Origin of the sequence: Ruminococcus flavefaciens ATCC 19208 (genome assembly GCF_000518765.1) — a bacterium.
Lineage (GTDB): Bacteria > Bacillota > Clostridia > Oscillospirales > Ruminococcaceae > Ruminococcus > Ruminococcus flavefaciens.
Genome location: NZ_KI912490.1, coordinates 447,700 through 505,370 on the forward strand (window position 1 = coordinate 447,700; position 57,671 = coordinate 505,370).

55 protein-coding genes and 1 pseudogene (1 of these 56 running past the window's edge) are annotated in these 57,671 nt (G+C 40.8%); 52 read left to right on the forward strand and 4 right to left on the reverse strand.

The window, feature by feature from the left end; translation table 11 throughout:
* The first annotated feature begins 439 nt into the window (after positions 1 to 439).
* The 8 genes from L870_RS0112030 to L870_RS0112070 all read left to right on the forward strand — a co-directional run bounded on the left by L870_RS0112030 (position 440) and on the right by L870_RS0112070 (position 7,474).
* Positions 440 to 1,804 carry a radical SAM protein gene (locus L870_RS0112030; RefSeq protein ID WP_028518351.1) on the forward strand — a complete coding sequence of 455 codons (1,365 nt, stop codon included), beginning with the start codon at positions 440 to 442 and terminating at the stop codon, positions 1,802 to 1,804.
* The gene (locus tag L870_RS0112035; RefSeq protein WP_028518352.1) at positions 1,794 to 2,528 is read left to right on the forward strand and encodes a hypothetical protein; all 735 of its coding nucleotides are present in this window, start codon (positions 1,794 to 1,796) and stop codon (positions 2,526 to 2,528) included. The genes L870_RS0112030 and L870_RS0112035 overlap by 11 nt, the downstream gene beginning before the upstream one ends.
* A gap of 5 nt (positions 2,529 to 2,533) precedes the next feature.
* Entirely contained in the window at positions 2,534 to 2,794 is a 261-nt protein-coding gene (locus L870_RS0112040) for a PqqD family protein (protein WP_028518353.1), read from the forward strand.
* Positions 2,787 to 3,221: a S24/S26 family peptidase gene (locus L870_RS0112045; protein WP_028518354.1), complete on the forward strand. Its 435-nt coding sequence runs from the start codon at positions 2,787 to 2,789 to the stop codon at positions 3,219 to 3,221. The genes L870_RS0112040 and L870_RS0112045 overlap by 8 nt, the downstream gene beginning before the upstream one ends.
* Before the next feature lie 13 nt (positions 3,222 to 3,234).
* On the forward strand, positions 3,235 to 3,894 hold the full coding sequence (locus L870_RS18655; RefSeq protein ID WP_162148450.1) for a class I SAM-dependent methyltransferase: 660 nt from the start codon (positions 3,235 to 3,237) through the stop codon (positions 3,892 to 3,894).
* Positions 3,884 to 5,605 (forward strand): ABC transporter ATP-binding protein, encoded by a 1,722-nt coding sequence (locus L870_RS18660; protein ID WP_028518355.1) that lies wholly within the window; start codon positions 3,884 to 3,886, stop codon positions 5,603 to 5,605. Before L870_RS18655 ends, L870_RS18660 begins: the two co-directional genes overlap by 11 nt.
* On the forward strand, positions 5,592 to 6,701 hold the full coding sequence (locus L870_RS0112065) for a nucleotidyltransferase domain-containing protein (RefSeq protein WP_028518356.1): 1,110 nt from the start codon (positions 5,592 to 5,594) through the stop codon (positions 6,699 to 6,701). The genes L870_RS18660 and L870_RS0112065 overlap by 14 nt, the downstream gene beginning before the upstream one ends.
* 476 nt (positions 6,702 to 7,177) lie before the next feature.
* Complete coding sequence (locus tag L870_RS0112070) at positions 7,178 to 7,474, forward strand: hypothetical protein (protein WP_028518357.1); 297 nt, start codon at positions 7,178 to 7,180, stop codon at positions 7,472 to 7,474.
* Between the two features lie 94 nt (positions 7,475 to 7,568).
* On the opposite strand, the gene L870_RS0112075 is transcribed toward L870_RS0112070, so the two are convergent.
* The 3 genes and pseudogenes from L870_RS0112075 to L870_RS19905 form a co-directional block, all read right to left on the reverse strand.
* Positions 7,569 to 7,775 carry a hypothetical protein gene (locus L870_RS0112075; RefSeq protein ID WP_155250198.1) on the reverse strand — a complete coding sequence of 69 codons (207 nt, stop codon included), beginning with the start codon at positions 7,773 to 7,775 and terminating at the stop codon, positions 7,569 to 7,571.
* A 285-nt stretch (positions 7,776 to 8,060) separates the two neighbouring features.
* Complete coding sequence (locus L870_RS19065; RefSeq protein ID WP_080676446.1) at positions 8,061 to 8,531, reverse strand: DUF4869 domain-containing protein; 471 nt, start codon at positions 8,529 to 8,531, stop codon at positions 8,061 to 8,063.
* Positions 8,532 to 8,686: 155 nt separating this feature from the next.
* Positions 8,687 to 8,788: pseudogene (locus tag L870_RS19905) on the reverse strand (AbrB/MazE/SpoVT family DNA-binding domain-containing protein); the annotation flags it as partial.
* Positions 8,789 to 9,532: 744 nt separating this feature from the next.
* Between L870_RS19905 and L870_RS0112090 the strand changes: the two are divergent.
* The 40 genes from L870_RS0112090 (at position 9,533) to L870_RS0112290 (ending at position 51,451) form a co-directional block, all read left to right on the forward strand.
* Positions 9,533 to 10,819: a DegT/DnrJ/EryC1/StrS family aminotransferase gene (locus L870_RS0112090; RefSeq protein ID WP_037272077.1), complete on the forward strand. Its 1,287-nt coding sequence runs from the start codon at positions 9,533 to 9,535 to the stop codon at positions 10,817 to 10,819.
* Positions 10,819 to 11,454 (forward strand): sugar transferase, encoded by a 636-nt coding sequence (locus L870_RS0112095; RefSeq protein ID WP_028518361.1) that lies wholly within the window; start codon positions 10,819 to 10,821, stop codon positions 11,452 to 11,454. The genes L870_RS0112090 and L870_RS0112095 overlap by 1 nt, the downstream gene beginning before the upstream one ends.
* Before the next feature lie 3 nt (positions 11,455 to 11,457).
* Positions 11,458 to 12,675: a glycosyltransferase family 2 protein gene (locus L870_RS17580; RefSeq protein ID WP_051411544.1), complete on the forward strand. Its 1,218-nt coding sequence runs from the start codon at positions 11,458 to 11,460 to the stop codon at positions 12,673 to 12,675.
* Positions 12,676 to 12,684: 9 nt separating this feature from the next.
* Entirely contained in the window at positions 12,685 to 13,455 is a 771-nt protein-coding gene (locus tag L870_RS0112105) for an MBL fold metallo-hydrolase (RefSeq protein WP_028518362.1), read from the forward strand.
* Between the two features lie 20 nt (positions 13,456 to 13,475).
* Positions 13,476 to 14,768 (forward strand): ATP-grasp domain-containing protein, encoded by a 1,293-nt coding sequence (locus L870_RS17585; protein ID WP_037272080.1) that lies wholly within the window; start codon positions 13,476 to 13,478, stop codon positions 14,766 to 14,768.
* On the forward strand, positions 14,768 to 15,541 hold the full coding sequence (locus L870_RS0112115) for an SDR family NAD(P)-dependent oxidoreductase (protein WP_028518363.1): 774 nt from the start codon (positions 14,768 to 14,770) through the stop codon (positions 15,539 to 15,541). The genes L870_RS17585 and L870_RS0112115 overlap by 1 nt, the downstream gene beginning before the upstream one ends.
* A 21-nt stretch (positions 15,542 to 15,562) precedes the next feature.
* Positions 15,563 to 16,345 carry a LicD family protein gene (locus L870_RS0112120; RefSeq protein WP_028518364.1) on the forward strand — a complete coding sequence of 261 codons (783 nt, stop codon included), beginning with the start codon at positions 15,563 to 15,565 and terminating at the stop codon, positions 16,343 to 16,345.
* A 10-nt stretch (positions 16,346 to 16,355) separates the two neighbouring features.
* A complete protein-coding gene (locus L870_RS0112125) occupies positions 16,356 to 17,072 on the forward strand; it encodes an IspD/TarI family cytidylyltransferase (RefSeq protein ID WP_028518365.1) in 717 nt (238 codons plus the stop codon).
* Positions 17,073 to 17,077: 5 nt separating this feature from the next.
* Positions 17,078 to 18,127 (forward strand): NAD-dependent epimerase/dehydratase family protein, encoded by a 1,050-nt coding sequence (locus L870_RS0112130; RefSeq protein WP_028518366.1) that lies wholly within the window; start codon positions 17,078 to 17,080, stop codon positions 18,125 to 18,127.
* Between the two features lie 17 nt (positions 18,128 to 18,144).
* Positions 18,145 to 18,840, forward strand: coding sequence for an L-ribulose-5-phosphate 4-epimerase (locus tag L870_RS0112135; RefSeq protein ID WP_028518367.1), 696 nt, complete (start codon positions 18,145 to 18,147; stop codon positions 18,838 to 18,840).
* 24 nt (positions 18,841 to 18,864) lie between these two features.
* Positions 18,865 to 19,785, forward strand: coding sequence for a glycosyltransferase (locus tag L870_RS0112140; RefSeq protein WP_028518368.1), 921 nt, complete (start codon positions 18,865 to 18,867; stop codon positions 19,783 to 19,785).
* Positions 19,786 to 19,828: 43 nt separating this feature from the next.
* A complete protein-coding gene (locus L870_RS0112145; RefSeq protein WP_028518369.1) occupies positions 19,829 to 21,184 on the forward strand; it encodes a hypothetical protein in 1,356 nt (451 codons plus the stop codon).
* Positions 21,132 to 22,088: a glycosyltransferase gene (locus L870_RS0112150; RefSeq protein ID WP_028518370.1), complete on the forward strand. Its 957-nt coding sequence runs from the start codon at positions 21,132 to 21,134 to the stop codon at positions 22,086 to 22,088. The genes L870_RS0112145 and L870_RS0112150 overlap by 53 nt, the downstream gene beginning before the upstream one ends.
* A 102-nt stretch (positions 22,089 to 22,190) precedes the next feature.
* Complete coding sequence (locus L870_RS0112155) at positions 22,191 to 23,285, forward strand: DegT/DnrJ/EryC1/StrS family aminotransferase (protein WP_028518371.1); 1,095 nt, start codon at positions 22,191 to 22,193, stop codon at positions 23,283 to 23,285.
* A gap of 9 nt (positions 23,286 to 23,294) precedes the next feature.
* Positions 23,295 to 24,209 (forward strand): GNAT family N-acetyltransferase, encoded by a 915-nt coding sequence (locus L870_RS0112160; RefSeq protein ID WP_028518372.1) that lies wholly within the window; start codon positions 23,295 to 23,297, stop codon positions 24,207 to 24,209.
* Positions 24,210 to 24,229: 20 nt separating this feature from the next.
* Entirely contained in the window at positions 24,230 to 25,687 is a 1,458-nt protein-coding gene (locus L870_RS0112165) for a lipopolysaccharide biosynthesis protein (protein WP_155250199.1), read from the forward strand.
* Between the two features lie 21 nt (positions 25,688 to 25,708).
* On the forward strand, positions 25,709 to 26,956 hold the full coding sequence (locus tag L870_RS0112170) for a CDP-glycerol glycerophosphotransferase family protein (protein WP_028518374.1): 1,248 nt from the start codon (positions 25,709 to 25,711) through the stop codon (positions 26,954 to 26,956).
* Positions 26,953 to 28,062 carry a polysaccharide pyruvyl transferase family protein gene (locus L870_RS0112175; protein ID WP_080676448.1) on the forward strand — a complete coding sequence of 370 codons (1,110 nt, stop codon included), beginning with the start codon at positions 26,953 to 26,955 and terminating at the stop codon, positions 28,060 to 28,062. The genes L870_RS0112170 and L870_RS0112175 overlap by 4 nt, the downstream gene beginning before the upstream one ends.
* 33 nt (positions 28,063 to 28,095) lie before the next feature.
* Positions 28,096 to 29,136: an NAD-dependent epimerase/dehydratase family protein gene (locus L870_RS17590; RefSeq protein WP_080676449.1), complete on the forward strand. Its 1,041-nt coding sequence runs from the start codon at positions 28,096 to 28,098 to the stop codon at positions 29,134 to 29,136.
* Positions 29,137 to 29,150: 14 nt separating this feature from the next.
* The gene (locus tag L870_RS17595) at positions 29,151 to 30,839 is read left to right on the forward strand and encodes a thiamine pyrophosphate-binding protein (protein WP_051411545.1); all 1,689 of its coding nucleotides are present in this window, start codon (positions 29,151 to 29,153) and stop codon (positions 30,837 to 30,839) included.
* 61 nt (positions 30,840 to 30,900) lie between these two features.
* On the forward strand, positions 30,901 to 31,974 hold the full coding sequence (locus L870_RS0112190; protein WP_028518376.1) for a pyridoxal-phosphate-dependent aminotransferase family protein: 1,074 nt from the start codon (positions 30,901 to 30,903) through the stop codon (positions 31,972 to 31,974).
* A gap of 29 nt (positions 31,975 to 32,003) precedes the next feature.
* Positions 32,004 to 33,344: a Gfo/Idh/MocA family oxidoreductase gene (locus L870_RS0112195; RefSeq protein ID WP_028518377.1), complete on the forward strand. Its 1,341-nt coding sequence runs from the start codon at positions 32,004 to 32,006 to the stop codon at positions 33,342 to 33,344.
* 14 nt (positions 33,345 to 33,358) lie between these two features.
* Positions 33,359 to 34,246, forward strand: a complete 888-nt coding sequence (gene rfbA, locus L870_RS0112200; protein WP_028518378.1) for a glucose-1-phosphate thymidylyltransferase RfbA — start codon at positions 33,359 to 33,361, stop codon at positions 34,244 to 34,246.
* A gap of 13 nt (positions 34,247 to 34,259) precedes the next feature.
* Entirely contained in the window at positions 34,260 to 35,288 is a 1,029-nt protein-coding gene (rfbB, locus tag L870_RS0112205) for a dTDP-glucose 4,6-dehydratase (RefSeq protein WP_028518379.1), read from the forward strand.
* A 3-nt stretch (positions 35,289 to 35,291) separates the two neighbouring features.
* Positions 35,292 to 36,179, forward strand: coding sequence for a dTDP-4-dehydrorhamnose reductase (rfbD, locus tag L870_RS0112210; RefSeq protein WP_028518380.1), 888 nt, complete (start codon positions 35,292 to 35,294; stop codon positions 36,177 to 36,179).
* 1 nt (position 36,180) lies between these two features.
* Positions 36,181 to 36,789 (forward strand): dTDP-4-dehydrorhamnose 3,5-epimerase, encoded by a 609-nt coding sequence (rfbC, locus tag L870_RS0112215; protein WP_028518381.1) that lies wholly within the window; start codon positions 36,181 to 36,183, stop codon positions 36,787 to 36,789.
* Between the two features lie 62 nt (positions 36,790 to 36,851).
* Positions 36,852 to 37,871: a UDP-glucose 4-epimerase GalE gene (gene galE, locus L870_RS0112220; RefSeq protein ID WP_028518382.1), complete on the forward strand. Its 1,020-nt coding sequence runs from the start codon at positions 36,852 to 36,854 to the stop codon at positions 37,869 to 37,871.
* Positions 37,872 to 37,974: 103 nt separating this feature from the next.
* Positions 37,975 to 38,448: a VanZ family protein gene (locus tag L870_RS0112225; protein WP_028518383.1), complete on the forward strand. Its 474-nt coding sequence runs from the start codon at positions 37,975 to 37,977 to the stop codon at positions 38,446 to 38,448.
* Positions 38,449 to 38,719: 271 nt separating this feature from the next.
* Entirely contained in the window at positions 38,720 to 40,111 is a 1,392-nt protein-coding gene (locus L870_RS0112235) for an O-antigen ligase family protein (RefSeq protein WP_028518384.1), read from the forward strand.
* Between the two features lie 214 nt (positions 40,112 to 40,325).
* Positions 40,326 to 40,892 carry a 3'-5' exonuclease gene (locus L870_RS17600; protein WP_051411546.1) on the forward strand — a complete coding sequence of 189 codons (567 nt, stop codon included), beginning with the start codon at positions 40,326 to 40,328 and terminating at the stop codon, positions 40,890 to 40,892.
* Entirely contained in the window at positions 40,892 to 41,665 is a 774-nt protein-coding gene (locus L870_RS0112245) for an MmcQ/YjbR family DNA-binding protein (RefSeq protein ID WP_028518385.1), read from the forward strand. The genes L870_RS17600 and L870_RS0112245 overlap by 1 nt, the downstream gene beginning before the upstream one ends.
* 129 nt (positions 41,666 to 41,794) lie before the next feature.
* Positions 41,795 to 42,835, forward strand: coding sequence for an alpha/beta fold hydrolase (locus L870_RS0112250; protein WP_028518386.1), 1,041 nt, complete (start codon positions 41,795 to 41,797; stop codon positions 42,833 to 42,835).
* Between the two features lie 64 nt (positions 42,836 to 42,899).
* Positions 42,900 to 45,176 carry a Tex family protein gene (locus L870_RS17605; RefSeq protein ID WP_037272084.1) on the forward strand — a complete coding sequence of 759 codons (2,277 nt, stop codon included), beginning with the start codon at positions 42,900 to 42,902 and terminating at the stop codon, positions 45,174 to 45,176.
* A gap of 12 nt (positions 45,177 to 45,188) precedes the next feature.
* Entirely contained in the window at positions 45,189 to 45,833 is a 645-nt protein-coding gene (locus L870_RS0112260) for a DUF2225 domain-containing protein (protein ID WP_028518387.1), read from the forward strand.
* A 422-nt stretch (positions 45,834 to 46,255) separates the two neighbouring features.
* The gene (locus L870_RS0112265; protein ID WP_028518388.1) at positions 46,256 to 46,798 is read left to right on the forward strand and encodes a hypothetical protein; all 543 of its coding nucleotides are present in this window, start codon (positions 46,256 to 46,258) and stop codon (positions 46,796 to 46,798) included.
* An 11-nt stretch (positions 46,799 to 46,809) separates the two neighbouring features.
* A complete protein-coding gene (locus L870_RS0112270) occupies positions 46,810 to 47,226 on the forward strand; it encodes a Fur family transcriptional regulator (RefSeq protein ID WP_028518389.1) in 417 nt (138 codons plus the stop codon).
* Between the two features lie 142 nt (positions 47,227 to 47,368).
* Entirely contained in the window at positions 47,369 to 47,863 is a 495-nt protein-coding gene (locus L870_RS0112275) for a hypothetical protein (RefSeq protein ID WP_028518390.1), read from the forward strand.
* A gap of 159 nt (positions 47,864 to 48,022) precedes the next feature.
* Positions 48,023 to 48,910 (forward strand): hypothetical protein, encoded by an 888-nt coding sequence (locus L870_RS18665; protein ID WP_051411547.1) that lies wholly within the window; start codon positions 48,023 to 48,025, stop codon positions 48,908 to 48,910.
* A gap of 161 nt (positions 48,911 to 49,071) precedes the next feature.
* On the forward strand, positions 49,072 to 50,001 hold the full coding sequence (locus tag L870_RS0112285; RefSeq protein WP_028518391.1) for an AEC family transporter: 930 nt from the start codon (positions 49,072 to 49,074) through the stop codon (positions 49,999 to 50,001).
* Positions 50,002 to 50,230: 229 nt separating this feature from the next.
* A complete protein-coding gene (locus L870_RS0112290) occupies positions 50,231 to 51,451 on the forward strand; it encodes a MarR family transcriptional regulator (protein WP_028518392.1) in 1,221 nt (406 codons plus the stop codon).
* 84 nt (positions 51,452 to 51,535) lie between these two features.
* Here the strand turns inward: L870_RS0112290 and L870_RS17615 are convergent, their stop codons facing one another.
* Positions 51,536 to 52,048, reverse strand: a complete 513-nt coding sequence (locus tag L870_RS17615) for a VanZ family protein (protein ID WP_051411548.1) — start codon at positions 52,046 to 52,048, stop codon at positions 51,536 to 51,538.
* 190 nt (positions 52,049 to 52,238) lie between these two features.
* Between L870_RS17615 and L870_RS0112300 the strand changes: the two genes are divergently transcribed.
* The 4 genes from L870_RS0112300 to L870_RS0112315 form a co-directional block, all read left to right on the forward strand.
* On the forward strand, positions 52,239 to 53,576 hold the full coding sequence (locus L870_RS0112300) for a hypothetical protein (RefSeq protein WP_028518393.1): 1,338 nt from the start codon (positions 52,239 to 52,241) through the stop codon (positions 53,574 to 53,576).
* A gap of 204 nt (positions 53,577 to 53,780) precedes the next feature.
* Positions 53,781 to 55,304 (forward strand): xylulokinase, encoded by a 1,524-nt coding sequence (gene xylB / locus L870_RS0112305; RefSeq protein WP_028518394.1) that lies wholly within the window; start codon positions 53,781 to 53,783, stop codon positions 55,302 to 55,304.
* Positions 55,301 to 55,801: a GNAT family N-acetyltransferase gene (locus L870_RS17620; RefSeq protein ID WP_051411549.1), complete on the forward strand. Its 501-nt coding sequence runs from the start codon at positions 55,301 to 55,303 to the stop codon at positions 55,799 to 55,801. Before xylB ends, L870_RS17620 begins: the two co-directional genes overlap by 4 nt.
* A gap of 50 nt (positions 55,802 to 55,851) precedes the next feature.
* Positions 55,852 to 57,671: the 5' portion of an Eco57I restriction-modification methylase domain-containing protein gene (locus L870_RS0112315; protein WP_028518395.1), read on the forward strand. The gene runs 241 nt beyond the window's last position; the window shows 1,820 of its 2,061 coding nt (coding positions 1-1,820); its start codon is at positions 55,852 to 55,854; its stop codon lies off the right edge, out of view.

The window sequence follows — 57,671 nt, forward strand, 5'->3', positions numbered from 1 at the left end:
CTTAGTGATTCCTATCTGGTAGGTCTGCTTGACAACGGCAACGGCGTATATGCAAGATTCTATTCTATCGTAAATGACGGTACAAATGACTATGTTGTATATGCAACTGATGAGGCTGTAATTTATAATTATGCCGAATTGTCTGCATCATTGAGCTAACAATTTATTTGGTAATAATCGAGTGCAATTTCACACGATTCATTACATAGATCGATCTATTATATGAATGGAGGTGTTTTCCTAATGTCAAAGTATGTAGAGGCTGAGCTTGAGATCATCGCATTTGATGCTGAGGACGTTATTACTACTTCTTGTACTGGCGATTCTGAACCAGAGTAATCTTGATTATTCAGGTTTTGGTTCATTGAACTAATGGTGGAGGCTGTGCGGCTATAAACGCTGTACAGCCTTTTGCCAGTATAACTCTAAAGGTGATGGAATGATAATATTAAAAAAAGGCGATGAAAGAGTTGCAAAGATCATAAATAAAAAAAACATCAACACTAACGCAGCGTATCGTATCTCACTGTTTACATATCCATATTCCGAAAACGGCAGATATCTTATAAAGAATACGCTGACACATGAAGTTGCCGAGCTGACCGAAGCTGAATGGACAGCTTTTCAGCAGTTAAAAAATGCACCGGCAGACTATGACTATATTGCCGATAACGGACTGCAGCAGCTTGTATTATCAAGATATATCGTTGAAATGGAACATGATGATATCAAGCAGTACAAGAATGTTGTTTATATTCTTAAAACCATGGCAAAGACAAATCATGGCTACAGTTCATATATCATCTGGCCGACAACGAGCTGCAATGCAAGGTGCATTTACTGTTTTGAGGAGGGCTTTAAAAGCAGAACTATGACCACTCAAACAGCTGACAGAGTGATAGAATTCATAAAAGAGACTAAGCAGGGCGGCAAAATAAAGATAAAATGGTTTGGCGGTGAGCCGCTGTTAGGTCACAAAATGATCTCATATATGTGTAGGAAACTAAAAGAGAGTGATATTGAATTTGAATCAACGATGATAACAAATTGTAGCCTTGTCACAGAGAAACTTGCAAAAGAGATAAGCGAACTCTGGAATATGAAGAGGATACAAGTCTCATTAGACGGCGACAAAGCTGATTATGAAAAAAGAAAATGCTATTGCGACACTAAAAAGTATAACTATGACACAGCGATAAGCGGCATACGTTTCCTTGCGTCAGAGGGAATAAAGGTAAATCTGAGGTGTAATGTAGACAACAATAATATTGACGGACTTGCAAAGTTTGCAGATCAAATGAAAGCCGATCTGGGAGATATACAGAATATTGATATGTATCTTTCGCCATTGTATGGCGTTGACGAGTGCAGACCTTCTGAGGAGCTATTCAAAAAAATGGCAGTCCTTACTGACTATTTTGCTTCAATAGGGGTGATAAAGGGCGGTTTTTTCAATAAAGACAGCAAATTCAAGGTCAATTACTGTATGGCTGATTCTATGGATAAGACCATAGGAATAGGTCCCGACGGAGAGCTTAATAACTGTGATTCCTTATTAGAGCAGAATGTCTGGGGGAATATTTTTGACGGCGTAACCAATCAGACGAAGTTTAATGAGCTTTACAGTTCAGCCGAAATAGATGAAAGATGCAAAAAATGCTGTTTTCTTCCTCAATGTACGCCGTTCTATAGGCAGAGATGTCCGCTGTATATAAGCGAATGCTATGAGTATAAATGTATGCGTACAGAGTACTCGCTGCACACATTGCTGAAAGGAGAACCTGAAACAGAAGATGACAACTAAGAAATATAGAATGGCAAATACAGTCATTGAGGTTACTTCTATATATGATAAAGTCCATGAATACTGTAAGGAATATGAAACAGATGAGCAGGCTGACTTTTTTGTTTCTATCACTTCAGATGATATCGTCTTTGAGCGCGAAAAGACTGCTCGTGAATATGCTTATGAGGGAAAGTCTGCACCTGATCATTCCGAGGGCGTACTGGAGGAAACGGCAGTATACCGCAAGATCGCAGAACAAATGCCAAAATATGATACTTTTGTTTTTCACGGTTCAGTCATAGCCGTAGACGGACATGGCTTTTTATTTACAGCTAAATCAGGCACAGGTAAATCAACGCATACTGCTCTGTGGCGAGAGTATCTCGGCGACAAGGCGATAATGGTGAATGATGACAAGCCTATGCTGAAAGTGACAGACAGCGGAGTTATAGCCTATGGTACGCCGTATAACGGCAAGCACAGGCTTGGCTGTAAGATGTCAGTACCGTTAAAAGCAATATGTATACTTACTCGCGGCGAGAAAAACAGTATCGTTCGCATAAAAAAATCAGAAGCCTATGCAATGCTTTTGCAGCAGGTATACCGTCCGCAGGATCCTCTGCAAATGGCTAAAACTCTCAAGCTTGTGGACAAGCTGGCAGCGAGCGTCGAGCTCTACAAGCTCGCCTGCAACATGGATATTGAAGCGGCAGAAGTCGCATATAATGCAATGAAAGGATAATTATTATGAAACTCAGTAAAGCATTTTTAACACACGATGACGGTGATCAGAAGCTCCTTGTTTCCACAGGAGCAAGCAAGTTTTCGGGACTTGTCCGCAGCAATGAAACAGCAGGATTTATTATATCCTGTCTTGAAAAGGATACTACAGAAGCTGAGATAGTTGCAAAAATGCAGAATAAGTACGATGGTCCAAAAGAGGCTATGGAACGCGATGTAAAGAAAATAATCGCTCAGCTCAGAAAAATCGGAGCTATAGATGGCTAATTCAACTTTCGAGGAACAGCTTGCCAAAAACGGCAAGCTCATATACACGAATAAGGGCGACAGTATGATGCCGCTTATCAAGCAGGACAGGGATCTGCTTATTATCAAGCCTGTTCAAGGAAGACTAAAAAAATATGATGTTCCGCTTTATAAGCGCGACAGCGGACAGTATGTGCTTCACCGTATCCTAAAAGTTCGCAAAAACGATTACGTTATATGCGGCGATAACCGCTGGGTTAAGGAATACGGTATCCGTGACCGGCATATAATCGGCGTTTTGGTAGCGGTTATCCGAAATGGTAAGGAAGTTTCCGTCAATAACTGGAAGTACAAGGTGTATGTTCACTTATGGTGCGACTTGTTTCCCCTAAGAGCGCTGATGGTTCATGTAATAAGTAAAATAAGCAGATATAGAAAAGGAAAATGACATGGAGAAAAAAATGAAATCACTGATCAGAAAAATTAAGGGTAAGTATATAAGTACGTCCAAAAGAGTAACATATTTCTTTGACGGAAGAAAGGACAAAAAAATCTGTGGGTGTTCACTTGTGAAATATGTTCCTTCTTTATATCGTGAGTCAATGGGAGCAACCGGCAGTCAATCAACCTGTTATTGGGCTTTGGATAAGATCTTTGAGGGCGAAGTATTCTCTGAAGATGACGCTTTTATTGATGTTGGCTGCGGAAAAGGTCGTATACTTGCATACATGGTTAGCAAATCATATCCATGTTCTTTGACAGGTATAGAATTAAATGAAGAAGTTGCTGCTTACGCAAAAAAATGGGCGGAAAAGTATCCGCAAATTAATATTATAAACGGCAATGCTTTTGACATTGACTATAATAACTATACTGTTTTATTTTTAGGCAGACCATTTGAAACCGAAATGTTTCATAGTTTTATTGATCAGCTTGAAGAGAAACTGACACACAAGATAAAGTTATTCTATTGGTGTGACACACAAAGCGGTGCATATCTTGAAAATAGAAAAGGCTGGGTGCGAAAACGCCGCGAAATGATATGTAAGAGTCACGGATTGTATATGTATTTCATTCCGCAGGGATTTTCGTTATGGGAATACGCTGTAAATGAAGAATAGTGCAGTAAAGTGGCTATATTTGGTCACAGAAAAGAAAAAATGGAATATCTTCCTACTGATGATAGTGCAGGCACTTCACGGTGGCAGCGGAGTTCTTTATGCACTTCTGCTGAGAAATATCGTCGATAATGCTGTTGACGGTGACAGGAGCGGCTTCAGGCTGAACGTCCTATACATCATTCTCCTAGTACTGGCGCAAATTGCAATGAGGGCTGTAATTCGATGGCTTGAGGAGTTTTCCCGTTCTTCCCTCGAAAACCTTTTCAAGCAGAGACTGTTCAACAATATTCTTACCAAAGATTTCGGAACTGTCAGTTCAGTACATTCAGGCGAGTGGCTGAACCGCCTTACGAATGACACGGTCGTGATCGCACAGAACAGTGTTGAGATACTTCCCGGACTTGCGGGAATGATAGTGAAAATGGTAAGCGCAATTGTAATGATGATAGTTCTTGACTGCCGCTTTGCACTTGTTCTGCTGCCATTGGGAATAGTCATCATTTTCGCCACGTATGGCTTCCGAAATGTGCTGAAAAAGCTTCATAATAATATACAGGAGCGGGACGGAAAGCTCCGTGTATATTTGCAGGAACGCCTCGGAAGTATGATGATGATACGTTCATTTGCTGCGGAAGAACAGACCGAAGCCGAAGCTTTTGATAGAATGTCTGACCATAAGAGTTCGCGCATGAAGCGCGTACGCTTCTCAAATCTGTGTAATATCGGTTTCAATACAGGAATGCAGGGAATGTATGTCGGCGGCATTATATACTGCGGCTACGGCATTTTAACGGGAGCTATCAGCTATGGAACTCTCACAGCTATAACTCAGCTCATATCGCAGATACAGTCGCCCTTTGCCAATATTACAGGCTATCTGCCGAAGTTTTACGCTATGACCGCCAGTGCTGAACGCCTTATGGAGATAGAGGATTTCGAGAACGACAGTGATGTTAAGCCAATGGATATTGATGAAACTCTTGATTATTATCGCAGCAGATTCAAGGCTATGGGACTGGATAACGCAGAGTTTGCCTACTATCCGTCAGGTGACAGTGTTCGTCAACTCAGCAAAGATACGATGCCTGTTGTGCTGAAAGACATCAGCGTTGAAATAGGCAAGGGACAGTATGTGGCTTTTACAGGTCACAGCGGCTGCGGAAAATCAACAGTATTGAAGCTGTTGATGTGCATTTACAAGCTCGACGGCGGCAGACGCTACATAATCGATAAAAGCGGCAATACCGAGAAGCTTTCAGCAAAGTTTCACCGTCTGTTTGCATACGTTCCGCAGGGAAATCAGCTTATGAGCGGTACTATCCGCGATGTGGTCTGCTTTGCCGATAAGAGCGGACTTCACGACGATAAGCGTATAAACGAAGCATTGAAAATAGCCTGTGCTTATGAATTCGTCAATGAACTTGATGACGGCGTTGATACTCTTCTCGGTGAGCGCGGAACAGGTCTCTCAGAGGGCCAGATGCAGCGTATAGCTATTGCAAGAGCTATATACTCGAAGTGCCCTATACTTCTCCTTGACGAAGCAACTTCCGCTCTTGATGAAGCTACTGAGAGAAAAGTCCTTGAAAACCTGAAAAATATGACAGATAAGACTGTAGTAATAGTTACACATCGTCCTGCTGCACTTGATATATGCGACAGGATACTGCAATTTACCGATAACGGAGTGATAGAAAATGGAAAAGCGTGAATTTCGCAAGAATGCAGCGGATATGATATATCTTACCGCCTGTGCTATAAATAACAAAAAGCCAAGACAGGAGCGCATTGACAACCTTGATCTGCCGAAGCTGTTTGAGGTATGCCAGAACCATATCCTTACAGCTTGTGTTGCTTATGCGCTTGAATCAGTTGGCATTAAGGATAACGAGTTCACACAGGCAAAGGAAAAGGCTATCCGTAAGAATATCCTTCTTGACGTTGAGCGTGGGAATATACTCCGCAGACTTGAAGCCGAAAAGATTTGGTATATGCCGCTGAAAGGCGCTATTCTCAAAGACTGGTATCCTAAGCTCGGTATGCGACAGATGTCAGATAATGACATTTTGTTTGATATTAACCATCGAAACGATGTCAGGAATATCATGAAAGAATTTGGATTTGAACTAAAGGCTGAACGAGAAGTAGTTGATGAATACCTTAAAAAACCCATATATAACATTGAAATGCATGGAGAACTATTCATGGAGTATCAGGTCGGTTCTATGGCTGACTACTATCGTGGAATCAAGGAAAGAATTCTGAAAGACGATAATAATGAATTTGGTTATCACTTCAGTAATGAAGAGTTCTATTTGTTTATGCTTGCGCATGAGTACAAACACTTTACACTCGATGGAACAGGTGTAAGATCTCTTGTGGATACATACATATTCCTGCGTAAGTTCAAATGCTCTCTGGACTGGAACTACATAAATACAGAGCTTGATAAACTCGGTATTGCAGAGTATGAGAAGCAAAACCGTGAGCTTGCAATAAAAGTATGCACATTGAAGCAGCTTACGCTTGAAGATAAAAAGCTTCTTGACTACTATGTTATGTCAGGAACCTATGGCAATAAAGAGAATACTTTGAAAAATAGTATTAAATATCGAGGCAAAGGTTCTAAACTTGGATATATGCTGTATCGCCTTTTTCCGCCTATGAGCTTTTTGGAAGTATCTGTACCGTGGGTAAAGAAGAGCAAGCTTCTTATACCACCAGCGTATATCTACAGATTTTATCGTTGTGTGACAAGCAGCAAAAAATCTGTAGAACGTGAGGTAAAGCAGCTCGGAAAGACATAATTTAAATCTGATATTTTTAACCATATAAACCTAAAGGCGCCAAAACAGTTGCATGTTAACAGCTTCAATTGCTGTCTCCCCGTCATGGGGAGGCTCTTCTTATATATAAGCCGGACTCAAGAAGATCAAACATTGGAATCTATCTCATTTGAAAAATAAAAATCGTCGTCGAATTCTTCAAAGCTAAATTCCGCGTCGCTGAAGAGTGACAAGTCTTCAGTGCTATAAAAACCAAAGTCATCTTCATCTCCGGTTTCTCTTGGTATACATAGTTGATACAATGTTTGAAGTATACTGCTCCATCACCGTTATTAGTGACCCTTTTTGTGTTAAAATGTCCATATTTTATTAGCCTCTCTTTCAAGGTAAGTTGCGTCCTTCTCCGAAAAATGCTTCATTCTACGAACAGCCTCATTCGCGTAGTTCTGAAACTCCGCTATCAGATAACTGGCTTGAGGTACTTGAGGAAGTTAGCTGTGGAAAGAAAAGACCTGTGGAGGCGATGCGGGAACTGGGTATCTCTCGGTCACATTATTATCGGTTATACCAAAGGAGCTGATAATGTGGAAATATATTCAGATCAGGATAAAAGGTTTATATCAGTATGGCTAACTAATGAAGAACAAAAACACTGCGACCGAAAGGCTCACACTGCGCAGCTTTTAAAATATGCAGATAATCCTAAATGCAAGGTCGTATATTTCCTTTCTGGAAAAGATGATCTTTATCAATGTACTGAAGGTTCGCTGCTCAGAAATCTTCATCTGAGATAAGAGCCTGAGAATTACTGAAATAGCCAACTGTGATTTGATTTCACAGTTGGCTGTCATTTTACTTTATCTTCTATTCAAGTGTAGAGGTTGGAATTCAATTGTTTTCTATGATCTTACTGATAATATCAGTCGCTTTAAAGATAGCTGTTTTTTCATTAGGATTCAGGTAAACATCATTCAGCTTCAGCTTGGAATACTGCAAATACGTGTCTTCTGCCTCAGAGACCAGAAGCTTAGTATAATAGTGTTCCCAACTGAAATATTCCGAGCTTTCAAGAAAGTCCTCCGTCTGCAATAACAAGCAGCTTTTTTCCTTCATTATCAGTAACGGTGCGTTTAATTTTTGTTATACCGCCTGCACTAACGCAGTCGATAGTATCAGGCACAACTGCTTTGAAGAAATCGTATCCTGAGTTTGAATCTTAAACGATAACCAGTTCAGCAGGGGCATCTGTTTTGTGACCTTCAGCAGTATAAAGCTGATAGAAGGTGTTGTACGTTTTACGCATATCAGCGTATCTTCAAGAAGTATGAATACCGTATATCTCCTCAGCAGAGTAGGGGAGATTAGTAAGTTTTTCCCTTGTTATGATAACATAATAATTATTGGTCGTCTGTATTTTTTTGCAAAGTCATCGGATTTGACGATAGTATTTTCTTCATCGATGAATATGATGCTATCGCTGACGCTGTTCAGAACCGATTCCCAGTTGGAATTGTTAATGGTCAGACATCTTTTAGCACAGGATATCTCGATACCTGAGTCCGCACCAAGTCTGTCGTAAGTATCAATGAGCGATACAAGGGTGGTCTTGCCTGATTCATCGAAAAGCATGAGTATCAGCGTTTTTACTCCGCCGGACAGTTCCTTGACTGAAATTGAGCCGAGAACAGGACTGTCTATTACTCTTGCACCTGCAACGTCTGATTTGTCAATATCCTTTATCATTTTTACACTGCGAGGATAGGTGATCCACTCGTCCTCATAGGTATTATCAAAATACGTCGGAGGGTGATATATCGAATTATCTGTATCTCCGAAAACTATTTTCAGCATGACTCCACCTCTTCCGAGAGTTTATTATGTTACTATCATAAACGATTATGGCAATATTTTCAAGAGGCTGAGTAATTTTTCTTTGCTGTATGTACCCTTTTACAAATCTCGTCCATAGCTTTGCAGAATTCCATATCTGGTGTCAATGATTTCAGCAAGGGGTCGCCCTCTCTGATACGCATGGTTCGCCGTATTTCCTTAGGGATAACGACTCTTCCGAGATCATCTATACGTCTTACGATACCTGTTGCTTTCATAATAAAACCTCCGAAAAAATAAAGTTTGTGGGAATAGTTTGTGCATAGTTTGAAAGATTATTCATTTATGGAACTAAGCTGAAAATTAAGTTTAGAGTAAAAATCAGATAATGTTCAAAGCCTCCTGTGTTGAAGCAATGCTATCAGGAGGCTTTTTTTAATAACGGTGTAAAAAAATGATAATGTGAACAATGCATTTTAGGGATTTAACAATTTTTGAGCAATTGCAGAAATTAAATTTTAAAGCTCCGGACATATACCATTAGTAAAATATTATTCTGAAATAATTTGGCAAAGCCGAGAGATAGGGGAGTATATGCTCATATGTCTTTTTTTATCGGCAGATATACAGAAATCAAATACGATCTTGTTTTGTCCGAATTGTAATTTTTTTAGTGCTATTTTAACAGTGATAGCTATGGAATTTTTGTGAAAAATGCCAAAAAAAGCGGCTGTAACCTAATATGCCATTTTTTGCACTTGCATTTTTTTTTGTCTGACGGTATAATTATAAAGTGTACTGCTATGACATTATAAATCAAAAATGTTAATAAATTAATTCTTGACAGTCGGAATGCTTGGATAATAGTTGATATTGCTGCATTTCTTCAGGTGATAACAAGGCGGCGATTTTAATAACTTTCTGTCATTTAAGTCTGTCGGTATATGTTTTATTTCGCGGCAGTATATTGGGTCGGTATTTGCTGGATAATTAGCAAAAATATAACGATTTGAGGAATACAGATGTTTGTAAAAAAGAATATCATAAAACCGTTTGAAAACAAAATATGGCTTTCATCACCAACAATGCACGGTGATGAACAGAAATGGGTAAACGATGCATTTGAAAAGAACTGGATAACTACAGCCGGTGAAAATGTCAATGAGGTTGAGAGGCTTGTTGCTGAGTATACAGGTGTAAAATATGCTGTGGCACTCTCATGCGGAACAGCTTCTCTCCACCTTGCTACAAAGCTTGCAGGAGAAAAGCTCTATGGACAGCCTAAGCCAAACTGCGGAACACTTCAGGGACACAAGGTGTTTTGCTCTGATATGACTTTTGATGCTACCGTAAATCCTGTTGCATATGAAGACGGAGAGGCTGTTTTCATTGATACAGAGCCTCAAACATGGAATATGTGTCCGAAGGCACTTGAAAAAGCTTTCGAGATATACCCTGATGTAAAGCTTGTGGTAGTTGCTCATCTTTACGGTATTCCCGGAAAGATCGACGAGATAAGAAAGATCTGCGATAAGCATGGTGCTCTTATAGTTGAAGATGCTGCGGAGTCATTCGGTGCTAAATATAAAGGCAGGGAAACAGGCAGCTTTGGTGATTACTGTGCTATCAGCTTCAACGGAAATAAGATAATTACAGGCTCATCAGGCGGTATGTTCCTTACTAACAGCAAGGACGATGCTGACAAGATACGTAAATGGTCGACACAGAGCCGTGAAGATGCTCCGTGGTATCAGCATGAGGAGATCGGCTATAACTACCGTATGTCCAACATCATAGCAGGTGTTGTGCGCGGTCAGATAAAATATATTGATGAGCATATTGCTCAGAAGAAAGCAATATATGAGCGTTACAGAGAAGGCTTTAAGGGACTTCCTGTTACTATGAATCCTTTTGATGAAAAAAACAGTGAGCCTAATTACTGGCTCAGCTGTCTTCTCATAAACAAAGAAGCAATGTGCAGGCAGGTTCGCAGTGAGAACGAGCCGATGTATATTCCCGAGCATGGAAAGTCTTGTCCTACGGAGATACTTGATACACTTTTAAAGTACAACGCAGAAGGCCGTCCGATATGGAAGCCTATGCATATGCAGCCTATATATCGCATGAACGGTTTTGTTACCGCAAATGGCAATGGCAGAGGACAGTCTAATGCTTATATTGACCGCGGTGAGGCTGTTGATATAGGAGCAGATATCTTTGAGAGAGGCTTATGTCTCCCGAGTGATAACAAGATGACTGCTGAACAGCAGGATATAATAATCGAACTTATCAGGAGTTGTTTTGAATAATGTATGCAAAGTATTTTAAGCGTATGTTTGACTTTATACTTTCGCTTGGTGCGATAATAGTTCTTTTTCCGGTCCTTTTTCTGCTCACTGTTGTGGGAGCAGTTGCAATGGGCGGTAATCCTTTCTTTACACAGGAACGTCCCGGTAAGAACGAGAAGATCTTCAAGCTTGTAAAGTTCCGTACAATGAATAACAAGAGGGATAAGCACGGAAAGCTTCTTCCCGATGAAAAGAGACTTACTTCTTATGGTAAGTGGCTCAGAAGTACAAGTCTTGACGAGATACCTGAATTATTCAATATCCTTAACGGCGATATGTCGATTATCGGACCTCGACCATTACTTGTGAAGTATCTTCCTTACTATTCAAAGGCACAGCATCATCGCCATGATGTTCGTCCTGGCTTAACCGGCTATGCTCAGGCACATGGAAGAAATGCATCTACTTGGGATGAACGCTTTGAATATGATCTTAAATATGTTAAGCACATTACTTTTATAGGTGATGTAAAGATCATAATAGATACTGTTAAGGCAGTTCTCAAAAAAGAGGGTATTTCTGCTGAAGGGCAGGCAACAATGGGCGACTTCATTGATTATGTAAATGAGAAAAGAGCAACTGTAAGCGAGGTGTAACTTTTGCAGACTGAAAATTCACTTATAAGCGTTATAGTTCCAATATATAAAATAGATAAATACATAGGAATATGTATTGAAAGTCTTATAAATCAGACATACGATAATCTGGAAATTATACTGGTTGATGACGGTTCTCCTGACAGATGCCCTGAAATATGCGACTTGTATGCTAAGAAGGATAAACGTATCAAAGTTATCCACAAAGAGAATGGCGGACTTGTTTCAGCGCGTAAGGCTGGATTACTTGTTTCCAATGGTGAATATATCGGCTATGTAGACGGTGACGACTGGGTAGGAGCAGGCTTTTATGAAGCATTGTATACTGCTATTGTTACAAGTAATGCTGATATTGTTTGTGCCGGACAGAGCCGTGATCTTTTTGACAGAAGTGTACATTTTACAAACAGCTTGCCTTCAGGGATATATGAAGGTACTAAGCTTGAAGATCTGTACAGGAATATGATTTCTAACGGTGAGTTTTATCGTCCCGGAGTAACCACATATGTGTGGAACAAGCTTTTCAAAAGAGAAGTTTTAATGGAAGCTCAGCTCAATGTTGATGACAGAATCTCAATCGGAGAGGATGGAGCGGTGACTTATCCTGCATTATTAGCTTCAAGAAAAGTGTGCATTACTGATAATTGCGCATATCATTATCGTCAGCGAGAGGACTCGATGCTTAAAAAAAGTGAATCATTTGCAAATGAGGCAAAAAAGCTGAGATACTTGTATGATTATCTTATGGATTTTGCAAAAAAGCATGATAATAAGTATGATCTTATCAAGCAGATAACAGATTATGTTCTTAGTATATGCATAATCCGTTCAGGCGGAATTCTTGATGCAACAGTAACAGAAACTGAGTTTACCCCGTATGGTTCTAAGATCGACGGAAAGAAGATTGTGATATATAGTGCTGGAACTTTTGGCCAGCAGCTTATGAATCGTTTCCTTGAGAACTCAAGATGTGATGTTGTTGGTTGGGTTGATGACGACTATTGGGAGTACAGGCGCTGCTGTATGGACGTTGATCCGGTTGAAAGTATCACAAAGCTTGATTATGATTATGTTCTTGTCGCAACGGTGGATAGGATACTTGCCAAGAATATTAGTAACAGACTGCTTGACTATGGAATGAGTAAAGATAAGATACTTATAGTAAGCTGTGAAGAATCTATCAGAGAAGAATTGCTTGAACGCTATTTGAATTGTAAGTAAGGTAAGGATATGAATGATACAGCAATAAGAATTCTTTCCGCCAAAAACGGAGAGACCAGCTTGTTTTTTATCGGACAAGCTGGATTTATAATAAAAAGTAAAAACGGACAGCTTTTAGGCTTTGATCTATGTCTTTCAGAGTGCGTTGAACGTGTCGAAGGGCATATGGGCTTCAAAAGACTTATACCTAAGATCCTTGAGCCCTTTGAATTAGGATTTGATTGCCTTGTAGCTACACATCCGCACTTTGATCATTTTGATATGGACGCTATACCGCAGATGATGAGTAATCATCATACAAAACTTTTTGCTTCAATAAACTGTAAAGCAGAAGTTGAGCGTTTATTGATGACGGGAGAGAATACATCTTATATCAAACCCGGAGATAGCATAGACTGCGGCGATTTCCATATTGATTTTGTTGAGTGTGATCATGGAGAAGGTGCTCCTGATGCTGTCGGAGCAATTATTACTGTGGACGGCAAAAAAATCTATATGGCAGGCGATACCTGCCTGCGCATGGATAGAGTCAATGATCTGAAGGCTTTCGGGCAGCTCGATGCAGTGATCGGACCTATAAACGGTGCATTCGGAAATATGAATGAAAAGGAATTTGCTGATTTTTCCCATGCGCTTGGCAGTAAACTTACTATACCATGTCATTTTGGTATGTTTGCGACACATGGCGGTGATCCCGGAAAGTTCCTTGAAATAATGAAAAGTGATTATCCTGATGATAAAGTGCTCTTAATGAGCCTTGGTGAAGGAATAATATTATAAGAGTATAAGGAGAAGTTGAAATGGAAAAAGAATTTGAAGGCAAGAAGCTTCTGATCTTAGGCGGCAACCCGGAGACAATTCCACTGGTTGAAATAGCAAATAATTGGGGAATAAAGACAATAGTTGCTTCTGCAAGACATACTGATCCTGCTAAGGCATATGCATGGAAGTCTTACGATTTTGAAGGACTTGATGCGGATGCTGTTATTAAAATAGCTACTGATGAAAAAGTCGACGGCGTTCTTGTAGGAGTAGCTGACATTCTTGTACCTATGTACTGCAAAGTTTGCGAAGCACTTGATCTTCCTTGCTATGCTACTCAGAAGATCGTTGATGTTTTTGCTTTCAAAGATGAATTCAAAGCAACTTGTGAGCGCTATGGCGTTCATGGTATTCCTGAGTATAAACTTGACGCAGAAATGAAGCGTGAGGATCTTGATAAGATCAAGTATCCTGTTATGGTTAAGCCCGTTGATAACGGCGGCGGTGTCGGAATGACGGTTGCTTTCAACGAGGAGCAGCTCAGAGAAGGCGTTGCCAAGGCTCTCGATGCTTCTTATAAAAAGCGCTTTATCGTTGAGAAGTATATGCAGTGTGAAGATATGGGAATGTACTACACATTCAAGGACGGTGTGTGCAGTGCATCATGTATCTATGACCGTTATACTACAGATGAACAGCCGGGACTCAGCAGAGTCTGCCTCGGCGGTACTTACCCTTCAAAGCACCTTAATGAATACTTTAACCATATGCATGACAATGCACTTCGTATGTTCAGGGAAATTGGCATTGAAAACGGTATTCTTATGCTTTCAGGCTTCTATGAAAATGGTGAGTTCTATGTATATGATACAGGTTTCCGCCTTCAGGGAGAAGCTCCTCATCTCCTTATGAAAGCTATTCATGGATTTGATCAGAGAGAAATGCTTATTCGCTTTGCTTTAACTGGCTCTGAGGGAAGCGTTGATCTTACAAAGGATGATGATACAAGACTGCGCGGCAAGTGGGCTGCAACAAAGTGGTTCTTGCTCAAGCAGGGCAAGATTGCCAAAATCGAAGGACTTGATAATCTCGATAAGGATAGCTGTGTAGTTGCTAATATTCAGAGACTCCATGAAGGTGATACTGTTGTTCCTGACTGGATCGGTAACGAGAAGCAGGTGCTTACAAGACTTTATCTTGTATGTGATTCTAAGCAGGAGCTTGCTGATAAGCTCAATGAATATGAGCAGAAAGTACATGTATTTGATGAAAACGGTAATAATATGCTTCTTAAAGGATTCAATGCAGAGGAAGCACTGGAGTTGAATTAATGGATACACAGCGATTAAAAGATAAGGTTATCGTAATCTCAGGCGGTACTAAAGGTGTTGGACGTGCTTTTGCTGAAGCGGCAGGTATTGAAGGTGCCAAGGTTGTAATTGGCGGACGCGATAAAAATGCAGCTGAAGAAGCAATTAATAAAATTCGTGAATGCGGTTCAGATGGCATATTTGTACAGACGGATCTTAATAGCGTTGATGACTGCAAAAATCTTTTCGATGAAGCATATAAAGCCTTTGGAAAGGTTGACGGTTTCTTCAATTATGCCGGAATTACGCCTGTATCCCCGCTTGATACATGTGACCAGAAAACCTTTGATGATGTAATGAATATCAATTTCCGTTCTGCGTTTTTCTGTTGCCAGCAGGCAATAAAGTATATGCGTATGAATGGCGGTGGATCTATAGTACTTACCGGTTCAGCTCACGCATGGAGCGGCGAAAAGGACAGAGCTGCATATGCATGCAGTAAGGGTGTTCTCAGGACTCTTATGGAGCATATCGCTCATAACTATGCTACAGAGCATATTCGCTGTAATTATCTTACACTGGGCTGGACTCCTACTGAAGGAGAAGTAACACTTAGAAATTCTCAGGGGGAGAGCGAGGCAGAGCTGAGAGCTCGCGCAGGTGCTTATTTGCCTATGGGAAGAATGTGCGAAAAGACGGACTATCTTGAAGGTATTATATATATGCTTTCTGATGCAAGTTCAATGATGACAGGCAGCACGTTTAGAATTACTGCTGGCGAGTATATTAGCTGAAAAATTTTTAGGTGATTAATTATGAATGAAGTACAAAAGTTACAGCTTGATTTGCTGATCAAACTTGATGAAGTATGTCGAAGACATAATTTAAATTATTATCTTGCATACGGATCATGTATTGGAGCAATGAGACATAAAGGTTTTATACCATGGGATCATGATGTTGATGTGTTAATGCCAATTGAAGATGCAATAAAACTCACAAAATACCAAGATGAGTTCGGAAAAGACTATTTTGTGTCGAGTTGGCGTACAGATCCTGAGTATAAATGCACAAATATGAGGCTTGTTGATAAGAGAAACAGATGTATTGTCAGAAAAAATGGCAAGATTATAGAAAATGATCATTTGTGTATGGATATTTATCCATTCTATAATTGCCCTCCTACAAAAATTGGTCTGTTATTAAATATCCTAAGATCTCATCTTTATAAAATGCTTGTCGGTGGCGGACCAAAGAATCATGGAAAGCTTGCAGCTGTTCTTTCCGGGGTAATACTATTTTTGTTTAGTGAAAAGAACAGAGAGCGTGATATTAGAAGGGTAGAAAAAAAATTACGATATAAAGGCAAAAGTTTTGAAATAGCTGATTATTATGGATTAGACATTAAGTTGTTTAGTGCAATTACCTATAAAAAAGAATGGTTTGCAAAGCCGAAGGAACTGACATTTGAAGGACATTCTTTTTATGGGCCAACAAATCCTCATGCGTATTTGACCAAGCGATATGGCGATTACATGAAACCTCCTTCAAAATCAGCAATTAAAGAAGAGGCTGTAGTTGAGTTAATAAAAGAATAGGAGAATAATTATGGCAAACATAGGTCTTTTAATCGCCGGAGGCTCCGGTAACAGAATGCATCAGGACATACCAAAGCAGTTTTTAACTGTACATGAGCGTCCTGTTATCGTGTACACACTGGAGGCTTTCCAGAATCATCCTGAGATAGATGCTATCGCAGTCGTATGTATCGATGGCTGGGATCAGGTTCTCTGGGCATATGCAAAGCAGTTCAATATCACAAAGCTCAAGTATGTGGTTCCGGGCGGTAAGAACGGACAGGATTCTATCCGCAACGGTGTGTATGAGCTTGAAAAGCATTTTGACAAGGATGATATCGTTCTTATTCACGATGCAATACGTCCTATGGTCTCAGCTGAGATAATTTCAGACTGTATTGCCAAGACAAGAAAGTATGGAAACGCTATTACAGTTATTCCGTGTGCAGAAGCTATGATGCAGACTGAAAACGGTGAAGTGTCAACAGGAAGCTATCCGAGAGACAACCTCAAGAGAACACAGACTCCACAGGGCTTTACTATCGGAAAGATATGCGATCTTCACAGAAGAGCTCTTGAAGCAGGCATTACTAATTCAGTTGCTTCATGTACTCTTATGATAGAAATGGGTGAGCAGGTACACTTCTCGGCAGGTTCTGAGAAGAATATCAAGCTTACAACAGTTGAAGATATTGATATCTTCAAGGCACTTCTCAAGGCTAAAAGATCAGACTGGTTAAAGGATTAAGAGATATGAATTTCTATAAAAGTGAAAGTTATAAAAGGGATATTGAAATATCTGTAAAGGCAACTGTTGCAATTGAAAAGCTTTTCAATTCTTCAGTGCTCATTGCAGGCGGTTCCGGACTTATAGGTTCATATATGGCAGATATGCTTCTTTATGCAAATAAGCATATGAATGCAAATATTACAGTTTATGCAATGGATCTTAGTCTTGAGAGACTTGCTTCAAGATATGACGGAGCTGATACAGATAAGCTTCATTTTGTTGAGCATAACGTAAATGAACTGCCGGATTTTGAGTTCGCAGTTGACTATATAATCCATGCAGCAAGTCCTGCTTTTCCTGCTGCATTCAACAGTGATCCTGTAGGAACTGTTATGAGTAATATTCTTGGTACAAAGTATCTTCTTGACTATGGCAAGGAACACGGTACAAAGCGTATGCTTTACATCTCATCAGGTGAGGTCTATGGTCAGGGCGATCTTAGCCTTGAATCCTTTGAGGAGACCTATGCAGGCTATGTTGATCCTACATCTGCACGTTCATGTTACCCTAACGGCAAGAGAACTGCGGAAACTCTTTGTGTATCGTATACCAAACAGTACGGCATAGATACTGTTATAGTACGTCCAAGTCATACCTACGGACCAACTGTTACAAAGGCTGATAACCGTGCAAATGCTCAGTTTGTAAACAAGGGACTTGCAGGGGAGGATATAGTTCTTAACAGTGCAGGAAATCAGATGCGTTCATATACGTATCTTGCTGATTCCGCATCAGCTATCATTTCTGTTCTTACAAGCGGAGAAAGCGGAAATGCTTATAACATCGCCAATTCTGCTTCAAGAACAACAATTGCTGGGTTTGCAAAGGAAGTTGCAGCGCAGACAGGAACAAAGGTTATCTTTGCTGATCCTGATGAAGTTGCAAAGGCTGAAATGACTCCTATCGCAAAGCAGGTGCTCAGCAGTAAAAAGCTGGAAGCACTTGGCTGGAAGGGACAGTTCACAGTTGAAGAAGGTATTCGGCATACACTGAATATAATGCGTGAGTTGTAATTAAACAGAGGGATATTATGTTAGAGAAATTAAAAGAAGAAGTTTGTGCAGCAAATCTGGAGCTTGTTGCCAGAGGCGTTGTAATATATACATGGGGAAATGTCAGCGGTATAGACCGCGAAAAGGGACTTGTCGTTATCAAGCCTTCGGGAGTTGATTATGATGGTATGAGTCCCGAGGATATGGTCGTTGTTGACTTGATTACAGGTGCAACTGTTGAAGGAAAATGGAAGCCTTCTTCTGATACAAAAACACATCTGGAGCTGTATCGACAGTTTACTGATATCGGCGGAATAACACACACACATTCTGTAAATGCTGTTGCTTATGCACAGGCAGGTGTGGATATCCCTGCTCTCGGAACGACCCATGCTGATTATTTTTACGGACCTATCCCGTGTACAAGAGAGCTTACAAAAGCTGAAGTTGAAGAGGACTATGAGCTCAATACAGGCAAGGTTATAGTCGAGACAATAAAACAGCGCGGAATAAAGCCGCTTGCTGTTCCGGGAATAGTCGTAAAGAATCATGGCCCTTTTTCATGGGGCAAAGATGCTGCGGCTTCTGTATACCATGCAGTAGTCATGGATAAGGTCGCAGAAATGGATCTAAAAACACTCCTTATCAATCCGTCTGCATCTATGCAGCAGTACATTCTTGATAAGCACTATATGAGAAAGCATGGCCCGAATGCTTATTACGGGCAGAAATAAGTACTTCAGAGAGGAATAAAAGAGATGCTTAAGCCCAAAATAGCTGTTTTAATGAGTTCATATAACGGGGAAAAGTATATCAGAGAGCAGATAGAAAGTATATTGGCTCAGAAGGACGTCGATATAACACTTTATGTTCGAGATGACGGTTCCACAGATGATACAGTAGGTATCATACGAAGCTATTTGAAGAATGGAAATGTTAAACTTTTAGTTGATGGAAAAAATCTTCGTCCGGGACTAAGTTTCCTTACCCTTTTGAAAAAAGTTGTAAAATCAGAAACTGAATATGATTATTTTGCATTTGCCGATCAGGATGATATCTGGCTCGATGAAAAATTAATTTCAGCAGTTGAGATGATTAAGGAGTCAGAAAAGCCTGCATTGTATTGTTCTAATCAGTTTTTATATAAAAACGGACAAAATGAAGGTCTGAGGTTTACAGATGAACCTGATCTCAGTTTACTTGGACACGTTAGCAATAATGATATATATGGATGTACGATGGTTTTTGATTATTCGATCGGAAAAAAAGTTGTCGAGTCACCAATTCCATCAAAAAGTTATTTGGATTCCAGATGTCATGATTCATGGGTCTTTATTGTTTCATTGATATTCGGAAATGTATTTTATGATAGCCGCTCCTATATTCTGTATCGTATCCATGAAAGTAATACCGTCGGAATAAAAGAGAGAACGCTGTCTCAGCGTGTCAAACGATTTTTTAAGGGTGATATAAGGAATATCCGTCAGGAATGTGCAAAGCTGATTCTTGATGTATTTCCTACAGTTGATTTCCCTGACAGATGCTATGTTGAGAAAATTGCATATTACAAAAAGAGCTTTCGCAATAGGATCAGTCTGATGTTAAATACAAATAAATGCAAGGGTCGAAGAGAAAGAAAATTTGATTATATCTTAAAAGTGATCATGGGATTAGTGTGAGCGATATAATGCAATCAAAAGAATGAAAGGATAAAAAGGTATAATGAAAATAAAAAGTGATATTGTTATATCTTATGGAAAAATACGAAATATTACAAAAACAGTACTAATATCATTATTCCTTTTTTTCTGTATATTTCAGCCCCCATTACCCATTTCAACTTCGTATATTCTGATTGCGATGATGATGGGGTATGTTTCTCTTAGAATACTAAAAGATGGAGAGCTCAGGATAAAAAAAAGCCTATTATATGCTTTAGGTGGATTTATCCCTTTTTTGATCTACTTTATTATGATCATGATACCAAGAATAATAACGGGCGCTGACAAAAGAGGGCTTTATTTATCAAGCTTTTTCAACACAACAACGGCGATCGTTTTTGTTGGAGTTTCAACTGCATTTTTAATTGTATTATCTGAGAATAATAAGATTGACAGCAGAAATTTAATGAAGTTTTTTATAATGGTCGGAATGATACAATTAGTATTTGTTGTATTCAGTTATCTGATTCCAAGTGTTCAGACTGTTTTAAATAACTTTGTAATTAATTATTCCAAGAATGATATCACAGCACAAAATGTTCGGAAAACGAGTTTCAGAGTTTATGGCTTTTCTGGATATTTCTTTGATTATATGGGATTGATCTCTTCAATTATAATATCTATAGCTTTTTTGAAAGGTATAGCAGAAAACAAAGTCAAATATGTTTCTATGGCAGTTATGATGCTTATTATTCCATTGTTAAATGCCAGAACAGGTATTATACTGTCAGCTTTTGGAATGATCACTGTCATCTTTTTCTATTTTCCAAAGTTGAGTTCTAAAAAAGTAACAAAATGGTGTGCATTGGCGTTGGTTTTTGCTTTAATGCTCGTTTTGTTTTTCCTTTCTTTGCCAACCGGAATGCAGGAATGGATATTGGATGGTTTTACTTCGACAAGTAATATTGGCGAAGATAATAAAGATGCAGGTGTTTACGGTCAGATACTTGGAAATGATTTTGTTTTTCCCGATGGTTTGGGATTGTTATTCGGAGTAGGTGGAAGACCGGAATCATTTGGCTTTTTTGATAAGACAAATAACTATATTGATTCTGGATATGTCCAGTGTATTTGGCGTTTTGGACTGATTGGAACGATTCTGCTTATAGCAGGTATCGCTTCTGTATATATTCAAATGTATAGATCTAAAAATCCGATGATCAAAAACATGGGTTTGGTTTTTGCTATTATTGTTATGCTGTATCTGTTTAAAGGCTATATAGTTACAGTTAACGGTGCAAATTTTATTCTGATCAGTTTTCCTGCTATGATTATTTATGAAAAATCTGAAAGGAGATCGTTTTATGACAAATTTGCCATCTGTAACTATCATAACGGCAACATACAAAAAATTTGAAAATGTTTATAAAACTATTCAATCAGTTCTTGATCAGGATTATATGAATATTGAATATATAATTACAGATGATGGATCTGAGATTTTTCCTGAGAATGATATAAGATCATATATAGAGAAAAACAAAAAAAATGAAAACATCAGCATAACAATTATGCATCATGAAAACTGGGGGTCTGTGAAAAATTTAAAAAATGCAGTACAGAATTCAACAGGCAAATATGTTTTCATGCTTTCGTGCGGAGATTATTTTTATAATGATCATATTGTTACTGATATTGTTGATATTTTCATTAAAACTAAATCCGATCTGATCGTTACATCAAGGTTAATGTATGATTTAGACGGTAATAAACGCTGTCTTCAGCCACATTACTTTGAAAGAAGTTTATTGAAAAGAAAAAATACAGCTTCCAAGCAGTATAGATTTTATTTATCAGGAAGAATATGGGATATGGCTTCGGGAAGTGTAATGTATTATACAAGATCAATACTGGAAAAGTATGGTATATTCGATGAGGGGTACAGATTACTGGAGGACGCTCCTTTTTTAGAGAAGTATTTATGGGAAAATAAGATCTATATGGCTTATGATCTGATCTCCATATATTATGAGGATGGCGGCGTATCTTCAGCAAGCGGTAATAATGTTAATTCTATCTTTTCAAATGATTTTAATAATTTTAAATATAAGCAGAGGTTTGACCATTATAAGCAGCTGGATAACAGAACAAAGAGAATATTACGGTATTCTAAAGAACTTCATTTTGAAAAAAAAGGAATAAAAAAATACCTGTTATATATAAGATACATAGATGTAGTTATTCCGAATATGCTGTTTAAGGCGTTTCGTAATATAAGCTATAAATTGGATAGCTGGATTATTAAATCGAAAAAAATATGAAAAGCTGATGAATAACAGATCAGTGAATTTGAGATGTTATGGATAAGTATGTCAAATAAGTTGTGACGAAAAATAAGATAGTTATAAAAAGGAGAATAAAAAATGAATGTACCATTTGTAAGTTTTAAGCCAATGGAGAAGGAGCTTGATACTGATATCAGAGCTGCATTTGAGCGTGTATATACGGCAAGCTGGTATATAGAAGGCAAGGAAGATGAAGCCTTTGAGAAAGAGTTTGCAGCTTACTGTGGTACAAAGTATTGTGTGGGCTGCGGCAACGGCTTAGATGCATTAATGCTTGCTCTGAAGGCACTTGGTGTAGGAGCAGGTGATGAAGTTATTGTGCCTTCCAATACATACATTGCAACAGCATTGGCAGTAACATATGTTGGTGCAACTCCTGTATTTGTAGAGCCTGATATCAGGACATATAATATTGACCCTGAAAAAATAGAAGAAAAGATCACAAAGAAAACAAAAGCGATCATGCCCGTACATCTTTACGGTCAGCCATGTGATATGGAGCCTATCATGGCAATTGCCAAGAAGTATGATCTGTATATTGTTGAGGACTGTGCACAGGCACATGGTGCAACATATAATGGAAAGGTAATAGGAAGCTTCGGCGATGCAGCAGGATTCAGTTTTTATCCCGGAAAAAATCTTGGAGCTCTCGGTGATGCAGGAGCAACAGTTACAAATAATAAAGAAATTGCTGATAAGGTAAGAGCACTGGGCAATTATGGTTCAGACTATAAGTATCACCACATCTATCAAGGTAATAATAGCAGACTTGATGAGATGCAGGCAGCATTTCTTGCAGCAAAGCTTCCACATCTCAGCAGAATGAATGAGGAGAGAAGAAGAGTTGCAAGATGCTATCTTGAAGGTATAAAAAATCCTGAGATAATTCTTCCTTTTGTTCCTGATTATGCTGTACCTGTATGGCACATTTTTGCAGTAAGAACCAAGAGAAGAGACGAGCTGGCTTCATTCCTTGCTGACAAGGGTATATCAACAAACAAGCATTATCCTATCCCTATGCATATGCAGGAATGCTATAAGGAATTGAATATTCCGCAGGGCGCACTTCCGATCGCTGAAGAGATCAGTGCGACTGAGCTCAGTTTACCTATGTTCTATGGTATGACAGACGAGCAGATACAGTATGTTATAGATTCTGTAAACGAGTTTTAAGGAGTTAAGATGTATTTAAGAAAACTTGAACTGAAAGATGCACCGCTTATGCTTGCATGGATGCATGATAAGAGTGTAACAGAAAATCTTCAGGCAAACTTTGCTTCCAAAACAATGGAAGATGCCGAAAACTTTATAAAATCAAGCTGGGAGGACAAGGAGAATCTTCACCTTGCTGTCTCGTCTGATGCCGATGAATATATGGGAACTGTCAGCCTTAAACATATTGAGGACGGGTCAGCCGAATTTGCCATTACTGTAAGAGCAGAGGCAATGGGCAAAGGATATTCATGGTTTGGCATGGAAAGCATAATTGAAAAAGCTTTTGCTGAATTAGGACTCGAATGTGTATATTGGTGTGTATCAAGAGAAAATCCGAGAGCTGTAAGGTTTTATGACAAGCATAATTTCCATGAAGCTCTTGATATCCCGGAAAAGGTACTGAAGAGATATGAAAATCTTAATAATCTCAAATGGTATTCAGTACTTAAAGGTGATGATTTCACAAGCAGGGATTCGGTAGCAGGCTGCAAAGTTATACATATCAAGACTATCCCAACAGTAGATGCAGGAGAGTTGTCATTCTTCGAGACTACTAAGGATATTCCGTTTGAAATAAAGAGAATGTACTATATATCAAAAGTTCCCGAAGGTGTCAGAAGAGGATTCCACGCGCACAAGGAACTGAAGCAGCTTCTGTTCTGCCCTTACGGAAGGATACAGCTTATTCTTGAAAACAAGAACGGCAGAGAGGAAATAGAGCTCTCGGATCCTTCAATAGGAGTTGTTATAGATCAGCTCACATGGAGAGAGATGCTCTGGCTGCAGAAGGATTCTGTTCTCTGTGTGGCAGCATCTGACTATTATAAGGTTGAAGACTATATAAGGGATTATGATGAATTCAGGAAGTATATAAATCTTTAAATATCTGGGAGGAAATCTGTTTGGCTTTACCTATTGGCAAGATTAGACAAAAATGGGGTGCGATGTCACAAGAGGCAAGAGCGTCAGTAGCATATACTGTTTGCAGCATTGTTCAGAAGTGTATCTCATTAATAAATATGCCTATTTTTTGCAGGCTTATGACAACTGATGAATATGGTGAAATGACTGTTTACACTTCATGGTCAGCTATTTTCTCAATAATTCTGACACTGAATCTGGCATATGGTTCATTTTCGCCTGCTATGCTGAAATTTGAAAAGGACAGAGACAGGTATATTTCCTCGATACAGGGAATCTGGCTGGTATTATGCGGCTTCTTTTTGGCTATATATCTTCCGTTCCAAAGTTTCTGGAACGGACTCCTAAAAATACCGACGCTGTTTGTAATATTTCTTGTTCTTGAGACCTTGTCGGTTAACGCAATTAATCTATGGAGCGGAAAGAAACGATTTGATTATGAGTATAAGCCTGTAGTTGCACTGACTCTTATCATGTCACTTGCAAGCACAGCTGTATCTCTTGCTTTTGTTTTGTTAAGTGAGCAGAAGGGTACGGCACGTATCATAGGTCATGTTGTGGCTGTTGTAGCTTTTGGTGCTATAATATTCAGTCTGAATGCCATAAGAGGTAAGAGCTTTATAAAAAAGCAGTACTGGACATACGCCTTAGGCTTCAATATCCCATTATTGGCGTATTATCTTTCACAGATGATATTCAACCAGAGTGACCGTATAATGATCGACCACTACTGCGGAAAAGGAAAAGCAGCTATATACGGTGTTGCATATAGCTTAGCTATGGTTCTGACATTTGTTCTCAATTCCATAAATAATTCGTATGTTCCATGGTTTTATAAGAAGATCAAGGAAGGTAAAGAAGAGGAAAACGCAAAGGTTGCTAATGGTATTGCAATATTGATGGCAGGCTTGATAATGTGTATCGTTATCATGGCTCCTGAAGTCATATTGATCATGGGTGGAAAGAAATATCATGAGGCGATATGGATCATACCGCCTGTTGCAATAAGTTTATTACTGCTGTTCTATGCGCAGTTATTTATAAATGTGCAGTTCTATTATGAAAAGAAAAAGAGTCTGGTATATGCATCGGTAGGAGCTGCAATAGCTAATATTATCCTGAATGCTGTACTTATCCCGACTGTAAGCTATATAGCTGCAGGATATACAACCATGATAAGCTATATACTGTTTGCGGTTATGAACTATTATACAATGAAAAAAGTGGCAAAGGAAAAAGGTTTTTCCTTGAAAGCATTGGATATTAAGATGCTTTGTGTGATTTTTATAGGTTTTTGTTCTATATGTTTTCTTGTGATGACGTTATATAAACTGATGATTATCAGATATATTGTGATTTTAGTGGCTTTAATTATTGGAATTATAAAGAGAAAAGATTTAATGTTTTTTGTAAATAGCGTATTGAAAAGAAAAGCGTAAACAACATGGAGAGATGTTTTAATGGGAAAGATAAGTTTAAATAGAATCATTAAAGTCCCTATGAAAAAGGCAAATGATTTTTATAATGCTATTAGATCAAACTATTATCTAAAAAAAGTTCATCGTGCAAAGAATCATGATACAATAAAAGTTGGTTTTATTGTTCAGATGCCTGAATTATGGGATAAACAGTCAAGCGTTTACGCCGATATGTGTGATAACAAATATTTTGAACCATGGCTCATAATCGTTCCTAAGTATGATTTTGAGAATTCAAAAATAGGTGAATACGGAAGCGAAAAAGAGTTTTTCGTATCCAATTGCCTGAATGGAAAATATGCGCTGGCATATAATGAAAATAAATTGGCAGAGATAAATGTATCTGATTTTGATTATCTGTTTTTCCAGCGACCTTATGATCATTATCTTCCTGAGAAGCTAAGAAGTTCAAGTACTGTTTGCTATACAAAAAACTGTTATATTCCTTATGCTACACCTGAAATAAAAAAGACAGGTATTTACCCTGTCAACTTTTTTAGAAATATATATATGGGCTTTATGGAGGATACAGGTGCTGCTCAAATCAATACGACAAGATTTAAGGGGAATTGCAACAAAGGATACCAGCATTTTCTCAGTATCGGATATCCTCCGTTTGAAAAATGCTTGAAAATCAATAATCAATGTAATTACTCGAATTTTTTATGGACTCCACGCTGGAGTTACGACCCTATTGCTGGTGGCAGCCATTTTATGGAGTATTACCATCAACTTGCAGAGTTTGACTGGGGAAAATCTAAATTAATAGTCAGACCTCATCCAATGATGTGGGAGAATTTTGTAAAAACTGGTATTATTGAAAAAAAACAGATAGATGATATTTTTTCCCTTTGGAAAAAGCAACAAGTACAAGTCGATTCAAATAAGAGTATTGAAGATACATTTGAAAGTATGGATGTACTAATATCTGATAAGTCTTCCGTTATCCCTATGTTTTTTTTAACAGGTAAACCAATCATTTATTGCCCAAAAGAGTCTGAATATGGCTCTTTGTTTTCGACCATTTTACCTGGTTTGTATATTGCTAACACCTGGGAAGAATTAGCAGGATTAATTAATAATCTTTCAGAACATAATGATCCGCTTCATTCTATACGAAAGAAGATTATTGATGAGCATTTTGCATACAATTCATCAGCTACAGAAAACATTGTAAATGCTATTATTAATGATTTTGAGGAATCTAAAAAGGAGACATATCGCAAATGAATATAGGTGTTGTAAGTTACAATATCTATTGTAACTTTACCAATTATGGTTCTGCATTGCAGTCATGGGCTTTGACACAAGCTATCGAAAAAATAGGATATCATGCGTTGCTTACTGATTACTGTCCTGATATTCTGGCAGACAAGGATCCGCTGAATCCATTTGAAAATATGTGGGACAAAGACGACGAATCCCGAAGAATGTGTGAATTGACCATGCCTGCAATCCGCATCAATTATGAGAAGTTTGACCGATTCTATCATGAACGCTTTGATAAGACCAAGAAGAAATATACATCGGCAAATTTCAATGAGATTATTGAAGACGAAGGAATTGATGGTTTTGTCTGCGGCAGTGATACGATTTTCTGTCCTGACGAGTTCGGCTTTGATGACGGTTACTATGCAAACTATGACTGCATGAAAAACGGCTTCGCAGTTGCCTATGCTGCAAGTTTTGGAGATCCACATTTTACTGAGGAGACTTATCAGATTTTGAATGCAAGGCTCCAGAATTTCAAGGCTTTTGGTCTGCGTGAAAATCTAATGATTCCTTATGTGAGTGAGCATACATCTGTTCCAGTGCAGAAGGTTGTCGATCCGACTTTACTGTTGACTTCCGAGGATTATGACCATATTGCAGAGGAACGAATCGTTCAGGAGAAGTATCTTCTTTTGTATGCTCGCCGCTATAATCCAACAATGACTGAATATGCTGAAAAACTCGCAAAAGAAAACGGCTGGAAGATTGTTGATATCAGTCTTCGTGCTACCAATGCAGAGCGTGGACATCAGATGTTCTATGAAGCTGGTGTGGAAGAATTCCTGTCTCTTGTAAAGCACGCAGAATATGTGGTTACAAATTCTTTCCACGGCATGATTTTCAGCGTGCAGTACCGCAGACCGTTTGTTGTATTCTCTCGTGAACAGTGCGATACAAAAATCGAGGAATTACTTGAGTTATTTGGATTGTCGGATCGAATGCTGGTGAACGGAAACGAAGCATTCCGTAGCGAGATAGATTATGATGCTGTTCACGGTAATATTTCAGCAGCAAGAGAAAAATCTCTTAAGTTCCTTGCAATGGAACTTGAATTGATAAAGTAAATTAGATTAAAGAGAAGAAAGAAGGTTATTAGAATGAATATTTTGGTACTAGGTGGAACAGGTGCAATGGGTACCCATCTCATTAGTTTTCTTTCTGAAAATAATGATGTTCAGGTAACTGTTACATCACGTAAAGAAAGAAACAGTCATGGGAATATCAGTTATATCGTTGGAAATGCTCGTGAGAAAGCGTTTATGAGTGAATTGCTAAAGAAATCTCATTATGATGTAATTGTTGATTTTATGAATTATAATTACGAAGAATTCCTGGAATACCATCGCGCATTACTTTCTGCCACAGACCACTATATCTTTCTATCTTCAAGTCGTGTTTATGCAAATTATGAGGGACGAATTACCGAAAGTTGCCCACGTCTGCTGGAGACATCCAAAGATCAAGCATTCCTTTCAACGAATCGCTATGCACTTCGTAAGGCGAGAGAAGAAGATATGCTTCGTGCAAGTGGAATGAATAACTATACGATTATTCGTCCCTATATTACATACAGCAACCGCCGCCTGCAATTGGGTATCTACGAAAAAGAGGAATGGCTGTACCGTGTATTGAATGATAAGCCTCTGATCATGAGCGAGGGCATATTAGATAAGACGACAACGCTTTCTTATGGAAGAGATGTATCATTCGGCATCTACAAAATTGCTCTAGGAAAGCCTTTAGCAGACGCCGTACATATTACAACTACAGAAAATATGACTTGGTTGGAAATACTGAAAATGTATGCGTCTATTATCAAGAAACAGACTGGCAAGGACATTGTTCTGTATACTTCACCTGAAATGAAATCAATTGAGATGATTTACGAAGGTGGATATAATACTATATATGACCGCCAATGGAACCGACAGTTTGACAATGCGAAAGCAGAGCTTGTATGCGAACATATTGATTATCTTGGTATGCAGGAGGGACTTTCCGGCTGTTTAGAGGAATTCCTGCGTGATTGGAAAGTAGAGGGGAATGCAGTGTTCTTGCCCTTAAATTCAGAATATGAAAAGGAAATGGACAGGCTGACACAGGATCCTTCCGTGCAGAAAGAAATTGTTCAATTATAAGGGGGCTTTAATCAGTGGCACATTATTATACAAATGAACGCAATCATCAGATCCTGATAGCCTTGTTAAAAGCTCATAATATTAAATATGTTGTTGCCTCACCCGGAACAACCAATTCTGTTTTCATAGGCAGTATTCAGAATGATCCGTATTTTGAAATCTTTTCGTCTGTTGATGAGCGCTCTGCTGCATATATAGCCTGTGGAATTGCGCATGAAAAAGGCGAGCCGGTTATTCTCAGCTGCACTGGAGCCACTGCAGCTCGCAATTATATGTCAGGTGCAACAGAAGCATTTTACAGCAAACTGCCGATTCTTATATTAACATCTTCACAGGATAACAACAGAATTGGTCATTTGTTTGCACAGGTAACAGACCGAACATCTCCTCCGAATGATGTTTGTAAAATAAGCCTGACAATGCCGAATGTTCACACAAGTGATGACGAATGGGAATGCGAGGTCAACGGCAATAAAGTTTTGCTTGAATTAAAACGTCATGGTGGCGGTCCGGTTCATCTGAATTTGATTACAACGTATAGCTATAATCAGGAAACAGCACTTACATGTAAGGAGTTACCGGATACGAGGATAATCCGAAGAATTACCACAGAAGATTCATTCCCTGAAATTATCAAAGGCAAAACAGCAATATTTGTAGGTTCACACCAGCCCTTTGATTCGGCGCAGACAAAGGCAATCGAAGCTTTCTGTGAAGCAAATAACGGCGTGGTTCTCTGTGACCATACAAGTAATTATCACGGCAAATACAAGATTCCATTTGCACTTGTTATCAACCAGGCACCTTTGAATCAGGCAAATACACCTGCCTATGATGTCGATATTTTAGTCCATATTGGTGAGATATCAGCAGAAGAAGGTGCAATGAGAATGATTCAAAGCAATGAAACTTGGCGGGTTTCTCCGGACGGTGAAATCAGGGATACGTTCCGCAATATGTCATTTGTGTTTGAAATGTCTGAAAAAGATTTCTTTTTGGCTTATGCGAACAAAGAATTCTCGAATGTTTCTTATTACGAAGAATGTAAGCGTGTATATGATGCACTGGTGGAACAAAAGCCCGATCAGCTTGCACGGATGCCATTCTCAAATGTATGGGTAGCAAGTCAGATAGCTCCGTATATACCAAATCACTCAACTGTTGTATTGAGTATTCTTAATACGATTCGTACGTGGAATTATTCTGAATTTCAAGATGAAGTCAAGGTGTTTTGTCCGGTCGGTGGGTTCGGAATCGACGGTGCAACATCAATGATGATTGGTACTGCGCTTGCCAATCCCGAACATCTTTGCTATTGTGTGACCGGTGATCTGGCATTCTTCTATGATCTGAATGCCCTTGGCAACAGACATATTGGTAAGAATATAAGAATCATTTTGGTTAATAACGGAGTCGGTGTTGAATTCAAAAAATGCTATGCTATGGCGTATCGGTTGCTTGGTGAAGAAGTTGATCCTTATGTAGCTGCTGCTGGTCATTTCGGTCAAAAGTCCCCCTGTTTAGTAAAACACTTTGCAGAAGATTTGGGCTTTGAATATCTATCTGCCTCGGATAAATCTTCTTTCGCAGATGTGAAAGACAAATTTCTTTCTACAGATTCGGATAAACCCATTTTGCTGGAAGTATTTGTGAACGATTCGGATGAAGGTATTGCTCTTAATATCATTCATAACAGAAAATAACAACTGATTAAAACGATTTCTGTTTGGATTTCAGTGTATATACAAGGAAGGAAAGATTAGAATGCTTAATTTCACAGTTGGGCCTGTAATGTGCAGCGATGAAGTATGTGCTGTCGGCGGAGAACAGGTGCCTTATTTTCGTACACCTGAGTTTTCCGAGCTGATGCTTGAAAATGAACAGCTTATGCTGAAGTTTTCAAAAGCACCAAATGGTTCAAGAGTAGCTTTCATGACAAATTCTTCCACAGGGTCAATGGAAGCGACAGTCATGAACTGCTTTACATCATCTGACAAGGTGTTGGTCATCAACGGCGGAAGCTTTGGACAGCGTTTTGTTGAGCTCTGCGAGATACATGGTGTCCCCCACGATGTCCTGAAACTTAATCACGGACAGAAGCTGACAAAAGAGAGACTTTATGAGTATGATGGAAAAGCTTATACTGGTCTGCTTGTAAATATAGATGAAACTTCTACAGGTGTTCTTTATGATTCGGAAATGATCGGAGAATTCTGTAAGAAGAACGATATGTTCTATGTATGTGACTGTGTTTCGGCATTTCTTGCTGATCCATTCGATATGGCGCATTGCGGGGCAGATGTGATGATAACAGGTTCACAGAAGGTTCTTGCCTGCCCTCCCGGTGTATCTATGATCGTTCTTGCGCCGAGAGCGGTTGAGCGTGTTACAAATGCAAAGGTTAAGTCAATGTATTTTAATCTTGCAGATGTACTTAAAAATATGGAACGCGGACAGACACCGTTTACTCCGGCAGTTGGTATTTTGCGTCAGATTAACACCAGATTGAAAGAAATTGAGGCAGCAGGTGGTGCAGATGCTGAGATTGCCAGAGTTGCTGCACAGGCACAAGATTTCCGTGATAAAATCAAAGAATTGCCATTTGAATTTGTTTCTGAGTCTCCTGCAAATGGTGTTACACCTGTTCATCCGCTCAATGCAGATGCCTATGAGATATTCATGGATCTTAAAGATAACTATGGCATCTGGATATGTCCTAACGGCGGAGATATGAAGAGTACTATTTTCCGTGTAGGTCATATTGGACACCTGACACATGATGATAATACAACACTTATTAATGCTCTGAAGGATATGCAGAGTAAAGGAAAACTCTGATAAAATATGCTTGTAATGGAGATGATATATTGGTAAAGGTAATTACATACGGAACATATGATATGCTCCATTACGGACATATTCGATTGTTAGAGCGTGCAAAAGCTCTTGGAGATTATTTGATAGTTGGTATTACCTCTGATGACTATGACAAAACAAGAGGAAAGATAAATCTTCAGCAGTCCCTAATGGAGCGTGTTGAAGCAGTAAAAGCAACAGGGCTTGCAGATGAGATAATCATAGAGGAATATGAAGGACAGAAGATAGACGATATTCGTCGCCTTGATGTTGATATATTCACAGTTGGCTCTGATTGGGAAGGGTACTTTGATTACCTGAATGAATATTGTAAAGTTGTGTATCTTCCAAGAACTCAAGGTGTATCAAGTTCAGATGTAAGGGCTGAAAAGCGAAAATTGAGAATAGGTCTTGTGGGAACAGCGATTTTTCGGACGAAATTTGTTAATGAAGCTAAGTATGTTAATGGTGTTGAGGTTGTTGGTATTTATGCTACAACACCAGGTATTGAACCTGAATTAATAAACCTTTATTATACTGATAATTATGATGATTTACTCTCTAAAGTTGATGCTGTGTATATCATATCAAAGCCTGAAAATCATTATAAACATTGCAAAGCTGCTCTTATTGCAGGAAAACATGTTCTTTGTGAATCGCCAATGGCTTACACAAGGGAGCAGAGTAAAGAATTATTTCAAATTGCTGAAGAAAAGAATTTAATTCTTATGGATGCAATTAAAACTGCTTATTCCACAGCTTATGAACGCTTGATTCTTATGGCAAAAAGCGGCAAAATTGGTAGAGTTGTATCGATTGATGCGGTATGTACAAGTCTTAGAGATGGTATTTCAATTGAAGGAACTGACCTTTCCAAGAAATGGAATAGTATGTGCGGATGGGCACCGGCAGCAATGTTGCCGATTTTTCAGGTTTTTGGAACGGATTACCGAAATAAAGTTTTCTATACTTTATTTCAGAATAAAGAAGAGAATGTTGACGCATTTACCAAAATTGACTTTGTATATCCTCAAGGTGTTGCAACAGTCAAAGTTGCAAAAGGAGCAAAAGCTGAAGGTGAATTGATAATAACAGGTACCAAAGGCTACATATATGTACCTGCACCATGGTGGAAAACAGATTATTTTGAGATACGATATGAAAATCAAGAGGACAATAAAAGGTTTTTCTATCAGCTTGACGGTGAAGGAATTCGCTATGAAATAGTTGCTTTTGCAAAAGCAGTTGAATGTAATAGAAATCTAAGTTATGTTTCAAAGAGTACTTCAGAAGCTATTGTCGGTATAATTGAGGATTTTAATAAACGACTTAATATGACTGAATTAACATAAGGAAGGTGTTTAAGATGAAAGGTATAATTTTAGCCGGAGGTTCCGGTACAAGACTTTATCCATTGACAATGGTAACAAGCAAACAATTATTACCTGTATACGATAAGCCGATGGTATATTATCCGCTGTCAACACTTATGCTGGCAGGAATAAAGGATATACTTATAATATCAACTCCAACTGATCTTCCTAATTTTGAGAGACTTCTTGGAGACGGTTCACAGTACGGTATCAACCTTAGCTATAAGGTACAGCCAAGTCCTGACGGACTTGCACAGGCATTTATCCTCGGCGAAGAGTTTATAGGCGATGATGCTTGCGCTATGGTGCTTGGTGACAATATATTCTATGGAAACGGTTTCGGAAGCATACTCAGAAATGCAAAGAAGAATGCAGAGGAAAACAACAGAGCAACAGTATTCGGTTATTATGTTCCTGATCCCGAGCGTTTTGGCGTTGTTGATTTTGATAAGGACGGACACGCTCTTTCAATTGAGGAAAAGCCTGCTGTTCCAAAGAGCAATTACGCAGTTACAGGACTTTATTTCTATCCTGCCGGTGTAAGCGCAAGAGCCAATCAGGTAAAGCCTTCTGCGCGCGGAGAGCTTGAGATAACAACACTCAATGAGATGTATCTCCATGATAATCTTCTTGATGTTCAGCTTCTCGGCCGTGGCTTTGCATGGCTTGATACAGGAACAATGGACAGTCTTGCAGAGGCAACTAACTTTGTTCAGATGGTACAGAATCGTCAGGGAATTGAGATATCAGCTCCCGAAGAAATAGCTTTTATCAATGGCTGGATCGACAATGAAGGTCTTATGAAGTCAGCTGAAAAATACGGTAAGTCACCATACGGTGCACATCTGAAAAAAGTTGCTGAAGGAAAAATAAAGTATTAAGGAGAAAAAGGTAATGACAATTTTTGTTACAGGCGGTGCCGGCTTTATCGGCTCAAATTTCGTATTCCATATGCTGGATACATATCCCGACTACAGGATAGTATGTCTTGACAAGCTCACATATGCAGGCAATCTTTCAACACTTGAGCCTGTTATGAAGAATCCCAACTTCCGCTTCGTGAAGATAGATATCTGCGACAGAGAAGCTATCTACAAGCTTTTCGAGGAAGAAAAGCCTGATATCGTTGTAAACTTTGCAGCAGAGTCACACGTTGACCGTTCTATCGAGAACCCTGAGATATTCCTCCAGACAAATATCCTCGGTACACAGGTTCTTATGGACGCTTGCAGAAAGTACGGTATCCAGAGATATCATCAGGTATCTACAGATGAGGTTTACGGCGATCTTCCGCTGGACAGACCTGACCTCTTCTTCACAGAAACTACACCTATCCATACAAGCAGCCCATACAGCTCATCAAAGGCTGGTGCTGATTTACTTGTAATGGCATACAATCGTACATACGGTCTGCCTGTAACAATTTCACGTTGTTCAAATAACTACGGACCATATCACTTCCCTGAGAAGCTTATCCCGCTTATGATAGCAAATGCACTCGCAGACAAGCCTCTCCCTGTATATGGTGAAGGACTTAATGTACGTGACTGGCTCTATGTTGAGGATCACTGCCGTGCTATCGACCTTATCATTCACAAGGGCAGAGTAGGCGAGGTATACAACGTTGGCGGACACAACGAAATGAAGAACATCGACATCGTAAAGCTCATCTGTAAGGAACTTGGCAAGCCTGATAGCCTTATCACACACGTTGAGGACAGAAAGGGACACGATATGCGCTATGCTATTGACCCAACTAAAATTCACAATGAGCTCGGCTGGCTGCCTGAGACAAAGTTTGAGGACGGCATCAAAAAGACAATCAAGTGGTATCTTGAAAACCGTGAATGGTGGGAGACTATCATCAGCGGTGAGTACCAGAATTACTATGAGAAAATGTACGGTAACCGTGCAGAGGTGTAATAAATGAAAGCATTCGTAACAGGCGTAGGCGGACAGCTCGGACATGATGTTATGAACGAGCTTGCAAAGCGCGGATATGAGGGTATCGGCAGTGATATATTGCCGACGATTGACACAAAATATCCCTATGTACAGCTTGATATAACAGATGCGGCAGCAGTAGAAAAGGCAATATCGGAAGTGAAGCCCGACGTAGTCATTCACTGTGCGGCATGGACGGCAGTAGACGCTGCTGAAGATGAAGAGAACAAGCCAAAGGTCAAGGCTATAAACGTTGACGGTACACAGAATATCGCCAATGTCTGCAAAAAGCTTGACTGCAAAATGATATATATTTCTACTGACTACGTTTTCAACGGACAGGGAACAGAACCCTGGCAGCCTGACTGCAAGGACTACGCTCCGCAGAACGTTTACGGACAGTCAAAGCTTGACGGTGAACTTGCAGTATCCAATACTCTTGATAAGTACTTTATCGTGCGTATCGCATGGGTATTTGGCATAAACGGCAAGAACTTCATCAAGACCATGATAAACGTGGGCAAGACTCACGATGAAGTAAGAGTTGTATGCGATCAGATCGGTACACCGACTTACACATATGACCTTTCAAGACTTCTTGTGGATATGGCAGAGACTGAGAAATACGGTTACTATCATGCTACAAATGAAGGCGGATATATCTCATGGTACGATTTTACAGTAGAGATATATAAGCAGGCAGGAATGTCAACAAAGGTAACTCCTGTTACTACAGCAGAGTACGGACTTTCAAAGGCTGCAAGACCTTTTAACAGTCGCCTTGACAAGTCAAAGCTGGTCGAAAACGGTTTTACTCCGCTCCCTGCGTGGCAGGAGGCACTTTCACGTTACTTAAAGGAGATCCAATAATATGGGACAGATAACAGTTGAAAAAAATGTTGGCGGTATTGAAGGGCTCTGCGTAATTACTCCCGCTGTTCACGGTGATAACAGAGGCTATTTCATGGAGACTTATTCACAGCGCGACATGGAAGAAGCAGGAATTGATATAGTATTTGTTCAGGATAATCAGTCATGCTCTGCAAAGGGTGTTCTACGCGGACTTCACTTCCAGAAGCAGTTCCCGCAGACCAAGCTGGTACGCGCTATCAAGGGAAGAGTATTTGATGTTGCTGTTGACCTGCGTAAGGATTCAAAAACCTACGGCAAGTGGTACGGAGTTGAACTTACAGAGGAGAACAAAAAGCAGTTTCTTATACCAAAGGGCTTTGCTCACGGTTTCCTTGTGCTCAGTGATATAGCTGAATTCTGTTACAAGTGTGATGACTTCTATCATGCGAATGATGAAGGCGGGCTTGCGTGGAATGACCCTGCTATCGGTATTCAGTGGCCCGAGCTTGTTGGTGAGTATAAGGGAAGTGCTGACAGTGAAGGCTATACACTTAACGACGGTACAGTTCTTAATCTTAGCGATAAGGATAAAAAATGGGATACACTTGAGAATACATTTACTTTTTGATGAATTGCAGCCTCTGTAAAGAGGCTGAATTTGTAATTATGATCTGAAAGGAGATTAATGAGATGTCAACAATTCTTTTAGCAGGAGGAGCTGGCTATATAGGCTCCCATACAGCAGTTGAGCTTTTGAATGCAGGCTACGATGTCGTAGTTGCAGACAATTACTCGAACAGTTCACCTGAGGCGATTAATAGAGTTGAGAAAATAACAGGCAAGTCCGTAAAGCTTTATGAGCTTGATATCAAGGATAATGCAAAGCTTGAAAAGGTATTCAATGAGAATAAGATAGATGCGGTTATCCACTTTGCAGGACTCAAAGCTGTAGGAGAGTCTGTACAGAAGCCTGTTATGTACTATCGCAATAATATCGATACAACACTTGCCCTTCTCGAAACAATGGAGAAGTTCGGCGTTAAGAATATCATATTCAGTTCTTCTGCAACTGTATACGGTGAGGCAAATCCTGTTCCGTATTTTGAAACAATGCCCCGCGGTGCTTGTACAAATCCTTACGGCTGGACTAAGTCAATGATGGAGCAGATATTCGAGGACGCAGCAAAGGCTGATAAGGAGCTTTCTGTTATACTTCTTCGCTACTTCAATCCTATCGGAGCACATGAGTCGGGTATGATAGGCGAGGACCCTCAGGGTATCCCGAATAACCTCATGCCTTATGTATCTCAGGTAGCAGTTGGCAAGCGCGAGTGTCTTACTATTTTCGGCAACGACTACCCAACAGCTGACGGTACCTGTACCCGTGACTATATCCACGTAGTTGACCTTGCTAAGGGACACGTTAAGGCTATAGATTATATACTTGCTCATAACTGTGTTGAGATATTCAACCTCGGTACAGGAACACCTTACAGCGTAACCGAGATCGTTGATACCTTTGAGAAGGTAAACAATATCAAGGTAAATCATGTTTACGGACCAAGACGTGCAGGTGATCTTGCGGAGTGCTATGCAAATGCAGATAAGGCTCTCAAGGTACTTGGCTGGAAAACAGAAAAGACTCTTGAAGATATGTGCCGCGACAGCTGGAACTGGCAGAAAAATAATCCTGACGGATATAATAAGTGATATCAACTCGGGCTTTTGCCCGAGTTTTTTTGTTCGGCTTGCATTATTTGGATAATTGTGGTATAATAATATATAGGATATTAAAAGAAAGGCTGGGGAATGTATGTTTAAAATAATACTTAAACTAAAAAAGCTCAGTCCTTCTGAGCTTATGATAAAGGTATTGTGCGTATTTACGATGCTCCTTTATCTTTACTGTGTTATGAACATAACGCTCATTGACAGGATACCCGGAATGCGCCGCCATGTGTTCAGACCGCTGTGGGAAGTAAGTTCCATGCTGAGAAGCGGTAATTATACCTATTGGACAGGACAGATAATAGGCAATATCATGATGCTTCTTCCGCTTGGTTTTATGCTCCCCATACTTTCCGAGAAATTAAGAAGTATAAAGGCTGTTGCCATATCGGGATTTATTTTATCGGTATTCATCGAATTAACTCAGTATTATACCGGCAGGGGATTGTTTGAGTCTGACGATATACTGCATAATACAATAGGTACCTGCATCGGATATATTGTATATATAATAATATTCTACAGGCTTGAACACACGATTCACGTGACAGAACGCTGAATAATAATAAAAACACCGCATAGGCGGTGTTTTTGTATTACATGGCTTATGATATGTTTTTTCAGACAAAAGATAAGATGATATATATTGACTATTATGCGCACATAATGTATAATAAAAGTGTTGATCAAATGCTTCCGGGTTTTATTGTTTGTTCGCAAAAAGTATAAAACAGCTGAAAAGCTTATGCAAAATAACAGTGGAATGACATCGCTTGACACTGTTTGCATTATGATATATACTATATTTATTATATCTTAGGAGGAAAAAAATGCAGGAAATAAAAAAGCGGCTATCGGGCTTTTTTGAGATGCTGACCACGGAGAAATTTTTCTTTTACTACATAATTACTGTGATGATCTCATTGCCTGTTATGGAAATATTCGATGAAATGCATTCACAGACGTTTGCAAGTCAGCCGATCATCGTAGAGATCGCAGGATATTTGGGGATTTTTGTGATAATAGTTCATTTTCTGAAGCATCAGAACATAAAGTATTATCTTTCTGATCTGCTGTATCTGCTTCTTTTTGTTTTTGCACTTTTATCAGCAGTATTTACTCTTGATAAGTTCGCAACATGGCATGGATTCGATTATGATGAATGGATGTTCAATTTTGTTGCATACTTCAGCCTTATGTTTGCGGGAACAATGATAAATGACAAGCATATGAGAAAATGCATACTGAATGTGTTCATACTTGTTACGGTGATACAGTCAGTGATTGCAGCACTTCAGACCTGCGGAATATATTTGATAGAGTGTTACCTTGATACGGATCTTATAATGGATCTCAAAAGATGCTATGGACTCACACAGCATTCAAACTGGTATGCGGGATTAAGTGTTCTGATGTTTACCTGTACCTCAGGTATATTCCTGTTTACTCAGAGCAAGCTTATAAGAAATATAACATATGCAATATCAATGCTTTGTTTTTATACTCTGTTGTCGTCAGAGGCAAGACTGGCATGGGTAGGTGTTGCAGCATATCTGGCATTTTTGGCTGTTTCCTTATTGGTAATGAGATCAAAGGGAATGGAAAAGGAAAAGCTGCGCAGTATATTCAGACGTTTGCTGCTGCTCATTGTTGGAATGATAGTTCTGGTTGCATTTGTTATAATAGTCTGCGGCAAGATAATGGGAAAGGTCGAGCTTACGAAAGAAGAGATCAACAATGTATCCGGTGAGAATAAGCAGATTGACAAGCTTGCAACTTCAAGAGTTTACATATGGAAATTCGGTTTGAAGATGGTTCCGGATCACTGGGCTTTCGGAATAGGTCTTGATAACTATCAGTATTCGTTTTTCCACAGCCCGGATTACATTCCCGGAGAGTACACTCAGGGAAAGGGGCATAATGAGTATATCCATTACCTTGTTACACAGGGCGTTTTTCAGCTTATCACATACCTTACGCTTCTTATATATGCAGCTGTTACTGGTGTCAGAAACGTTATACACAATGATGACAAAGAGGAAAGATATATCAACTGGATATTTCTTGGTATGCTTGTAGGATATGCGGCACAGGCTTGCTTCAACAGCAGTGTCGTGAATATAGTGCCTTATTTCTGGATAACCGTAGGAATGTGTCTTGCAAAGAAAAATCAGCATTATTTCGGTTATGCAAAGGAACATAAAAAAATCAGCAGTAAATAAAATCAAAGACCGCTCACCGTGTTCGGCTGAGCGGTCTTTAATTAATAAGGAGTGTGGTTTCTTATCAGATGACATACACATTATAGCTCACGGACTGAGAATTATCAAGATGACGAATGTCACTTTTTTAGTGACAAATGTAACTGCTGATTTGACTTTTTTTAAAATCTATAATATAATGTATACTGATATTGTATGTGGAAGGAGCTTGGGTTTGGGCAGTATAAAACGCAGAAAAGGCAAGAGCCGTATAGAATTTCCTGAGGATTACTGTGTAGTCGATATAGAGACTACAGGGCTTGAGCCTGAATCCTGTGAAATAATCGAAATAGCGGCAGTACGCTACAGAAACGGTAAAAAAGCAGCTGTTTTCAGCACTTTTGTAAAGCCTGAGCATCATATCCCCGCATTTATAACAGGAATGACAGGGATAGATGATAAAATGGTAGAGAATGCTCCCGACATAAAAACGGCTATTCTTGATTTTTATAACTTTGCAGGCAGCGATATGCTCATGGGCTATAATGTTAATTTCGATATCAACTTCCTGTATGACAATCTTCTGAGATGTCACGGGATGTATTTGCAGAATGATTTTGTAGATGTGCTGAGATTTTCGAGGAAAGTCCTGACACTTCTGCCCGACCGCCGTCAGACTACCGTTGCGGCACATTACGGCATAGAAATAGCAGGTGCTCACAGAGCCGCAAGAGACTGCGAGATATGTAATGCCTGTTACATATGCCTGCGTGATGAGATGCGCAGACAGGAGGCAGAGTAATGCCGTCAAAGAAGCTGAAGGATAAGCTCATTGAGTATGCAAATGAGCGTTACGGTACAAAGCCCGAATACCTGTGGGCAAAGACTCCGGATTGCGCAGTGCTGCGCTGTGAGACAAATGATAAGTGGTACGGTATAATAATGTGCGTAGACGGCAGCAAGCTGGGACTTGCAAAAGGCGTAAGCTATGATATCGTAAATGTGAAGTGCAGTCCGCTCATGACAGGTTCACTTCTTGCCATGAAAGGCATACACCCCGCATACCATATGCAGAAGGAGAGCTGGGTAACAGTGCTCCTTGACGGCACTGTCAGTGAGGAGCAGGTGTTCTCGCTTATTGATATGAGCTATGAGCTTATAAAGCAGAGCAGCGGCAGCAAGAGGCTGAGGACTGATACCAAGGAGTGGCTCATACCTGCATCGCCTGCCATGTATGATGTGGAGCAGGACTTTCGGTGTGATGGTATGATACTCTGGAAGCAGACCTCGAATGTCATTGTGGGAGATACTATCTATATGTATATGGCTGCGCCGGTGTCTGCAATAATGTATAAATGTGAGGCAGTTGAGGTGGATATACCGTATAAGTACGATAACGGTGATTACCACATCAGAAAGGCTATGAAGCTGAAGCTTCTGTGCCGCTTCGGAAAAGATGATATGCCTCTGACAGCTATGAAGGAGCTTGGAGCAATGGCTGTCCGCGGTCCGAGAGGAGTACCGCCTGCACTCAGCCGCAAGCTTAAAGAGCTGTGCAAAAGAGTTTGCAAATGACAGTGAAAAAGCTGTCAAATAACGTATTTACGCAGGAAAAGTCTGACTATTGATTTATTTTTGCAACTATGCTATAATATTCATTGTAAGTCTTATTTTATTTTTCCGTTTTTTGACAGGAGGAACTTTATGCTTAATGCTGATCTGAAGGAATTTCAACTTACTTCTGATTTTGATGAGCTTGTGATCTCGGCTGTACTGGCAGTGCCCTCGGGAGATATAAACGGCATTGTACAGATAGTTCACGGTATGAATGAACACAAGGAGAGATATTACCCATTTATGGATTACCTTGCCGAGCAGGGATTTATAACAGTGATACACGATAACCGTGGTCACGGCGGCAGCATAATGGAAGCTGACGATATCGGCTTTATGTTCAGAAAAGGCGGCGAAGGCTTTGTAAGCGACATCGCACAGATCAATAAGCGCATAAGAGCAGCTTATCCCAATGTTCCTGTTTTTATGGCGGCAAGCGGTCTCGGAGCTTCGGGCGCAAAGTGCTTCATCAAGGAATATGATGACTGCATAGACGGCCTCGTGCTTCTCGGCAGCCTGTATTACAGCCCGTTTTCGCCTGTAACAAGAGTGATTAATTCCGTGGCGTCAAAGCACCCCGGAAGCCGTTTCAGGAGCGATAAGATATTCGATACCATTGATGACAGCTTGGGAAAATTCTTTGAGGATCCCATAAATTCATGGAGATGCAGCGATCCCGATGTGGTACTGGCATATAATGAGGACCAGCTGTGCAACTTCAAGCCCACACTCAATGGCTATCAGGAAATGCTGTGGATAATGAGAAATTCCCAGTCGGGTACAGGCTGGCAGGTGAAAAATCCGAAGCTTCCCATACGTTTTATATCGGGTAAGGAAGATACAGCTATGGTATCCGAGAAGAAATTCATGAAGCTGATATCAAAGCTTGAAAAGGCAGGATATGACAGCATATCCCACAGACTGTTCGATAATATGCGCCATGATGTCCTCATGGAGAAGAACAGCATTAACGTATACAAAGATATAGCAAAAACTCTGTTTTCGTGGCTTGACCGCTGGAATGAGGAGCGTTTTGAAACAGCAGCAGAGGTCGCAGCAGGAGCTGCAGCTGTAATGGCTGCTGATGAAGCTTCTGCACAGCAGGAAAACGAAGAAACAGTAAATGAATAAATAACGATCTACAGGACCGCGGCAGTACCGACGGTCCTTATATCGTAAAATGAAAGGATCAATTATGGATATCAACAAGACACTGGCAAAGGAATTCGGACTTAAACAGGAACAGGTAGACAATACAGTCGCACTTATCGACGACGATAAGACCATACCTTTTATAGCACGTTACCGTAAGGAGCTCACAGGCTCTCTCGATGACCAGATACTCCGTGAGCTGTATGACAGGCTCATGTATCTCCGCAATCTTGAAAAGCGTAAGGAAGAGGTAACAAATGCTATTACGGAGCAGGAGAAGATGACTCCTGAGATAGAGGCTGCTATCAGTGCAGCTGTTACACTTGTGGAGGTAGAGGACATCTATCGTCCGTTCAAGCCAAAGCGCCGTACCCGTGCAAGCATTGCCCGTGAAAACGGACTTGAACCACTTGCTGTACTCATCATGGCACAGGATAACTCCACAGAGCCGGAGAAGGAAGCAGAGGCATATATAGACGAAGAGAAGAAGATAACCGATGCTCAGACCGCTTTACAGGGAGCTATGGACATCATTGCAGAGGATATCTCCGACGACGCGGATATCCGAAAGAAGCTCCGTGCCCTTGCAGGTGATAAGGGTGAGCTGGTTTCAAAGGCTTCAGACCCTGAGGCTGAGAGCGTATACATGAATTATTATGAGTATTCCGAGGCTATCCCTAAGGTTGCTAACCACCGTGTCCTCGCTCTTGACAGAGGTGAGAAGGAGGGCTTCCTCAAGGTAGCTGTAACTCTTGACGAGACTCTGGCTACAGATGTTATTTTCGGCAAGTACATCAAGGCAAACAATGCCTGCGGAGAGCTTGTGAGAGCAGCAGCTGCTGACAGCTACAAGAGACTTATATTCCCGTCTATCGAGCGTGAGATACGTTCAGAGATGAGCGCCAAGGCTGCCGAGGAGTCTATAAAGGTATTCGCGGCAAATCTCCGTCAGATGCTTCTCCAGCCGCCGCTCAAGAGCAGTATTATCCTCGGACTTGATCCCGGATATGCACATGGCTGCAAGACCGCAGTTATCGACGGTACAGGCAAGGTGCTTGATACAGCTATCATCTATCCTGTCGGCTCGGCAGGAGCTGTTGAGGCTGCAAAGAAGAAGGTAAAGGAATTTATTCAGAAATACAACGTAAACGTTATCTCCATCGGAAACGGTACAGCTTCACGTGAGACTGAGAGCTTTGCTGCCGAGATAGCAAAGGAAGTACCTCAGGACGTAAGCTACATGGTAGTCAGTGAAGCAGGAGCTTCCGTATACTCCGCTTCTAAGGTAGCAGCAGAGGAATTCCCGGAGTATGACGTTTCTATCAGAGGAGCTATCTCCATTGCACGACGTTTGCAGGATCCTCTTGCAGAGCTTGTAAAGATAGACCCTAAGGCTATCGGTGTAGGACAGTATCAGCACGATATGCCTCAGGCAAGAATGAGCGAAGCTCTCGGCGGCGTTGTCGAGGATTGCGTTAACTCTGTGGGAGTTGACCTAAACACAGCTTCACATTCACTTCTTTCATATATCGCAGGTATCAATGCCACAGTTGCAAAGAATATAGTTACGTACCGTGAGGAAAACGGCAGATTCACTGACCGTAAGGAGCTCCTTAAAGTGCCGAAGCTTGGTAAAAAGGCTTTCGAGCAGTGCGCAGGCTTCCTGAGAGTACGTGACGGAAAGAATCCTCTTGACAATACAGCTGTTCACCCTGAAAGCTACGAGGCAGCTTCTTCACTGCTCAGTGAGTGCGGCTTCACTCTTGCGGATATCGCAGGCAGCGGAGCTGAGGGTATTACGGAAAAGGCTGACAGCATAGGTCTTGAAAATATAAGCAAGAATCTGGGTATAGGTGTTCCTACTCTTACAGATATCATCGGAGAGCTTAAAAAGCCCGGACGTGACCTTCGTGACGAGCTCCCCGCACCTCTTCTCAGAAGCGGCGACATCATGGAGATCAAGGACTTGAAGCCCGGTATGGAGCTTGTGGGTACAGTCCGCAATATCATTGATTTCGGCTGTTTTGTGGATATCGGCGTACACGAGGACGGACTCGTTCATATCTCTCAGATATGCAGCCGTTACATCAAGCACCCTCTCGAAGCTGTAAAGGTGGGCGAGGTCGTAAAGGTAAGAGTTCTTGACGTTGACCTCAAGAGAAACCGTATATCACTTACTATGCGCCTTAACGACGAGGAGGAGAAGAAGCAGCAGAAGTCCGAGCGCAGACCGAACAACAAAAAGCGCGAGGATCGCAAGCCTAAGGGCTTTGATGCTTCACAGCTCCGCAACAGCAGCTTCCGTATCAAGCAGAAATAAGGAGATTATATCATGGCTTTCAGAACAGAAGAAAAGGAAATAAAATGTGCTGTCTGCGGTAAGGAATCTGTTCAGACAGTTGTAGCGGAGTACGATCCCGATACAAGCGTCCCTGACCTTGATATGCGTCCTAATGAAGAGCACCGTTCATACCTGAAATACTGGGTTAGCGAGTGCCCTCACTGCGGCTACTGCAACGCCTCAATTGATATTCCCGTGCGTTTTACGAAGGAATTCCTTGAAAGCGATAAGTATAAGAATGCAGGCGGCAGCGGACTTGCTGAGAAGTTTATGAAAATGTCTCTGGTCTGTGAAAAGAACAAGGTCTATGAGGAAGCCCTGAAAGCTTGTCTCTATGCAGCATGGTATTACGATGATGAAAAGGATGATGAAAAGGCTGCGGAGTGCCGCAGGGCTGCACTGAAGATATTCGACCTGCATAAACAGGAATTTGCAGATAAGCCGGATTATGTACTGCTTGCAGCTGATCTCATGCGCAGAAGCGGCGACTTTGGCAGAGTTATCCGTGATTATAAGGGCAGATTGATGCAGTCGATGCTTTTGATGGCTCTTGCAGCATTTGAGGTGGAGCTTGCCGAAAAAGGCGACAGTTTATGTCATAAAGCAGACGAAGCCAAAGGCGTTGCACTTAAATAAGCTGTACCTAATATAAAAGTTTAGCCCCGAGGCAAAGCCTCGGGGCTTGGTGCATTTATTGCATATATAAATCAAAATTTTGCGGAGCAAAATTTTGATTTGAGCCGTTAGCTGTTAGCCCAATGTAGGGGCGGCGTTTCGCCGCCCGATAATAAAGCGGCGAAGCCGCTTCCTAATGGCTAAGAGTTAAAAGCTAAAGGCTTCATAATTTAGCAAATCACGCGATGATATTTTCCTAATAATTTATTGCCTCTCGCGGCTATAATTTGTTTATCAGATATATTTCAGCGCGGAGCAAGGGTGCAGCGTCACGCTGCTAAATTATGATTTGGTTCGGATTTTATTATCATTGACATTGACAAGGCAGAGAAATAGTGTTATAATCTGTATGAATATTGAAAAGATAAAACGGAGGTAACAAAATGAAGAAAGTCGCAGCATTACTTGTTGCATTAACAGCAGCTTCATGTATTTTTACAGGCTGTGAGCCTAAAAAGAAAGACATAAAAAGTGTGAAAGTAGCTCAGCAGAAAAGTGATTCATATGAAAGTGCCGTAAAGGAATGCTTTGACGCTATGAACTCAGAAGGCGGCGGAGAAGTGTTCTATTCCTATATGTATCCCGATGCGGCATTGGATGCAATGAAGCAGAGCGGCGAGTTCGACAGCCTTGTGAAAACATTCAATGATACACAGGCTGAAATACAGAAAGACAGCAGCGATGATTATTCATATACAGGAGTCAAGAAAGCGAAAGAGCTCAGCGAGAAACAGGTCGAAGGCGCAAAATCTTATTTTGTCGAACTCTGCGAGCCCTATGTAGCTGATATAAAAGAGGACGCTTTTGATATCAGGGAAGGCTACGAGATAAAGTTCAGCTATGCAAATAAAGGCGAAGCTGCGGGAGAAGAGAGCGTAATAGTTGTAAGTCTAAACGATGAAGGCTGGAAAGTGATAACACACTGACGGAGGAAGAAATGAAAAGAGAGTCGGGATATAATACCAAGCAGAAGGAAAAGCTGCTGGAATATCTTATAAGCAATAAGGAAAAGCATACAAATGTGCAGGAGATAAGTGCCTTTTTGACTGCTGAGGGTTCACCTGTGGGTGTGGCAACTATATACAGACAGCTGGACAGACTTGTTGAGCAGGGACTTGTGAGAAAATATGCCTTTGACGGCAAGACATCTGCCTGTTATCAGTATATAGAGGATAATGAACAGTGCCGCAGCCATTTCCACCTTAAATGTCTCAGCTGCGGCAGGCTCATACATCTTGACTGTGAACATCTTGCAGAGCTGGCTCATCATATAGAAGAAGAGCACGGCTTTGAGATAGATTATTCCCAGACTGTTTTCTACGGACGCTGCGGTGACTGCAAGGATGATGACTGAGGCACGGTCTCGCTGCTTTTATGTTCTGAGTTCTTCGGAATATAGATCTTAACATCACTTTCGTTATTTTCGGGCATAGTACCACCTCCGTGGATATTATGCCCGTTAATTTGATTTTTATAATGCCGCGGAAAGGAAAAATATGAAGATACTCAAAGCTTTACTGAGACTGGCGGCTTCGGAGGTACTGTGCCTTTTCATTGATATTACATTTGCGGCTTCGGGCAGTACGCTGATAAGGCTGATATGTCTGATATGTACAGTAACGTTGATGATATCCGTGCTTGCGGATTTTTCGGTAAAAGAAGCGAGGGCGGATATGAAAGCCTCACGGATAAGCGGTGAAAAAGCAAAAATATCGGAAATATATGCAGCAGGCGGAGCAGCTGCCGTACCGTCGCTTCTGAGCTGGATAGCTTTGTGCATATCGGCAAAAGGCGGAGGTTTTGACTATTATCGCTGGCACAAGCTTCTGAACGCACCGTTTTTACAGCTGTACAATATCCTAAGCAGCGGCGTCCACGCATCAGTGCTGAATGGGACGGAGCTTGCGATAATGGCTGTTCCGATAGTATTTCCTGCTTTGGCAGTCGTTATACCGTACCTTGCGGTCTGTCGAAAAGAAGCCCATAAATGATGTATGTGTTAATTCGCAAAGTAAGCGATTATCTGCTCATTGTGCAATGTGCTGAAAAACAACCGTGTATAGTATTATTAAATCCTTTCACTTGACATGATGTGAAGAAATATGATAAAATATATTCTGTAATATTTTTGGTTTATGGAGGTTTTTGTTATGGCATTTTGTAAATTCTGCGGTAAGCAGATACCTGAGGGTGGCTCATGCGACTGTGCAGCTTCACAGGGCGCAGAAGAGATCAAGGAAACAGTAGAAAAAGAAGCAGAGAACGCACAGAACACAGTTGAGAATGCTGCTGATTCTGCAAAAGAAAAGGCAGAAAATGCTGTTGACAAGGCTAAGGGCGCAGCTGATAACGCTGTTGACAAGGCTAAGGACACAGCAGCAGAGCTCAAAGATAAGGCCGGAGATGTTGCTGATAAGGTAGGCGACAGCCTCAAGCAGGGCGCAACAAAGGTTGACGATTTAGCAGGCGAGTTATCTGAAAAGCTTCCGGGCGGAATGAAGAACAACAAGAATGCTGTTTATGCAGCAGGTGCTGTTATCTTACTTCTTCTCATTTGTCTGCTTTGCCTTATTTTCGGCGGCGGAGTAAAGGGAACTGTAAAAAAGTATGTAAACTCTGCTTCTGATAAGAAGGGCGGAAAGACATTCTATTCACTTTCTTATCCTGATGCTGTTATTGATGCACTCAAGGACGAGGACGAATATGACGATATGGTCGAGGATTTCAATGACGGTGTTGAGGATATGCTTGACGATCTCGAGGATGACGAAACAGCTCCTAAGTTTGACAAGATACTCAGAAAAGAAAAGCTCAAGAAGTCACAGATAAAGGCTGCTGAGGAATATTTCGAGGACCTTTGCGAAGCATTTGATGCAGATGACGATATCGAAGTAAGCAAGGGCTACGAAGTTAAGGTAAAGGTAGAGTATAAGGACGAAGACGGCGACAAGAAGCACAGCACAGAAAAGATTTGTGTTGTAAAGATCAAGGGCGACGGCTGGAAGGTTATCCCTAAGTCAGCAGATTCTCTTGACTAATTGATATTGATTTAAGATCCGAAGCAGAAATGCTTCGGATTTTTTATTGACTAATTCCAAGAAATATGGTAAAATAATTCGGTTAATGCAAAACAGCGGAAATACGCAGCTTTCATTTTAGTTTTATTCGGCTGTAATATATGCATATTTCGGAGGATAAAATGGCATCAACAATTCTTGATCAGACTATCATTATGCTGATACTCATAGGTGTCGGTGTACTTTGTGCAAAAACAAAGCTTATAAGCGAAGCTTCAAATAAGGAACTTTCCAGATTCGTGCTTCAGGTAGTAAATCCCGTGGTCATATTCATGTCTTATCAGAAGCCGTATAAAGCAGAGCTTGCTAAAAATCTGCTGCTCACATTTGTTATATCTTTGGCTGCAATGTCTGTGATGATAATACTGTCCTATCTTCTTGTTCGCAGGAAAGAGGGCAGGGAGTTTGAGATAGAGCGCTTTTCGTCCGTCTATTCAAACTGCGGATTTATGGGCATACCGCTTGTAAATGCTCTTTTTGGCGATGAGGGAGTTTTTTATCTCACGGCTTTCATAACCGTATTCAATCTGATCGTGTGGACTCACGGTGTCATACTCGTATCAGGCGAAAAGGACTTCAAACAGGTAGTCAAGGTATTCTATTCGCCGACGATCATTTCAATACTGCTTGGACTTATAACCTTCTTCCTTGAGATAAGGCTTCCTGCTACGGCATCAAGCGCACTTGGCTTTATAAAGGACGTTAATACACCTATGGCAATGATAGTTTCGGGCGTTACTATCGCTGCTACGGACGTACCGAAATTACTAAAAAATTACAGAGTGTACTATGTTTGCTTTTTAAAACTTGTTGTTATGCCATTGATATTGGCAGTACCACTTTCGATTTTTACCAATTTTGACGACAAAGTTCGTATGACTGTACTGGTTGCAGCAGCTGCTCCACCGGCAGCAATGTGCACACTTCTTTCCATTCGTTATGGAAAAAATTCTGTATACGCATCGGAGATTTTTACCGCAGGAACTATACTTTCCGTAGGTACATTGCCGCTGGTTGTCAAAGCTACGGAATATTTAACAAAAATAATATAATCAGTTTGTCAAAAACGCTGATTTTAGAAATAATTGCGTTAAAAGGTTTGAATTTTAATAATATTGTGTTATAATATAAATACGTTAAAAGAGATTGAGTTTAAAATAAAAAGAAAAAATTATACCAACAGTTATATTAAACAGCGGCAGTAAATTCCAAGGGGATATGTTGGTTGTAATTGCGGAGAAGAAGTATCCGAAACGATTTAAGAAATGGAGTTGTTGTTGTATGGAAAAAAGAGGAATCAGTAAACTTGACCTGAAAAGACGTAACAGAATGCAGATACTCAGAGTCATCAGGGAATCAGGTCCTATTTCGAGAGTAGACGTAGCAAGCGCTCTTGAGATCACAAGAGCCGCTGTAACTATCATTACAAATGAAATGATAGAGGAAGGCGTACTTGTCGAGATAGGTGAAGCTCCGGTTAATACTGAGAAGCTTCAGAAGGGCAGAAGAAAAATTCTTATCGACATTAATGTCAACAGCCGTTTTGCACTTGGTGCAACTGTAGATGAAAAGGAAGTAAGCATCGGTCTTACGAACCTTAATTCCGAGGTGCTCGACAAGGCAAGCATGGTTATTGACGAAAGGACCACAAGTAAGGATATCATCAACTACATAATCAAGACCAGTAACGAAATGGTCGAGAACAGTGCCCTTACAAAGGACAAGATACTCGGACTGGGTGTCGGCGTAGTTCCTTCAATGTGGGGCAAGCTGAAGATATTCTACAAGGACGGCGTACTTGATTTCACTAACTTCATTGATAAGCTCTCAGGCGGACTCAATTTCGAGATCCACTGCGGAAATGCTATAGGACTTATGGCTCTTGCAAGCAATGATTTCAGAACACAGAACGGTTATCAGACCAATCAGGCGTTCATTCACAACGGAAATCAGGTAAACCTTGCTATAATCAACAAGAATGAGCTTTCAGCAGATTATGTATCTTATACATCGACTATCGAAAGATATATAGTTTGTCCTAACGGAAAGGTATATGAGGGCTATCCTAACGGCTCTGTAAAGGCTGAGCTTTCAAGAACAGCTATGCTCAACGCTTTCTATGAGATATATTCCAAGGATAAGACACCTGTTCTGTACGAGCTTACAGAGGGTGACAAGACCGCTATAAATACAGATAATGTATTTATGGCTCTTATGAGAGGCGAAGAGCCCGTAAAGGCACTTGTTGATGACATTATCGCTAAGTATACTGTCCTCATCAACAATCTGGCTATCAGCCATTTTGCAAAGAGAATAGTGCTTCATAATTTCAAGCTCAACGAAAAGCAGTTTGACTACTGCAAGCGTGAGATGATACGCCTTGTAAGTGAAGAGATCGCTGACAGAGTGGTACTCAGCAGATTGGACGGAAAGAACAATTTCCTCGGCGGCTGCGCTCTTATTATTCAGGATAACTTCTATGTAAGAGGCGGAATGCAGTAAAATTACAAAGCCCGTAAGAAGCTTAGCTTCTTACGGGCTTTTTAGTTATTGTGCAGGGGCGGATATTATACGCCCGATAAAAAACTAATCACTGTTCACTGTGCTGCGTTTTCGGACAATATATGCAATTATCCCAATAATTACGAGCGATATCACCATACCTGCGGTCACTCCGCCTGTATCTATCATCATGTCCCTGAATTCGCAGGAACGGCCTTCTACAAATCTCTGGTGAAACTCGTCTGAGGCTGCATATGCAAAGCCAAATAATATGACTCCTAAGCTCTTCAGTGTGAAGAGCTTTCTTTTTCCGACTGCAAAAGAAGCACAGAAGCCGAGAAGAGTGTATATGGAAAAATGAGCGGTCTTTCGGACTATGAAAGAAGCCTTGCTCCACATTTCCTGCTGTATATCTGGTGCAGCACTGTCGTAATCGCTGTACAGTATTTTTACAGCGAGCTTTGTAAGAAAACTGCTGGTGTTTGAGGATTTTTTAGCGTCCTGCGCAGAAAGAATGAATATGGTTATCATTACCGCCAAGGTAAGTATAATAAATATCCGCCTGCAAATATTCCTGTGTTTCTCTGTTTCCTGCATATGATTTTTTTCCTTTCGCTTCTTACTGTATATATTATACAATTATTGCTGACTTTTGTAAAGCAGAAGTTTTTCAGAAAAAATTTAAAAAACATCTTGTAACCTGAGAAATAAAATGGTATAATATACTGTGTGTGACTTTATGCCGCATAGCTTTTACATATATAGAAATGATTATTCGGAGGCAATAATGAAAAAACTATTCGCAAATGTCTGGACAAAGAGAGTAGTAGCTATCATAAGTGTTATATATACTTATTTTGTATGCAAGCTCTGCTATTACTCCATCTTTTATGATATCCACGTAAACGACCGCACCTCGCTGTGTCTTTCAATAACGGGAGTCTCGCTTGCAGCCCTTATAATAATGCTGTATACAAGGCATCAGATACTTACGCGTATATCAAGCTTTATAATAATTCCTGCCATGCTGCCTGTGGTGCTGCTGTATTTCGGCGAATGGGGACTTATCATACCCATAATAGTAGTGGGAATAGTGATACTGCTCCTTTCGGGCGCTGGAGAGGGCGTTAAGACCGCTCTTGCCACTATAATACTCCTTATGTATATTTTCGGTGCACTGGGCTATTTCCTGTTTACATCATTCTTTGTATCTCCTGCAAAGGAGACAGAGGTAGGCAGCGGCGTTTCACCGTCAGGCGACTACAGATACAGGATAGTGAACAGTGTCGATACTTCAAACGGAAGCACAGCTATCTATGTTGAGCCGAATACGGCTGATGTAAAGTATTCCTTTGCAACATTTACCCTAAAAAACATGGAGCGTGTCGTATTCCTTGACAGACCGTCAGATGATGAGATACAGGTAAACTGGTCTACTGAGAGCCGTCAGGAGATCACAGATCATCTGAATCAGCTTTCCGACAGGATAGAGGTAACAGTTACAGACGCCGAGCTTGAAAGCCTCGGATTTACTTACGACAATAAGCTTCAGCTCACTAATCTTTCAGCGAGCAGAAAGTTCGCAATAGGTCTTACAGCTTCTGATGTTGACCCTGTTTATATGGATACACTTACTGATGAACAGCTTGATTTCTACGGTATAGGAAGAGAAGCAGACGGAAGATACTATATCAAGGAACCTTCTGCCGAGCTTCTTGATGAGATAGACGGCGAGCACGGTAAGAGAGTTTATTTCAACGAGCTGGATTCAGGTGCTCTCAAAGTATTCAACCGCGAGCAGGTAGACACTGCAACGGGTATCACTCTTTTCAATGTAAAGAAGAACCATACTGTTATGCTGAATACACTTACAGACGAGCAGCTTAAATCTCTCGGAGTTTCTGACAGCGGTGATGTTATGTCGATATCTGTTTACCGCAATCCAAAGAAGGACGAAGATGAAGAGCAGGCAGAGGGAGCTGAGAATACAGAGAATGCAGATGCAGCCGAGCCGGAGAAAATAACCGTAGCTGAGAACAAGATAGTTTTCCGCTACTATGTGGCAGAGCTTGAGGATTTCTACGACGTTGATTCAAGACGTATCTCTGTAGAGCTTTTCAATTAACAGTAAACGATCAAGGCGTTGCGGGCGATGATCTAAGATATGATGCTGCCTGCGGCGCCTTATGTTTATAAGTCCGCAAAAGAAGCGCAGAATGTAAAAAAATGAGCAAAAAAGGTCTTGAAAATGAACCTTATATAAGATATTATAATTTATAGAATAATGCAGGGCTGTGTCCCTGAAATATATAAAAGGAGTTGCAAATATATGGCATACGTAATCGGAGTTGACTGCGGTACAAGCGGTACAAAAACAGTTATTTTTGACGAAAAGGGAAGCGTTATCGCTTCAAAGACCATCGAATATCCTATGTATCAGCCAAAGAACGGCTATGCTGAGCAGGAGCCTGCGGACTGGGCAAATGCAATGGTGGATACTATCAAGGCTGTAATGGCTAAGAGCGGTGTCAAGAAGGAAGATGTTAAGGGTATCGGTATTTCGGGACAGATGCACGGTCTTGTAATGCTTGACAAAGATAATAACGTGCTTCGCCGTTCTATTATCTGGTGCGATCAGAGAACAGCTGCCGAGGTTGAGGAAATGAACCGTATCGTAGGCAGAGACAAGCTTGTTGAGATAACAGCTAATCCTGCCCTCACAGGCTGGACAGCTGCTAAGATTCTCTGGGTAAAGAACAATGAGCCCGAGATATACTCAAAGGTAGCTCATATCCTTCTTCCTAAGGACTACCTCAGATTTATCCTTACCGGTGAGTACGCAACAGAAGTATCAGATGCTTCGGGTATGCAGCTTCTTGACGTTCCGAACCGCAAGTGGTCGGACGAGCTTCTCGGCGCATTTGAGATAGACAAGAACTGGCTTGGCAAGGTACATGAGAGCTGTGAGGTAACAGGTACTCTTACAAAGAAAATGGCTGAGACACTTGGTCTCTGCGAGGGTACTATAGTAGTAGGCGGCGCAGGAGACAATGCCGCTGCTGCTGTGGGTACAGGTGTTGTTGAGGACGGAAAGGCTTTCACAACTATCGGTACTTCGGGCGTTGTATTTGCACATACTTCAAATATATCTATCGACAAGAAGGGCAGAGTCCATACCTGTTGTGCTGCTGTTCCTAATACATGGCACGTTATGGGTGTTACACAGGGCGCAGGTCTCTCACTTAAATGGTTCAGAGACAATTTCTGCATGACAGAGAAGGAAACAGCTAAGCTCATGGGCGTTGATGAGTACTATCTCATGGACAAGCAGGCTGAGACAGTCCCTGTAGGCGCAAACAGACTTCTTTATCTCCCTTATCTTATGGGCGAGAGAACTCCTCACCTTGATCCTGACGCAAGAGGTGTATTCTTCGGACTTTCAGCTATCCACACAAGAAAGGATATGCTCCGTGCAGTAATGGAAGGCGTTACATATTCACTCCGTGACTGCGTTGAAGTATTCCGCGAGATGAACGTAAATGTAAGCGACATGATGGCTTGCGGCGGCGGCGGATCATCACCGCTCTGGAGAAGTATGCTTGCTGATCTTTACAACTGCAACGTTAAGACAGTTGCATCTAAGGAAGGTCCTGCACTTGGTGTTGCTATCCTTGCAAGCGTTGGTGCAGGCATATACAGCAGTGTTCCAGAGGCTTGCGGCGCTATCATCAAGACCGACAAGGTACAGGCTCCTAAGGCTGAGAACGTTCCCGAGTATGAGAAGTATTATCAGCTCTACAGAGAGATATATCCTGCACTCAAGGTTCAGTACGCTAAGCTTGCAGCACTGTGATAAATACTGAAAGACTTCTGATACGTCCGTTCAGAGAAAGCGATGCGGAAGATGCCTTTGAATGGCGTTCCGACCCTGAGGTTAACAGATTCATGCCTTATCCCTGCGATGAAAACGTGGCAGACGTAAGGCAAAGGATAAAAGAATGGATCGCGGACAATGATAAGTACGCAATAGTGCTGAAAGATACTGACAAAGTTATCGGTGACATCAGTCTTGAATGGTCCGAAAAAGATAGGGTGCACGAGATAGGCTACAATTTAAACCGCAGTTACTGGCGAAATGGATATGCTACCGAAGCAGTCCGCGGACTCATTGACTGGGCATATAATGAGCTCGGAATACATGATTTTACAGCGTTTTACGCTAAAGATAACGGAGCATCGGGAAGAGTCCTCGAAAAATGCGGCTTCGTACAGGAGTATACGGGACAATATTCCCGTGAAAACGGAAAAATAGTATTTGAGGCACTTTTTGTAAGGCTTCATATTGATTAACAAAAGGCGGACTTAATGTCCGCCTTTGGAAATTGTGAGGAGATGATAAAGTGAACGATCTACAACTGAAAAAAACAGCGGCATGGGCGCGTTCACAGCTCCTTGCAGATGTTTGCGAAAAAGAGGCATATTGCGGATTTATGAGGCTTTGCGCGATGCTTTATGCAGAGCGCAGTGCAGTTGAAGCTATCATGGGCGAGCCTGAGAAGCTCCGCAGCGCACTTTTCATTGAAAAGTGCAGGCAGCTCGCTGGATTGTACGGCGGCATTTTTAGTCTTTACGGCGAGCTGCCCGTTCCGCAGCAGCTTATAGCTGACCGCGGAACAGCTGCGGAGCTTCTGAGCTTGCCTGCTGAGATTTTTTCGGAAGATGATGTGCTGGGCTGGTGTCATCAGTTCTTTAACGTGCCTTACAGGAACGAGATATCTGTCGGACTTAAAAAGAGCAAAAGACTGAGCACTGAGAAGATCGCACCAGCGACTCAGATATTCACTCCCAAATGGGTTGTGCGGTATATGGTGGATAACACGCTGGGGAGATACCTTGCGGAACACGGATATAAGGTGTCGGCAGGGGAGCTTTTCTTACAAAAGGTAATGAGTCCTGCTGAGAAAGTGCAATTGGAAAATATCAGGTTCACCGACCCCTGCATGGGCAGCGGAAACGTCCTGATTTATGCGTTTGATGTGTTTTTGGAGCAGTATATCTCACTGGGATATGATGCAAAAATTGCTGCAAATAAAATACTGAAACATAACCTCTTCGGACTTGAAATTGATGAACGTGCAAGGGCTGCCGCAGAGACAGCCATTCGCATAAAAGCTCGTAGATATGGAGCAGATGAAGTACCTCAGGTGTATGATTTCACAGGCGTAAGTGATACGATTGGCTCACTCCACAGTGAAAATGATCTTCCGAAAGGCATCGAAAAGGCAGCAATTATTGGCAGGCTTCTTGGGCAGAAATATGCCGTAGTTGTCACCAATCCCCCCTACCTCGGCAAGCCTGCAATGAACGAGAAGCTGTCGGCATATGTTAAGAAAAACTTTGCGGATTACGGAGCTGACCTCTTTTCGGCATTCATGGCAAGATGCCTTGATATGACAGAACACGACGGATATCTGGGGTTCCTGACTCCTGCAACATGGCTCTTCCTGCAATCTTACGAAAAGCTGCGAAAGCGGATATTTGGAAACTGCTCATTGCAGACTCTCATTCACTTTGAGTATTCCGCCTTTGAAGCTGCCACAGTTCCGATATGCTCCTTTACAATAAAAAATGCGGCTGAAAGCGGCAGGGGAGTCTATCTTCGGCTTACCGACTTCAAGGGCGGCATGGAACAGCAGCGAAAAAAGATTGCGGAAGCAATAGGCTCCAAAGCCTGCGATTACAAATTTGAAGCCGATACTTCGGATTTCCTCGGAATACCATCCGCTCCATGTGCCTACTGGCTTGGACATGATATGCTCAGGGCTTTCGGCGGAACTCCTCTTGGCAGTATTGTTGATATAAAAGAAGGGCTTATCTCGGGAGACAATGACCAATTTTTGCGAAAGTGGTACGAAGTTGATAAAAACAGGATAGCTTTTATGAATAGTCAGAATAAGCGTTGGTATCTTCTAAACAAGGGCGGAGAGTACAGAAAATGGTATGGCAACCGCGAATTCGTGGTAAACTGGGAGAATGACGGCTACGAAATAAAGCATTTTTACGACGAAAACGGCAGACTCCGCTCTCGTCCGCAGGGACTGGAGTATAATTTTCGTCCCTCAGTGAGCTGGTCACAGATAACAAGCGGAGCTTTTTCAGCCAGATATTTCGATGAAAACTTCATGTTTAACGTTGCGGGGACAAGTGCCTTTCCTGAAAA

What these genes read in the sequence shown, in the direction of transcription:
- L870_RS0112235 (WP_028518384.1), top strand. Translation starts at nt 38,720, where the DNA reads ATGCAGGAAATAAAAAAGCGGCTATCGGGCTTTTTTGAGATGCTGACC.
- L870_RS0112105 (WP_028518362.1), top strand. Translation starts at nt 12,685, where the DNA reads ATGAATGATACAGCAATAAGAATTCTTTCCGCCAAAAACGGAGAGACC.
- L870_RS0112140 (WP_028518368.1), top strand. Translation starts at nt 18,865, where the DNA reads ATGCTTAAGCCCAAAATAGCTGTTTTAATGAGTTCATATAACGGGGAA.
- L870_RS0112285 (WP_028518391.1), top strand. Translation starts at nt 49,072, where the DNA reads ATGGCATCAACAATTCTTGATCAGACTATCATTATGCTGATACTCATA.
- L870_RS0112040 (WP_028518353.1), top strand. Translation starts at nt 2,534, where the DNA reads ATGAAACTCAGTAAAGCATTTTTAACACACGATGACGGTGATCAGAAG.
- L870_RS17615 (WP_051411548.1), bottom strand. Translation starts at nt 52,048, where the DNA reads ATGCAGGAAACAGAGAAACACAGGAATATTTGCAGGCGGATATTTATT.
- L870_RS17605 (WP_037272084.1), top strand. Translation starts at nt 42,900, where the DNA reads ATGGATATCAACAAGACACTGGCAAAGGAATTCGGACTTAAACAGGAA.
- L870_RS0112170 (WP_028518374.1), top strand. Translation starts at nt 25,709, where the DNA reads ATGGGAAAGATAAGTTTAAATAGAATCATTAAAGTCCCTATGAAAAAG.
- L870_RS18655 (WP_162148450.1), top strand. Translation starts at nt 3,235, where the DNA reads ATGAAATCACTGATCAGAAAAATTAAGGGTAAGTATATAAGTACGTCC.
- xylB (WP_028518394.1), top strand. Translation starts at nt 53,781, where the DNA reads ATGGCATACGTAATCGGAGTTGACTGCGGTACAAGCGGTACAAAAACA.
- L870_RS0112090 (WP_037272077.1), top strand. Translation starts at nt 9,533, where the DNA reads ATGTTTGTAAAAAAGAATATCATAAAACCGTTTGAAAACAAAATATGG.
- L870_RS0112245 (WP_028518385.1), top strand. Translation starts at nt 40,892, where the DNA reads ATGCCGTCAAAGAAGCTGAAGGATAAGCTCATTGAGTATGCAAATGAG.
- L870_RS19065 (WP_080676446.1), bottom strand. Translation starts at nt 8,531, where the DNA reads ATGCTGAAAATAGTTTTCGGAGATACAGATAATTCGATATATCACCCT.
- rfbC (WP_028518381.1), top strand. Translation starts at nt 36,181, where the DNA reads ATGGGACAGATAACAGTTGAAAAAAATGTTGGCGGTATTGAAGGGCTC.
- L870_RS0112190 (WP_028518376.1), top strand. Translation starts at nt 30,901, where the DNA reads ATGCTTAATTTCACAGTTGGGCCTGTAATGTGCAGCGATGAAGTATGT.
- L870_RS0112065 (WP_028518356.1), top strand. Translation starts at nt 5,592, where the DNA reads ATGGAAAAGCGTGAATTTCGCAAGAATGCAGCGGATATGATATATCTT.
- L870_RS0112145 (WP_028518369.1), top strand. Translation starts at nt 19,829, where the DNA reads ATGAAAATAAAAAGTGATATTGTTATATCTTATGGAAAAATACGAAAT.
- L870_RS0112300 (WP_028518393.1), top strand. Translation starts at nt 52,239, where the DNA reads ATGAAAAAACTATTCGCAAATGTCTGGACAAAGAGAGTAGTAGCTATC.
- L870_RS0112275 (WP_028518390.1), top strand. Translation starts at nt 47,369, where the DNA reads ATGAAGATACTCAAAGCTTTACTGAGACTGGCGGCTTCGGAGGTACTG.
- L870_RS0112045 (WP_028518354.1), top strand. Translation starts at nt 2,787, where the DNA reads ATGGCTAATTCAACTTTCGAGGAACAGCTTGCCAAAAACGGCAAGCTC.
- L870_RS0112160 (WP_028518372.1), top strand. Translation starts at nt 23,295, where the DNA reads ATGTATTTAAGAAAACTTGAACTGAAAGATGCACCGCTTATGCTTGCA.
- L870_RS0112030 (WP_028518351.1), top strand. Translation starts at nt 440, where the DNA reads ATGATAATATTAAAAAAAGGCGATGAAAGAGTTGCAAAGATCATAAAT.
- L870_RS0112035 (WP_028518352.1), top strand. Translation starts at nt 1,794, where the DNA reads ATGACAACTAAGAAATATAGAATGGCAAATACAGTCATTGAGGTTACT.
- L870_RS0112095 (WP_028518361.1), top strand. Translation starts at nt 10,819, where the DNA reads ATGTATGCAAAGTATTTTAAGCGTATGTTTGACTTTATACTTTCGCTT.
- L870_RS0112150 (WP_028518370.1), top strand. Translation starts at nt 21,132, where the DNA reads ATGACAAATTTGCCATCTGTAACTATCATAACGGCAACATACAAAAAA.
- L870_RS17585 (WP_037272080.1), top strand. Translation starts at nt 13,476, where the DNA reads ATGGAAAAAGAATTTGAAGGCAAGAAGCTTCTGATCTTAGGCGGCAAC.
- L870_RS0112125 (WP_028518365.1), top strand. Translation starts at nt 16,356, where the DNA reads ATGGCAAACATAGGTCTTTTAATCGCCGGAGGCTCCGGTAACAGAATG.
- L870_RS0112290 (WP_028518392.1), top strand. Translation starts at nt 50,231, where the DNA reads ATGGAAAAAAGAGGAATCAGTAAACTTGACCTGAAAAGACGTAACAGA.
- L870_RS0112270 (WP_028518389.1), top strand. Translation starts at nt 46,810, where the DNA reads ATGAAAAGAGAGTCGGGATATAATACCAAGCAGAAGGAAAAGCTGCTG.
- L870_RS0112115 (WP_028518363.1), top strand. Translation starts at nt 14,768, where the DNA reads ATGGATACACAGCGATTAAAAGATAAGGTTATCGTAATCTCAGGCGGT.
- rfbD (WP_028518380.1), top strand. Translation starts at nt 35,292, where the DNA reads ATGAAAGCATTCGTAACAGGCGTAGGCGGACAGCTCGGACATGATGTT.
- L870_RS18660 (WP_028518355.1), top strand. Translation starts at nt 3,884, where the DNA reads ATGAAGAATAGTGCAGTAAAGTGGCTATATTTGGTCACAGAAAAGAAA.
- L870_RS17590 (WP_080676449.1), top strand. Translation starts at nt 28,096, where the DNA reads ATGAATATTTTGGTACTAGGTGGAACAGGTGCAATGGGTACCCATCTC.
- L870_RS0112135 (WP_028518367.1), top strand. Translation starts at nt 18,145, where the DNA reads ATGTTAGAGAAATTAAAAGAAGAAGTTTGTGCAGCAAATCTGGAGCTT.
- L870_RS0112260 (WP_028518387.1), top strand. Translation starts at nt 45,189, where the DNA reads ATGGCTTTCAGAACAGAAGAAAAGGAAATAAAATGTGCTGTCTGCGGT.
- L870_RS0112155 (WP_028518371.1), top strand. Translation starts at nt 22,191, where the DNA reads ATGAATGTACCATTTGTAAGTTTTAAGCCAATGGAGAAGGAGCTTGAT.
- L870_RS0112225 (WP_028518383.1), top strand. Translation starts at nt 37,975, where the DNA reads ATGTTTAAAATAATACTTAAACTAAAAAAGCTCAGTCCTTCTGAGCTT.
- L870_RS18665 (WP_051411547.1), top strand. Translation starts at nt 48,023, where the DNA reads ATGGCATTTTGTAAATTCTGCGGTAAGCAGATACCTGAGGGTGGCTCA.
- galE (WP_028518382.1), top strand. Translation starts at nt 36,852, where the DNA reads ATGTCAACAATTCTTTTAGCAGGAGGAGCTGGCTATATAGGCTCCCAT.
- L870_RS0112120 (WP_028518364.1), top strand. Translation starts at nt 15,563, where the DNA reads ATGAATGAAGTACAAAAGTTACAGCTTGATTTGCTGATCAAACTTGAT.
- L870_RS0112265 (WP_028518388.1), top strand. Translation starts at nt 46,256, where the DNA reads ATGAAGAAAGTCGCAGCATTACTTGTTGCATTAACAGCAGCTTCATGT.
- L870_RS0112250 (WP_028518386.1), top strand. Translation starts at nt 41,795, where the DNA reads ATGCTTAATGCTGATCTGAAGGAATTTCAACTTACTTCTGATTTTGAT.
- L870_RS0112175 (WP_080676448.1), top strand. Translation starts at nt 26,953, where the DNA reads ATGAATATAGGTGTTGTAAGTTACAATATCTATTGTAACTTTACCAAT.
- rfbA (WP_028518378.1), top strand. Translation starts at nt 33,359, where the DNA reads ATGAAAGGTATAATTTTAGCCGGAGGTTCCGGTACAAGACTTTATCCA.
- L870_RS0112130 (WP_028518366.1), top strand. Translation starts at nt 17,078, where the DNA reads ATGAATTTCTATAAAAGTGAAAGTTATAAAAGGGATATTGAAATATCT.
- rfbB (WP_028518379.1), top strand. Translation starts at nt 34,260, where the DNA reads ATGACAATTTTTGTTACAGGCGGTGCCGGCTTTATCGGCTCAAATTTC.